Origin of the sequence: Funiculus sociatus GB2-C1, assembly GCF_039962115.1 — a bacterium.
In the GTDB taxonomy this organism is placed as follows: Bacteria; Cyanobacteriota; Cyanobacteriia; order Cyanobacteriales; family FACHB-T130; genus Funiculus; species Funiculus sociatus.
This window is the reverse complement of sequence record NZ_JAMPKJ010000007.1, coordinates 1-57,671: the sequence shown is the minus strand read 5'-3', so window position 1 is coordinate 57,671 and position 57,671 is coordinate 1. Positions and strand designations below refer to the sequence as shown.

Below are 57,671 nucleotides of genomic sequence, written 5' to 3'. Positions count from 1 at the left end.
GTTTGCGATCGCTAATATCGTGAAAAGCGGTAATGGCGTAGGCAACATTCCCCTGACTATCAAATACCGGAACTGTTCGCATCTCCAGAGCGATCGCTATTCCATCTCGACGAATTTCCATATCATCCACCATGACCGTTTCTCCCTGAAGCGATCGGACGCAGGGGAGGCGATCGCCCGGATAAAGTTGGTCAGTTCCCGCAAGATAAACTTGATAGATAGCAGAGCGATTTTCCTGTCTCGTGTCGAAAATCACATCTGTACCCAATAGCTGCTTTCCCACCTGATTTGTATAGGAAATACCATCCCGATTGATCACAGCCACCCCTACAGGTAACGCCTCCAACAGTTGATTTAGTCGCTCTTCGCTATTTTCCAGTGCCTCATTTAAGCCTTTCATCTCTGTAAAAGATACTTGCAGTTCTTTCGCCATTTGATTGAAAGACTTTGCAAGTTCCCCAACTTCATCAGAACGGTCAATTTCAACTGTTTTTTCCCACTCTCCTTTCGCAACTTCCTTGGCGGCGGTATTCAGGCGGAGAATCGGTTTAGTCACCCAAGAGGCAGTTTTCATGCTAATGAGTATTGAGCCAATTAAAGCCACAATACAAAATAGAATACTTCTTTGGTTATTGGCGTTTATTTGTCCCATGAAATCTGCTTCTGGAACAACCGCCACTATCAACCAATTCAAGCCGAAATCATCTTTCCAGGGGGTTACACGAACAAATTGGCGTTGGTTGTTTTCTTTAATTTTTAGCTGTTGACTATTCTTAATTTGGTCGAAAGTACCAAATTGCTTTGTTAAATAGCGAACGGTTTCCCGCATCAGCGGCTCTTTACTTGCCGATACTGGAATTCGTTGTACTTGCCCATTAACTACGGTGTAGTTTGGCTGATTACTTGAACTAGCTACTAATAATCCATTTGGTTCTAAAATGAATATCTTGCCGGAGCGACTAATATTTAAACGCTGCAAAAACAAACTAATATCGTTTAAGTACAAATCAACAGCAGTCACCCCGCTTAACTTACCAGATTGGTTATAAAATGGATTGACTGCCGTGATGGTCAATCCTTTGTTTGCCTCCCCAATAAAGGCATAAATTTCGCTCCAAGTTGCTTTACCTTTTTGGACAGCTGCTTTATACCAAGGGCGACGGCGCGGATCGTAGCTGGGAACGACATTTAATTTTTTGGTACGGTTTCCTTGGTTGTCTGTAGCGTAAGAAACATAACTACCATTGGTTGTACCGTCGGTTACTTCGATAATGTAGGAAAGGGTGCCATCTCGCCTAACTGGGCCAGCACCGATAAACTTGCCTTGTTTGTTACCTGTATAAATAAAACTAACGGAATTAAATGTCTCAATTCGTTTGAGAAAATAAGCGTCCAAACCTTGCAAGTTCTGGGAGTCTAGGTTAATTTTTCCTAATTCCAAGTCATCGGCAACGACTTGTGCAACTTTTTGGGGAAGTTCAGTATAAGATTCAAGGTGTTGCACAGTGCGATCGCTCACCTGGTTCATCAACTGATTGGCAAGATCATTCACCGCCTGTTGCCCATTTTTAAATGAGAAATAAGCGACCAATCCCACTGTGGCGGAGATTTGGACAACGAAGGGAACAATGAGAACTGTTTGCAGGGGGAGTTTTCCTACGACCTTGGTGACAGACCAATTTAGCCGTTTGAGTAACATAGTGCCTTTTATTTTTTCAGTTAGTAGCTCATGCCCCTGAAAATGAAGGAAGTTCTCGTTTAACTTCACATCTGGGTTCTGTAATGTTGGAGAGCAAACCTATTGCCGGCTAGATCGCCTTATCGGTCGCTGTTTTCTTCTTATAGATTTTCCCTGTGCGATCGCATCCACAGACTAGCCAGCTAGCTGTCTGGTTGAGGTAATAGACCTTACCATTGGGATGGACTATACATATCCCAACGGATTCTGAATGTCAACTACCTTTGGTAGGATAATATCTTATTCAAGTTAACATTTTTATCAAGGAGGTTTCCAGTAGGGCTACCTAAAACAAAAAACGCTGTAAAATTCTTCGCCCAAAAGGTAAAAAACAGTTGACAAATTCCAAGAATTTTGCGAACCTAAATAAAGAGCAAATTTTTGCGGGTATAGCTCAGTGGTAGAGCGTCACCTTGCCAAGGTGAATGTCGCGCGTTCGAATCGCGTTACCCGCTTTTTATAGTTAAAATAATAGCGGAAGCTGTGGCAGGTTTAGAAGTAAAGCTGCAAATCTTAGTATCTACGAGCCGTGACCTGTTTATACCAAGGTTCTCAGTGCTAAAATTCGCCTAAGTAGTATGTGACTTAAAGCGAATTTAGTAGAACCTTCCTCCAAAGGTGGTTGCTAGGTGTCTACGGAATCAACCGCTTGGATGAACCTGCTGCACAAACATACTTTAGGTAAGTGTTAAAAATTTTTGTTTAATTAGCGCTTGTGCCATCTCAGAAAGATCAGAAAATAGACTTAAATATCGATTATCCGTGTCCGTGCCGAAGGCGGGGGCGGCTCGTACCCATTACACTAACAGAAGCATTTGGCTGCGATCGCTGTCAGCAAATCTTCGTAGTAGAAGAAAATGGGTATGTAATTGAGCAACTTTCCACAAGCTATCCTTACAAGCGAAGTTGGCGGTGGAGCGGTCATCGCTGGAGTACCGCCCATCCCAGCCTGGGGGACAGCTACATACCGATGTCTTTAGGCATCATTGTGGTGGTGCTGATTGCAGGGCTTTTCTTAGCTCAGATTTCACCACAAGCGCCACAAAGTATCATAATTGTCCTATTTGCAATGGTGAGCGTGCTGGCGCTACTGCTGCCAGCGCTGATGATCTGGCTGACTCACCGTCGTTAGCGCAATGACTAACATTTTTAGATTGGCACCTGATCCGATTACTGCCGTTCGCCGCGCTTATGAAGCTTCCCTGGAATTAGCAACCACCAGGGGGGTAGACCGCAGTCGTGCTGTGGGAGCAATGGCGAAGGCGCTCTCCAAATCCCTAGACGATATTCTGGAAGCGAACACGCTGGATCTGGAAGCTAGTCGGGAAATGGCGGTACCAGAAATGATTTTAGATTGGCTGAAGCTGACACCGGAACGGCTTACTAGCACTATCCAAATTTTGCAACAATTAGGCGAGTTGTCCGACCCGATCCGGCGGGTGATGAATGCGACTTATCAGCTGGAACATTCCCAGACTTACTCTCAGCTGATGCCCTTGGGGGTGATAGCTTTAATTTACGAAGCGTTTCCGGCGCTGGGTGCGATCGCAGCCGGGATGTGTCTGAAAACTGGCAACAGCTTGATTCTTAGAGGCGGTAGCGAAGCCAGTCACTCAAACGCAGTCATTGTCGAAGTTTTACAGACTAGCTTAGAACAAGCTGGTTTGCCACCGGGATGTCTGGAGTTACTACCTTCAGATCAAGGTGCTTCCATCCGAGATTTAGTGACTCAAGACCGATATTTGAATTTAGTCATTCCCTACGGTCGCCCCAGTTTAGTGCAAAAAGTGGTGCAAATGTCAACCGCACCAGTCTTAAAATCTGCTATGGGCAACTGCTACTTATACTGGTCGCCTAGTGGCAGCTTAGACACGATCCGGAACGTAATCATAGACAGCCATCAGAGTGAACCTGACCCGGTGAATGCGATTGAGAAGGTTCTGATTCATACCCATTGCAAGCCCTCATCTCTGACAACGCTTTGGAACAGCTTGAAGGAAAAAGGGTTTCAACTCAGGGGAGATGAGGAACTGGTAGCAAAGTTTCCCGATCTGAAACTAGCTCTAGAATCAGAATGGAGTGAAGCTTATCTCAACAAGACGGTGGCGTTCAAAGTGGTGGATAGTATTGAGAGCGCCATCATTTGGATTAATCAATACAGCAGTGGTCACGCTGACTGCTTGGTTTCCGAATCTTACCAGGAAAGCCGCCAATTTGCCTTGGGGATAAATAGTGCCTCTGTTTACCTGAACTCTTCGCCAAGATTTTCCCGCAACCCAAAACGGGGAGACTCCCTGTTTCTGGGAATGTCCAACCAAAAAGGACACCGCAGAGGGCCAATTAGCTTGGAAACATTTACAACGGTTAAACACGTTGTGCAGGGACACAGTTAATGGCTAATGGCTAATTATTCAACCATTAGCCATTAGCCATTATTGTTCTTTACCGACGAGTTTTACCTTAGAGGCAAGACCTAAAGATTGCAGGAATTGAATCGTCATCCAAGTTAAGTCAATTTCCCACCATTTCATCCCGTGACGAGCAGAATATTGATAAGCGTGGTGGTTGTTGTGCCAGCCTTCGCCGTAGGTGAGTAACGCCACCCACCAACAATTAGTAGAGCGATCGCTAGAATCGTAAGTGCGATAACCAAACTTATGCGTTGCACTGTTGACAAACCAAGTGCAGTGAAACACTGCCACTAGGCGGACAAAAATGCCCCAAACCACAAACGGCCAGCCACCCAGTAAGTAGAGAACAACTCCCAAAGCAATTTGGATCGGGAAAAAATACTTTTGTAAAAACTGATAAACCGGGTCATCAGCAATATCTTTGGTAAAGCGAGGGATTTCCTTATCCGCTGGGACGTGATACAACCAGCAAGCCATGTGACTCCACCAAAAGCCCAAATTGGAATCATGGGGATCTTGTTCCTGATCCGAGTGCAGATGGTGCATCCGGTGCAAGCCCACCCAATCAATCACCCCTCCTTGGCAGGTTAGGGAACCGCAGAAAATGAGAAAATATTCCAGCCACTTAGGGACTTGAAAACTGCGGTGAGTCACAAGACGATGGAATCCGAGGGTAATTCCTAGTCCACCAGTCACCCAGTGAAGGAAGACAGCCACACCTACTGCTGCCCAGCTAAAATTACTCGGCAGTAAAGCAAAAAGCGCTGCTATGTGAATCACTGCCATAAAGATGATGACAGTCCACTTAGGGCGTAGGGGTAAGGCTTCCCTTACCTGTTCTTGGTCATTAGTTGTCGCAACAGTCATGCACTAACCTTAAAACGAATTTTACAGCCCCATCTGCTATCCAGATTTGGGATTTTGGTTTGATTTCCAGTAGAGGCAAGGCTAGAGCCTTGACCTTACGCCTGGGAAAGCAGATTTTGGTTTGGGGAAAATGCTCCAAAATCTAATATAAATAGAAAATCTCTTTTTCCAGGTGATGATGAACAGCTTTCAACAGCTACAGGAAGCAGAAAAGGCACTGCTTCCGATTTTTTCCGGAATCGACGCGACAGTCAAGCAAAATCTCAAAAAAGTGCTAGAAGCTTTTCGTCACCATCGGGTGGGAGCGCATCATTTCGCGGGTGTCAGCGGTTACGGACACGACGATCTAGGGCGAGAAACGCTTGATAAAGTGTTTGCCCTCGCCGTGGGAGCCGAAGCAGCTGCGGTACGGGTGCAGTTTGTTTCTGGTACTCATGCGATCGCCTGCGCTTTGTTTGGCGTTCTCCGTCCGGGAGATGAAATGTTATCAGTTGCGGGTGCGCCGTATGACACATTAGAAGAAGTCATTGGAATAAGAGGCAAAAATCAAGGCTCTCTACTTGATTTTGGCGTAAATTACCGAGAATTGGCTCTTACTAGCGAAGGAAAAATAGACTGGCAAGCGTTAGCTCATGGCGTAAGCGATCGCACTCGTCTGGTTTCGATCCAGCGTTCGTGCGGTTATTCTTGGCGTTCCAGCCTCTCAATTGCCGAAATTGAAAAAATTGTCTATTTAGTCAAACAACAAAATCCCCACACCGTCTGCTTTGTTGACAACTGTTACGGAGAATTTATTGAAGATCGGGAACCAACCGCCGTTGGTGCTGACCTAATGGCAGGCTCTTTAATTAAAAATCCCGGTGGTACGATTGTCACAGCTGGCGGCTACGTTGCCGGACGAGCAGAATTAGTGGAGGCTGCCGCCTGTCGCTTAACAGCCCCCGGAATTGGCTCTGCTGGCGGTGCCACCTTCGATCAAAATCGCCTGCTATTCCAGGGATTGTTCCTCGCCCCGCAAATGGTAGGAGAAGCCATGAAAGGCAATCACCTCACAGCTTACGTGTTTGATCAACTAGGCTACCCAGTGAATCCTTTGCCAATGGCACCCCGCCGCGATGTGATTCAGGCAATCAAACTCGGTTCTCCAGAGAAGCTGATTGCCTTCTGTCGGGCGATTCAACAGCATTCACCCATAGGTTCCTATCTGGAACCAGTTCCAGACGAAATGCCTGGTTATGAGAGCCAGGTAGTCATGGCTGGGGGTACGTTTATTGAGGGCAGCACCTTAGAGTTTTCCGCAGATGGCCCCCTGCGAGAACCATATGTGGTGTTTTGTCAAGGGGGAACCCATTGGAGCCATGTAGCGATCGCTCTTGAATCCGCGATTGAAGCCATCGGCCCAGCTTAGAATAATTTCGTGCCAAGACGCAAAGGCGCAAAGTTTTGCGTCTTGGTGCGAAACCTTCAAGATTCCGGCAATTTATACTGCCCGACAATTCGCTTGGCATATTCGGGTACGTGCGCCTCTAACTTCTCCGGATGATTGCGCTTCACGTACAAATAATTGCGGGTGAAGTGGGAATCAATCGAGAAACGGGCATACTCTAAACCTTTGGGGCCAATTTTTTCAATAACGACTCCCATCAGCTTTGCCGCCCACATGGGAAGAGTAACGCCTTTATCGTAGGCGGGGATACTTTGTTGTACCGCTTCTTTGCGGTTTCCGTGGGACATCACTGGCTGCGTGTCTATCTGATCTTGCACCAAATCCAGCATTTCTTTGCCAGTATCATTCCGCACCACAATCCACTGCCAGCCAAAGGGAGCGCCCATGTAGCCTACGACTAAATCTGCCAAAGAATTGACGTAATCAAAACAGCTCATGCAAGAAGGAGCAAAGACGTCCTTCAACTGGTTTGTCTTCAATCCAAAGAAAGGCACCATTTCCATAGAGCCATCTTCGTGCTTAAAGTGAACCCGGAAATCTTGCATAAACTCGTAATGCACAACTGTATCCGGGGAACGGCTAGTGGTTTCCAAGAATTTTTGCAACCCGGCGCGGTTAACATTATCGACACAGGGCGTACCCAAAACATAGAGCTTTTCTAAACCTAGTTCTTTTTCAACGGCTCGTAATGCCTGGATTTGGCAACCAACGCCAATTACCAATAGCCGCTTCATCCCAGATTGCTCGATTTGCTCCAACACCGAAAGATTAGGCGACAGCGTTGGTTTATTCACTCGCGCTGCCAGAATTTCCTCCGCCGTCCGAGCAATTATCGGCATCGGCTGAAATCTGTCTTCCTTAGTATTCTGGACGCAGACGACGCCCTCAACCATGCCGCGATTGAGCATTTCAATGGCAATGGTGCTGACAATTCCCGTCCACTGCGCCCCCTCAATTGGCTCAGTTTTCCGCGCCGCCATCATCTCTTGACTAACCCCAAAGTACCAATCATCGGGATTATCTAGATTGCGGCTTCTTCCGTGGATTTCTTCTTCTAGTTCCGCTATCTGCTGATTAAGAAATGCACACGCTTCCTTGACATAGTGAATATAGTATGTGTCGCACAGTCCACACTCGCTACAGAGTTCTTTAGCAGGGCGACGGCTAGAGGCTTTGAGGGCTTTGGCTTTATCGTGAGGGCGCACCGAAGTCATATTAAGGGCAGTTTATTAACTAGAAACATCTATCTGAGCAAGATAGCCCAAAGCTTACTTTTACACAAAAAGCCAGAAAGATGATGAAAACTTCAGTAATTATTACGAAGCATTAATAATTTACTTAGTTTAATTTTGAGTAAGTTCTACTACCCAGATGTAACTGCGATAGATAGCTGAGCGGACACCAGAGCTTGTGAATTTTCATATTCCTTAAAAGGCAAGAAACTCATGGGATTATTCGAGCGCATTAGCCTAAATGCCAGAGCAAATCTGAATGAAGCGCTTAGGAAGGCTGAAGACCCAGAAAAAATTTTGGAGCAGTCCATCATTGATATGCAGGAAGAGCTAGTGCAGTTGCGTCAGGCAGTTGCCAGAGCCATTGCGACGCAAAAACGGACTCAGAAACAATACAACCAAGCCCAAACTGAAGCAAACAACTGGCAACAACGCGCTCACCTGGCTATCCAAAAAGGCGATGAGAATCTTGCTAGAGAGGCGCTGGTACGCAAGAAGACACACGCCGAAACTGCTGCTACCCTGAAAACCACTTTGGATCAGCAGAAGGCTCAGGTAGAAAATCTCAAGCGCAACTTGATTGCCCTGGAAAATAAAATTTCTGAAGCTAAACAGCAACAGGATAGGCTCAAGGCACGGGCGCAAGCTGCTAAAGCCAACGAGCAGTTGCAAAACACTGTGGGACGCTTGGGAACCAGCAGCGCGATGGGAGCCTTCGAGCGCATGGAAGAAAAAGTTTTGGAACTGGAAGCCCGTTCTCAGGTGGTTACTCAACAAACTCCTTCTTCTGTCGAAACTCGATTGCTGAAGCTTGAAGGTGAGCTTAAAGCCATGAAAGCTCAACTACTAATTCAGCAGACAGCTATTGTGAACAGCCTTACACTGAATTCCACTGCTTTAGAAGAAGTGAGAGATATGCTTCAGGAAGTTCGTTCCCAGTCTAGGATGGAACTGGCTACTAAAGATTTTCTTTCCCAGCCCACGCAGGAATTAGTTTCCCATAATTTAGAAGAGCAATTTGCCATGCTGGATGGCAACGACGTTGATGATGAATGGGAGGCGCTGAAAGCTCAGATAACTGGTTCTTTTACAACCCAAGTACAACTACCGCCAGCTAACCCAAATACTACCTTTAAATCTAATTCAGCAGTTGATAACGAATTGGAAGACCTAAAAAAGCAACTAGATAACCTTTAACAAGCAGACTGTCTAATAGCACATAGACTCGTTTACCCTGCTTCATGATTGAGGGCAGATGGGAAAAAGCGCGATCGCTTTCCCACTTTCCACTAAAACGCGAAACCCAGCTAGTTTTGATAGCTGGGTTAACAAATTTACACTAAAACCCTATCAAACAGGGCGAACATCAAGACAGCCTTCTGCATAATTAACTTCTGGAACTTTACCAGCAATCATGCGCGATACAGTTTTGCCATTCGGAGAGACAAAAACGAGACGGAAGTCTTTGTTAGCAAAGCTGCTTGGTTGAAGGACCCAGGCTTTACCTTTTTCGCTGTTGAGAAGGCGACTTACCTGAATTTGTCCGGGATAAGCAGACTTAATCGTGCTTTCTGTATCGTCAACTTTGATACCATGAACCGTGGTAATTTTATTGGTTTCAACTTCTACCGTAGCGATACGGCCTTCCGTGACCATGAAAGTAACACCCTCAGGCCCATTTGCTGGCTTGTAATAGTCACAGACGCGATTGGGATTTTGCCGGGATGGAACTATTTGAGTCCCAGCAACGCTTGATGCCTGAGCAACAGTCATGTTAATTTTAACTGACCCAAGTCCGTCAATCGATAGTCCCGATTCAGTTGTCAGTTTTTCGGCTTTCTTGAGGCAAGTATTCTCGCCACTTTGATCGCTTAAGCAGTTGCCATTTCTATCCAGAATAATAACTGAATTGATAGTTGGAAATTGCTTAAGGGTGTTATTAATAGAGCTTTTTTGACGAGCATCATCTCCAGTGCCTCCTGAAATTACCGATTTACAAAATTTCAGTTTGGCCGTTCCATTCGTGATAGAAAGTGTAAAATCTTTACCACAGTTGGAAGTGCCTTTGAATTCAATAGGATCACTCAAACCACGAGCTTTTTCCTGACTTGTCGGCCCTGCGATTAATTGCTCAATAGCAAACTGAGCAACGCTGGCACTTGAAGTTGTCCGCAAAACTGGCTCAACATAAGTGAAATCTTGACTGGTTCGGATGTTTTTAGGAAAAAAAACTTTAACCTTTTTGACGGCTGCTGGAGCTTGGGCAGATACGGCTGGAGTTGCTTGTTTAGTTAGATTGGTTTGTTGCGAGATAGTTGCGTTAGTTAATGATTCAACGGGTGATAGTCTTTGTGACGACATTGCATTTATTGTTTGGCTACCACAGCCACTAATTCCCACAAATGCCACGAAAAGACAAAAATTAAGTAAGGTTGGTTGGCGCATAAAGATTTTCATTCCGAAACTTGGGAAGCTTTACTTCTATACCTTAAAAAGCCTTCAGCATAAAAGTAAGCTAATTATGTGTCAATATTTAAAGTGACATTTGAAGTCCACTAAATGTTTCCGGCTCCAATAGCAGAAGCACTTTGTTTAGAAACAAACATTTTTATATAGTTGCGAGACTTTGGGATAGTTGCCAATCGACTATTTTTTTAAGAGGTGTCGAGGACAATTTATGTAGTGGCATAAATTGATTAAAGGAAAAGTAGGGACACGGCAATGCCGTGTCCCTACCTGCGCCCTACAAGGAAGGCTGGTCTTGTTAGTTCGGTATTGGACTCAACTGCAAGCCCCTATCTTTGAGCTGCTTGCAGATTAGTCTTACCAAGGATTGCCAATCATAGTAAATGCTGCCCAGTAATAGGGATGAGTAAAAGTTGTATTTCTTAAATTTGATAATTCAGCCGGGAGCTCCACCCTTTGTTTAGAGCTATATAAATATCCTGACTGCAAGCGAATTTGCCCCTTAAGCATAGCGATTTGTGCCTGCCGCAAAGCCTCTGCCTTGATAGGTGACTTCTTCAACTGCTGATAAAACTCGGTCATCACTCCTAATGTCCCTTCGTCGCTGATGTACCAGAGACTTGCTAGCGCTGACTTAACGCCTGCTTGTACCGCCAATCCAGCAAACCCCAACTCAGCTTCTTCATCTCCCAATGCTGTGCGACAGGCACTTAGTACCAATAATTCTACGGGCGGGTTATTCCAGCCCAAAGTTCGCAGTTGGTCGAGGCGTAGTTGTTGATTCCACAACTGGATATAAGAATTACTGATGTCTCCGGGCTGAAATTCGGCATGAGTTGCCAGGTGGACAATACCAAAAGGCTGCTTGGAACGCTGGCTTTTAAGATTTTCTAGAGTGAAGCCATCGTTAAGAAATGACTTACCTTGCCACAATTGCGTAATCGTAGCTAACTCCACTGGTACCGCTGGTAAAGGCTTTTGATTAGAAAATTCTGAACTACCCATTGCTAGGAGTTTGGAGTTTTTGATGTTTGTGTAGCGGGTGTCAGTTAAGGTGAGACTGGGCATCAAGCTGAGGCTGTACTTTTCCACCAAAAATTGTTTGCCATCATGAAGAGCAGCTAGGGGCATGGAGCGTAAACCGGAATCTAAAATAAATACCAGATTCTGGATGTCTTCAGCTTGTAAATCAGCCTCTAGGGGCGCTATCAGCCATTGATAGAGTTGCTGGGAAGAGGTGAGGTACCCCTGCTGGCTGGCAACATTTTTGATTTTGTTACTAAATTGTTGCGCGACTTTGAGCGCTTGCGATCGCTTGACACCAGTCACCTTGCGAATGGTTTTCCCTTTGGCAGTCACCAGAACCAGTTCCAGTTCGTCTTCTGGACTTCTGAGTTCAGAGTTTGGATTTTTGATTAATTCTGAATCAACGGATACTTTGACAGCAGGAACAAAAAAGACGTAAATGATCGCTGGTTTAATGCCTGTTGCTGAATGGATTTTTCCCAGCTGGTTGCGAATATCTGACAGGGATGAGGGGCCGCGAGTGATCGCTGGTTGTTTAAGATGTTGCTGAAATTGCTGGGTGAAGTTCTGTTCTAACTCCCCAATCCGAAAGTCAATCGAATCTGAGTCCAGATCGTTATTGGGGGAAATTTGTAACGACTCAAGCTGTGAATCAATTAAAGCTGTTTGGCTTGGGAACGAGACATCCGGGGGTGGCACTACAGGTGGCATCACAACATCCGGGGGCGGCACTACAGGTGGCATAGCAATCGGAGGGGGTAGCACTACAGGTGGCATCACCATTGGAGGGGGTAGCACTACAGGCGGCATCACCATTGGAGGGGGTGGCAATTCAGGCGGCATCATCGGGGGACGCGATACCGGCGGCGGGAAATCGGTAATGATTTTAATATTGCCTAAAGTGTAGCTGCCGGGAAACGATTGGTTGGGCGCGATCGCATAATTTCCACTCGTCAGAGAACCGCTTGTCCCGTTGTTGGTGGCATCACCCACATTAAAGGGAGTGTTTCGCAAACCACCACCGTGCCGAATTGTAATGTCTCCTCCCCTTACCCCCCCGGCTGTGGAAATGCTTGCTATTTCCTGATTTTGGTCGGTAAAGGTGCCTGTAGCCAGAAAAAATCTCTCTGTGGTAATGTCTACATTGCCGCCAGTGCCATTGGTGCCGCCTTGGGCGTTAATGGAGACGACTTGGATATCGCCAGTTGGATCTAAAGTGACGTTACCGCCATCCCCTAAACTAGAGCTATCGATCGCACCAGTGGTAATTGTGTTACTAGCAATAATATTGATGTCTCCACCCTGAGTCACTCCTGAAGAATTCAGGTTTCTGGTGCTAACAGATCCTTGAAGGCTGGTAAGGTTAATTCCCCCATTGGCGGTGATGTTGTTTGTGGTGATGTTCTGGTTTGCCAGTAGAGTAATGGAGGCATCGCCTAACCCCGTAATCGTTCCAGTTGCGGTGATGGAACCTGACAAAAGTGGCGATCGTATGCTCACTGGATCGTTGAAGCTGATGTCACCCGATAATGCGATCGCGCCTGATCCGTCAGCTTGTCCGATAGTTATTGAGTTGAAGCCATCTGCAAATGATGTTCCTGTCGCTGCGATCGTTAAATTTTGACTGGGTGTTAAAGGTTGCAATCCCAAATTCCTGCCGCTACCGCTGACTGCGTTCCCCAAATTAATCTCAGCAGCTGTCAGTGTCGCGTCAGATAGCAACTCTAAAGTGTCCTGAAAATTTATCTGACTTGCGTTGACATTTCCATTAATTTGTGTATTCCCCAGAGCGTCGGTGCTGAGGATATTTAGGGGATTGTTACTGCCGACGGCACCGAGAAAGGTCGTTGTGCCTGTGCCTGAGTTTAATGTTAAGCGTTGATTTCCATCAACACTGCCGTTGAAGGTGATATTTCCACCGCCAGAATCGAGGGTGACATCAGTAACAAGCTGGATATTATTGCCCAGAGTGATGTCAGTACCGCTTGTAGCGATGCCAGCGTTTAAGGTTGTGGAGGCACTGTTGAGGGTAATTGAGGCGTTCCCTGTCCCAGTAATTATGCCATTAACAGCGATCGCGCCGTTGGGAGACTGAATCTTCACCGGATCGCTGAAGATGATGTTATTGGGGATGGTAATCGTCCCGCTACCGTCAATTCTGCCGATGGTAAGCGAAGCAAAGCCATCTTGCAATAAACCCAACTCAGTTGCAGTCAGATCCAAAGCAGTTGTAGTGTTGTCAATTCCACCGATAGCGATCGCACCGTCTGGCGTAAACGGTTGAATAGTAATATCCCCAGTCCCGCTAATCGGTCTATCTCTCGTAAAATCAATTTCATTGCTAGTTAGGGTGATATTCCTCCCCTTCAAAGTGCCAGTTTGATCGGAACCAGTCACATTGGAACCGCCTAAAATAATGCCATTAGCTGCCGTGAGACTAATATCACCAGTACTGCCAGCAGCGCAAAAAACACCCGAACTTGAAATACAAGAGGCCACGCTACCTTCGGCATTTCTCGCAGTAGTATTAATCGTGCCACCAGTGCTGGTAATGGTGATATTCCCACCATTTAAACCACCTCTGGTCTGAATGTCATCGCTTTCAATGTTGCTGCCAGCAGTGATAGAAATATTGCCACCAATACCATTTTCACCTCTAGAGAGAACATCTAGAAATGAAATACTGCCAGCAGCATTGAAAGTGATATCGCCGCCATTTCCATTACTACTTACTGACACATTACTATCATTAATAGTAATGTCTCCCCCCGCATCTAAATTAATATTGCCGCCATTACCTGAACCTGTTAAACTATTCCAACTAGCACTAATTCTGAAAATATTAATATTGCCCTTAGCCTGCACAATTACAGGGCCAGCATTTACACCATTAATGTTAGTTCCCGTGTTGATTCTGCCAACCTGAATACTGCCTGCTGGCAACAAGCCGGTAGCGGGGGATGAGAAAGGTGCAGAAATATTAACAGGATTGGCTAATTCGTCCACGCCCGCCCGCAAAATCAATGCGCCATTTGTAGTCGGATCGGTTAAAAGGGCAATATCTGGGTCTGAACCCGGAAGTATGTTAATGTCTGGCCCTGTAATCGTAATATTGCCACCCTGGATGCTACCTTTAGCCTCAATCTTGAGAGCGACACCACTATAATTTCCGAAAGAAACATTACCATTAGAGCTGATAATTGGGTCATAGAGACTAACAAAGTCTCCTGGTTGACCTGACAATTTCAGCATCGACAAACTACCGCCACTGGCAAAGTGAGTATCCCCAGAGATATTGCCATCGCTAACCAGATTCAGGTCGCCGCCGCTAACGAAAGGTGTTTGTGAAAGATGATTTAGGGCTAGGATATCAATGTTCTGATTGCCCTGGATGAAGAGATTGCCTCCAGCATGGGCGATAAAGGGATTCGCCACACTATCTCGCACCCGCACCGTATTTTGAGCCAACAACTGTAAGTTGCCAGTTGTCAACAGCTGGCTTTCCACCAGAGTCAGGTTGTTAGCTGCTGATAGTGTAGCTGTTTGAGTAGCGATCGCTCCCTTGATTGCTACATCTCCATTTTCTACCAACAATCCAGAGCCTGTCAGTCGCACTTGACCATTGTTGTCCAGTGTCAACCCCGTGGCATTCCCCACACCAGAACCCGTAAGCAGTTGGGGCAAAGATAAGGCATTAGGATTTCCAGTCTCCAGTCCCCTGTCCCCAGCCCCCACCTCCAAATTCAGCAGATTTCCCGCCAAAGAGATACGAACCAAGCTTTCACCAGGTACAGCGGCAACGACGATTTTACCGCCTGGTGCTTGCAACTCTCCTGTACTAACCACAGTGCCGCCCAGCAACGTGAGATTTTGATTGGTGCCTACAGACAGCTGACCTTCGTTGATAATGGTTCCAGGCTGGGAGGTGTTGAAGACAAAAGCATTAGGATTGCCTACCAAAGCAGCATAATCATTGCCGCCCATTGTATTAAACCAACCGGAATTAAAGCCGATACCAGTAGCGGTGGTGGCAGTAAAAGAGGCAGGCACATTAAGAATAGCGTTTGCACCAAAAACGATGCCAGCTGGGTTGAGCAAGAATAAGTTGGAGTTGCCGCCTGTAACCTGGATAATACCGTTAATAACCGAGGCTTCTCCACCTCCTACCCTGCCAAAAATGTTCTGGATGGATGGGTTTGAGAGAAAGTTGACAATCTGGTTTTGGTCGATGCCAAACTTGGTGAAGCTGTGAAACAGATTCGCTTTGTCTCCCGATAGCTGACCGCCAGTGATATTGTATATAGAAGTTCCCGAAGGACTGACAATCGTTCCTGTGCCGTCAGATGCTGGAACTATGGTTTGTGCCAGCACGTATTTGCCGCCTGTTGCTGCTGCGACTAAAAATATACCTAAAATTTGGCTAGTTCTTCTGAATCCTAATTTCACAAGCTCTTTTATGTTTTGCTGAATCTCCTAGAACTCGACTTGGTGCAAGTCCGGTTCTAGTGTGGTGAACCTGACTGCTGCCTGCCTGAGTGGATCTAAACTAACTCCAGATACTTGTAGGCAGCAGCCTGCAAACGTTGGATAAATGTCTTTTTTGCCTTCCTCCTTACACTTCTTTTCCCCTAACTCTGAGCCTGTTTAAACTCTTTTAAGTAAGACTCAGGTTTACGGTTGCACTGTTATATTAATTTACGCACTCAAGGCTATTTTGGGTTGGGTAGACTTGACCCACATAATGTTAAGTGAGTAAAAATTACTGATGGCTCAATCTACAAACCTTGCCGATCAGTAGATTATCATCATCTTTAAATTAGTGTCTCTGTCTTGGGCAGAGGATTTAGCTTCTGGCGGTAGAGTAGGTATTGCTTTACAAATGTAGTGACTGGTGGGGAAAGCCCGCTCTACTACGCCTGTTTATTTACGCTCACCTACTTAGCACAGTGCGATCGCGTACCATCCTCAGAATTTTCTAAATGGCATCTGGGGTATCTGCTGATTTCCCAAGGCAAAAAATTCCTTCCGCTCTGATCGAGAGGATGTTTAGCTTTTTCTAAGCTAACACTACAGTCATAAACAATTTATAAAGTTAACAATAAGTAAGTTACTTTAAACATATTAAAAGTTTCTTTTGTATTAAATAAAAAGATAACGCGAACGGAAGATTAATTTAGTCTGGACTTACCGTGGGGCAAAATTCTGGGGATAGGTAGGGGAAAATTTTAAAATCTATTATCTACCCATTGATATGCCAACGTATTAATCCAATAGGCACTAACTTTTACATAAATTAAGCAAGAAAGCTCAATCAGGGATATGGGAGGAGCAAAGAATCTGGCTGATGAGTGTTGTCAGCATCAAGAAAGTTCTCCCAAAGTATGGAAGTATTAGAATGCGATCGCTAAACGTCGGTAAAAACTGAATGGAGCAAAATCCTCGCCAAATAGCATTTATCGCCCTGAGAGACGTTCACCGAGGGGCTTTCGCTGATGTGGCACTTGACCGAGTGCTGCGAAAAGCCGATCTGAGCGCTCCCGATCGACGGTTGGTGACAGAATTAGTTTATGGGAGTGTGAGAAGAGTGCGATCGCTTGACTTTCTCATCGACCGATTAGGCAAAAAAAAATCTCACCAACAACCTCCAGACCTTCGCAGCATTTTACATCTAGGCTTGTACCAACTGGCTTATCTGAGCCAGATTCCCGCTTGGGCTGCTGTCAATACCACCGTAGAACTAGCTAAAGAAAACGGATTTTCTGGACTTTCCCGTTTTGTTAATGGTTTATTGCGACAGTATATCCGTCTTGTAGAGACAAATGCGATCGCGTCTTTGGAACTGCCAGAAAACCCAGTTCAACACTTAGGAATTTTACATAGCTATCCTGACTGGATTATTGAAGCTTGGTTAAAAGAGTTGGGAAAGACAGAGACTGAACAACTCTGCCAATGGCTGAACCAAACCCCAACAATTGACCTCCGGATAAATACCCTTTGCACCTCAATAGAGGAAGTAGAAGCAGCAATGCAAGCTGCTGGCGTTGGTGTCACTCGCGTTCCCCATCTACCGCAAGCTTTAAGACTTACCAACACAAAGGCGGAGGAAAGGGGGGACGCGGGGACACCGGGACTGGGGGCTGGGGGCTGGGGACTGGGTGAAGAATCTTCAAGGGTTCCCAATCCCCAATCCCCAATTCCCAATTCCCAATCCCCAATCCAAAATCCCCAATCCAAAATCCAAAATCCCCAATCCCCAACCCCCAATCCAAAATCCAAAATCGAAAAGTTGCCCGGTTTCAGTGAGGGTTGGTGGACGGTGCAAGATAGTAGCGCCCAACTGGTAAGTTATCTATTAGATCCTCAACCTGGTGAAGTGGTAATCGATGCCTGCGCTGCACCGGGAGGAAAAACTACTCACATTGCAGAATTAATGGCAGACAATGGGGCAGTGTGGGCGTGCGACAAGACTGCTTCCCGCCTCCGAAAACTCAAAGAAAACGCCCAACGGTTAGGCTTGCAGTCGATTCAAATTCAGGTTGGCGACAGCCGCAGCCTAACTCAGTTTATCAACACAGGCGATCGCGTCTTATTAGATGCTCCCTGCTCAGGACTCGGTACGCTGCACCGCCACGCCGATGCGCGTTGGCGGCAAACTCCAGACACAGTTCGGGAACTTTCGCAGCTTCAAGGGGAACTCTTAGATCAAGTAGCTAGTTGGGTAAAACCTGGCGGAATTTTAGTTTATGCAACCTGCACGCTGCATCCGTTGGAAAATGAAGGTGTGATTTACGCCTTTTTAGAACGCCACCAAGAATGGCGAATTTCGCCACCCAGCCCCAATTCCCCTTTCTCAGCTTTTAGTACCCCCGCCGGGTGGATCAAAGTCTGGCCTCACCGACATCAAATGGATGGATTCTTTATGGTTCGGCTACAACAGAAACATTAATAAGCCTATATGGTAGTTGTGGTTGCGATATTCTGTTGATGCTTGATGAATTAATCTGTTAGGGGAAAGTAGAGAAAAGCCTATGGTCGCCAATTCCAGTATTAAACAGCTTGTTAAGATTCTCATCGGTGCGGCTTGGATTGATGGCAGAATACAGCCAGAAGAACGGCAATATCTCCAACGAGTAGCCAAGGAAAAAGGCATTGCTGACGATCCAGAGCTTCAGCCGTTATTGTACGAACTCGTATCTGTAAGCCCCAGCGAGGTCTACAATTGGGTTCAGGATTATTTAGGCGATCGCCCTAACATGGAAGATTACCAGCGCCTTATCGAAGCCATCAGCGCCTTAATTTACAGCGATGGCGAGGTGGCAATTGAGGAAGCTAAACTCCTGACTCGATTACAGCTTCTAGATCCCAACAGCGAAGCGCAGAAGTCTACTCCTAGCCCTGTCCTGAAAGCGATTCAAAAACTCTACCGTCGATGGGCTGACCTTCAGGGGTAGTAAATCTCTCTTCAAGTTGAATTTCTTTATCCGAATTTTGTCAGTGAAGGCACACCTATATATAGGTGTGCCTTTCTTGTAATACTCTTCCAGTCCGCAGGGGGAGGAGCGAGAAAATGAAGGCAAGAGCCTCCCCAGGGAACAAACTATATTACTCAACCAGAAAACGAGGATTAAGAGTTTTTCTACAACAAGCAACTATTTTACCACCCATGCGTCTTTAAGTCTTAGGGAGAGTACAACTTTCCGCTGAACCTGTATCTATTTCCCTATTTTGTCAAAAACTAAAAAAAAATGATTTGACATCAAATTTTTAGGAACCTATTAGAGAATTGCAGGTCAAAGTAAACAAAGGGACGAGAAAAACGGAGAACGCTCACAATGTCTAACTTCAAGCGCATACAATCAGGAACAGCTTTATTAATGTTATTGGGAATGACATCAGGCACGGTGGCACCAATGGTGCAAACGATGATGACACCTGCACCTGCTGTTGCTCAAACTACTGTCAGTTTTAGCGATGTATCTTCAAACTATTGGGCAAGAGATTTTATTGTAGAACTGGCAAGAAGAGATGTTATCGCAGGATTTCCTGATGGTACATTCCGCCCCAACGATCCAGTAACTCGCGCTCAGTTTGCGGCTATGGTTCGTAAAGCTTTTGATAAAGCTAATATCCGCAACCCTGTCAATTTTAGCGATGTTGCATCAAACTACTGGGCTTACAACGCGATTCGGGAATCTTACGCAATGGGATTTTTATCGGGTTATCCCGGTAATGTCTTCCGCCCTGGACAGAATATTCCTCGCGAACAAGTTCTGGTTTCTTTGGCAAATGGTTTGAACTACAGCACCAGTAATGTAGCCAGCAGTTTGCAACTTTATAACGATGCTTCTTCTATCTCTAACTATGCTCGCAACAGCATTGCTGCTGCTACAGAAAAGAGCATCGTGGTGAACTATCCTACTGTTAGAGCGCTGAATCCAACTCGGAATGCTACTCGTGCTGAGGTGGCAGCTTTCATCTACCAAGCTTTGGTTAGCTCTGGGCAAGTGGCAGCGATTAATTCGCCCTATATTGTGGCGCTTAATGGCACACCAGACACACCTCCAGTAAACACAACTTTAGCTATTCCGTCTGGAACCACCATTCCCGTTAGGTACGATAAAGAAAAAATTCTGGTGACGCCTGACGAAAGGGCGCCCCTGACGTTGACGGTGGCGGCTAATATTACTACCGCCGAAGGGGCTGTGCTAATTCCTGCTGGCAGTCAGGTTGTGGGTGAATTGCAACCTGCACCTAACAGAGGAGGCACCCGGTTTGTTGCCCAGCAGCTGATTCTGCCGAATAATCAAAGGCTACCGATAAATGCCATTTCTCAGGCAATTACCAAAACCCAAGAAGTTACTAAGGGTGCCAGTCTGAGTAATATTCTGAAGGATGCTGCTTTGGGTGCGGCGGCGGCGGCGGCGGTTTCGGCGGTGACTGGTGACAAAGCGATCGCTACCGAAGAAGTTTTGGGCGGTGTTGGTATCGGTGGTTTAATCGGTTTGTTCCTCGGTCGGGACAAAGTTAGCTTGATTGCAATTGACCCGGATACTGATCTGAATCTGAGATTGCGCGAGGATTTGGTGATTAGACAGTAATGAATGGCTAATGGGCAGAAGTTAGCAATTAGTCATTCGCAATTAGCAACCAAACAATAAATGTTGTTCCCGGTCTTGAGGTATGGGGGGAACTATCAGAAGCCCAGCTTAATACAGCTGGGCTTTTTATTTCTATTTCACCCTGCATTTGTTGGACTAAATCTCGCGCGATCGCTAACCCTAATCCACTCCCAGGTATGTCGCTTTCTGCCTGAACTCCGCGATAATGTCGCTCAAACAGATGCTCTCTATCTTGGGTTGGAATGCCGGGGCCGGTATCGCTAATGGCGATCGCTTGAAAATTTCCTTGCGGCGAGGAACGCTGCTCTCCTGCCTGAATATAAACCTGTCCTCCGGCTGGAGTATACTTCAAGGCATTGTCTATTAGATTGCTCAACACTTCGCGCAACGCTTTGGCATCAGCTTGCACTGGCGGCAAGTTTGGGGAAATTTTGGAAAGTAAAGTCAGATTTCTCTCAGAGGCGATCGCTTTTGCGTTAACTAAAAGCGGTGACAAAACTTCCGCTACCGAGCAAGATTCCAACGTCAGCGCTGAATCGGGAAGTAGGGAGTGGGATGCAGGTAATGGGCAAGAAGGCGCAATTGGCACCGACGCTAACGGCAGTGTATAACTTGGTTCTAGCTCTTCTTGATTCATAGCAACTGCTCGATCGAACTGCAAGAGCAATTCTTGCAAGCGATCGCTTTCACGCACGATGCTGTTAGCAACTTCCCGGTTAGCATCTCCCGGTCGCAGTCTTCTGACGAGCAATTTGCCAAACGTCCGCAAAGCTGTTAAGGGATTGCGAAATTGGTGTACAAGATCGTCTAAAAGGTCGCGCTGTTGCTCCCCAAGACGCTGTTGCTTACTTAACTGCTGCTCGAACCATTCAGAGCGTTGATCTAGAAAACAAGCGATCGCCAGCGTCCCAGCAATGCGTTCAATTGCCGCTCGTTCTCCCTCGTTCCAAGGTCTGTCTTCCCGCGCTGTTAGTAAAAACCCCATCACCACACCCTCATGAATCAGGGGTAGTACGATTTGACGAGAGGAACCGCTTATAGCATGATCGGTATCGGGCGATCGCACTATACCCTCATCCGCGCCCTTCTGGGGCGTATGAGCCGACTCTTGGGCAATCATCAGGCGGGAAGCTTCTCGTAACCGAGGAATAGATTCCATCGACCCCTTAGAAGGTGCGACCAAAGCCCGCTCCGTTTCCCACGACCTCGCTGTCGGCGGGTAAGCCACAATTGGTCTTAGCTTAGCTGGGACACCATCTACCAGTTCTTCGGTCAAATACACGACGCTCAAGGCAGCACCCAGCCCTTGAGTTAACAGTGCCACCTGCGATTGGCACAGAGCAACGAATTCTGAACTGGTAGGCATAAACACATTCGCCTTTGTTTCGATGTTTAACGGCTTCACCGAGTAGAATTATCCCGATCTCGCTTTCTTTCTATGATGTCGCGCCTGGGTGCAACTGGTGCAAGAGTCAAAAGGCGTGCAAATTTGTCAATTTTTTTTAAACTTTGTTAATAAATTTATATTTTTTCCGGTATTATCCCAGTTTGATACATATTTTCGACTACCTAAATTTTCCCATAAACAAGGTAATTAAGCGAATTTTAGGGTTAAGCTAAAGTTTAAGAGGCGCAAGGTAGCTTATAGAGTCTCTATTCCCCAGTTGCTTTTGTTTTATTTGAATCTCTAAACTTCTGCTTGATTTGTATCAGTCTATGAAAAGCAGTTGATATTTTGAACTCAAACCGATATACTTGCGACGGTTTTTGTATCTATCATTACAACTGTCAAATATAAATAGGAGGTAATGACGTTGGCTAGAAGACGTAAGCGTAAAAGTCGCCGTCGGCAGGAAGGACGGAGAATTCTAGAACACGTGCCTCAGTTTAGTATCGAAAGCGGCGAAGATAAACCGGTCACGGCTGCGAGAAGGTTTATTCAAACCGAGGGAATACTTCCACCCGCTTTGCTACTCGTAAAGCGGAACGAACACACCACAGATCGGTACTTCTGGGCAGAAAAAGGATTGTTTGGCGCTCAATATGTGGAAGAAAACCATTTTCTGTTCCCCAGTCTCAGGATAATGGACAATAGCGCCCAAACGCCTACAGTTGCGGCTGTTCGTAGCAACTGAGACGTGGGAAGGCTGAAGGATGAAGTAAAAAAGTAAAAAGCAAAAGGCTCTCATACAAAAAAGAATTCTTCACTTTTTCCGGTCTGGTCTCTAAGATTCGGAGAAGCAAAGCTACATCCTTTATTTGGGGCGCTTTTTCCCTTTTACTCTTTTTGCTCATCCTTCCCCTTTCCAACCCTTGAGTTAATATAGATTATTCAATCACAGGCTTTAATTGCAGCGCCTCTTGCAAAGCCGCCAGTTCATCACGATGGGCAGTGACAGTAATTAGGCTTTTGGTTCCCGTGGCTTCACTTGCTAAGGCTTCCACCTTGAGAGATACCTGCTCCTTGCGACCAGCTTTTTTCCAGTAAAATACTCCAGCTGCTGGCGATAGGAGAACTAAACCAAGAAAGACTTTAGCCAGATTGGGAAAAAGCATCGCTAAAACGAGTGCTAGACACAGGAAGCCACAAAAGGCTAGCAGGCTCAGGAAAATAGCCAAAAACCAGCTAGGGCGGACAAATCCCTGAAATGTAACTTGATTTTGCGCCGCATCCACGGCAGCAACCTGATAGGCCCTATTGTCAAAATACTGCTGCAATTGAGTTAGAAGGGATTCTTCTGGTTGCTCTGTAATGAGTTGTACTTGTTGGGTTCGGTCTTTTGCGGAGGCTCGAATAAAGAAAAATAGACCAACTGCCAACAACAGTGTTAACAAAAACGTTGAGGATAAAACAGTCGTATTCACGGATTTCTAGCTTTCAGCCAATGAGAAATAGGCAATAGCCTATAGCGTATCGCCTATCGCCAATATTTGGCACTTTCTTCAGATTGCTTGTTTATCCCCCCTCATCGTATAGTCGTCCCAAAGACGGGCAAGGTCTAGAGCTTGATCCCGGCACTCTGGGCGAATTTGATACATTCGGCGCGGTCTTCCTCGCCCTTCCACTTTTTTCCAATAACCAGTGATGGCAGCTTGGTCTTCTAGGAATTTTAGGGCGCTGTAAAGGACGGTATCAGAGAGTCGATAGGTTGGATATTCACTCTCAAGTCGTCCGATCAGTTCTGTCCCGTAAGATTCCCCACCCAACAAGACCCAAAGGACATAACACACCGCTAGTTCCTTGTTGAGATAAGTGGGAGGAGGGTCTTGAAAAAACTGATATATATCCTCAAATTTCATGTGCATAACTCATTAAGCTCCCCAGCCAAACAATTTGGAATGGGATATGTTTCCCCAAACTAACGATGCTTTTATCAACCCGGAAAATTCACCCGTCAATCGGCGCGTTTCTCACCCTTGCACCCTTGTATGCACCCTTATAGACGTAAATAGTTCGTTGCTTTAGTGCTTTTCTCTCACAAAAAGACTGAACGATACCATTAATTTTAGACACTCAGTTCTGGGTTGACCTGCCAGAGTTCATGGGTGATTTTGCCATTTTTATCGAATTGGACTTTGTAGGAAATTGACAGCACTACAGGAGTTCCGTGGTTAGACTTGGCAGCGATCGCGATCTGGGCTTCGATTACGCGATTGGTTTGTTTGCCAAATGCCAGATCGTCGCCAGAAAGATGTTTTTTGACAACCTGGAAGTCTTGAATGTGGTACTTTGAAAAAAATTCCTCCCAGGCTGGGTAGATTGACTGACCCTGATAAACTTCATCCAGAGCGCCATAGGATCGGATTAGAATGGCATTGTCACTGTATTGAGTGACTGTAAGCTCTGGATCTTCGGTGGCGATCGCGCGAAAGTGCTTCTGAACCACAGAAAGCGGTTTTGGAGTAAAGGCACCTTGGTAGACCACCAAACTGCACACCAAAGCAATGGCGTAAGTGGCGGAAACTAAATGCTGCCTAAGAGTCGGTTGCAGAAACTTCATAATGCTGCTTCCAATTCGATTGGGCTGCTCTTGAAAAAGGCAGGCGTTTAATCACAAAGTGATTCGGGTGCCTGCTCTTGACAGAGTGACGGCGAGGTTGACTTAAAAGTTCTCCAGAGTTTAAACATCTTTGTATTTTGTTGACTAGAGAGATTACTCTAAAACCAGAGAGCGATCGCTACTTGTTCAACACAACACCTTTTGTTTAGAGACATCCGGAATCAAGCCGCCTTAAAATCAAGCCATGCAAGAAAAGTTTGACTCTCCTCCCGTTCCTTCAGCTATACAACGGATTGCCAGTGCTTTCCGCATAACAGGCTGGATAGGCTTTTGGGTTCAGTTAGTGCTATCTGTTGTCTCCACCCTGATTTTTTTGTTTGCCATCCCATCTGCCGGGCCCCGTGCTGGCGGGGGTGGTGCCAGTAATCCGGGGACTGGGGGCAGTATATTTTTTGCTGTTTGCGGCCTTTTAGTGCTTTATTTCAGCATTTATCAGGCTTTTCGATACACCCGTTTAGGCTTACAGTTAAAAGATTCTAATCCTAATCTGCGCCCTAAGAAGGCAGATGCGATTAAAGTTTTAAGATTTGGATTAACCGTGAGTTTGGTAGGGCTACTGCTGGCGGTTGTGGGGGCAGAAGCGATTACTGGCACTCTACTGGCAAAGTCTCTTTCTCAGGCTCAGGGTGGTGTGGCAATCTACGATCCTCAATTTATTAATCGGCTCATTCAACCATTGGATATCTTTGTGGTGCTGGCAAATACCCATACGATTACCGCCCACGTTGCGGGAGTTATTGTTTCTTTATGGTTGCTCAGTCGCGTTAATAAACAGTAACAGAGGGTTAGAAAGGAGGGGATTCACGACGGGCTGGGGAACAGAAGAATTGCTAGTATGTTCCTCAATTCATAATCCCCTTTCTAAAGCACTTTACTTGCCTGATATAGTTAAATTTATATTTAAGAATCCATTGCGCCGTAATCTAATTTGTATTAGGTTAATATAGCGCTGATAGAGCGAGTTAAAGTTTTAGGAGTGTCGGGTTTCGTTCCTCAACCCAATTTACTAGCTTAAACGGTTGATTGTTGGCGCTGATAGAGTGAGTAATACAATCCTTTCTTTTGCATCAGTTCCGAGTGGGTTCCTTGTTCCATCAAAACGCCTTTTTCCAGTACCAATATTAAATCGGCTCGCTTGAGTGGTTCAAAGCGGTGAGCAATCATAAATACTGTGCGATTTTGCGAAACCTTCTGGATGTTTTGTAGAACTTGTTGCTCAGTTTCACTATCAAGGGCGCTAGTGGCTTCGTCGAGAATTAAAATCGGGGCTTGCGAATGGAAAAGACGAGCTAAAGAAATTCTTTGCCGCTGTCCTCCAGACAAGGCTGTACCGCGCTCCCCGACAGGGTTTTCGTAACCTTGAGGTAGTTCGCTGATGAAGTCGTGGGCGGCTGCTAATCGAGCGGCTTCTACAACTTGTTCGGCGGTGATATCTGGATTGCCCAAAGTGATGTTTTCTAATATGGAACCGTTGAAGAGAAAATCTTCTTGGAGGACTACACTAATTTGTTGCCGCAGAGATGATAAATCAGCACTTTTAATATCAAATCCATCGATAAGAATGCGCCCTGATTCAACGCTGTAAAGTCGCTGCAAAAGTTTAGAAAGGGTACTTTTCCCTGAGCCACTTCTACCGACAATTCCAACAAACATCCCTGGCTGAACTTTGAAGGAAATTCCACGTAAAATTGGTTCTTGATTAGCATGGTAGCGGAAGAAAACTTGGTCAAAGGTGACTTGACCTTGTAGGGTCGGTAAAACTAAACCGGAACCTGGTTCGGCTTCGGGGGCGACGTTGAGAATATCTCCAATTCGGTCTACAGATAGCAGAACTTGTTGCAGGTTTTGCCAGAGTTGTACTAAACGTAAAAGTGGCCCGGTCATCCTACCGGAAAGCATTTGAAAGGCGACTAGCTGACCGATTGTGAGCTTCTGGCTGATGACTAGGGTGGCTCCAAACCAGAGGATTAGTAGGTTGGAAAAGTTGGTGAGAAAGTCGCCGATATTGTTGCTAATATTGGAGGTGGTGGAAGCTTTAAATCCGGTGCGGATGAAACGGGCAAATAATCCTTCCCAGCGATCGCGTGTTGTCCTCTCCGCCGCATGAGCCTTCACAGCGTGAATCCCCGTCACCGTCTCGACGAGAAAAGATTGACTGTCCGCACTGCGGTTAAAGGTTTCGTTCAGCCAGTTTCGCAAAATCGGCGTGGCAACAATTGACAAAATGGCAAATAGGGGAATCACCGCTAGGGCGACAAAGGTGAGTTTGACGTTGTAGTAAAACATCAATGTCAGGTACACCACGGCAAAGATGCTGTCTAAAATCACAGTCATCGCTGTACCAGTGAGAAACTGGCGGATATTTTCCAGTTCCTGTACCCGCGCCACCGTGTCTCCCACCCGGCGCGACTCAAAATAAGCCAAAGGTAGCCGCATCAGGTGACGGAACAACTGCGCTGATAAGCTGAGGTCTAGACGGCGTGCCGTATGGGTGAAGATGAATAAGCGCAAAACGCCTAAAACTGCTTCAAATATAGCAACAGACAATAGAGCGATCGCCATTACATCCAAAGTCGGCAAACTCTCCTGCACCATCACCTTATCAATCACTACTTGCGTAATTAATGGTGTAGCTAAACCCAATAACTGCAACGTGAAAGAGGCAAACAGCACCTCAGACAATAATCCCCGATAGCGCCAAACCGCAGGTAAAAACCAACTAAGGTTAAATTTATCCTGCTTTTGGATCGGTTCAACTTGCCAAAGTTGCCCATCCCAAGCAGTTTCCACCGCAGACAGAGGAACGCTTTCGCAAATTTGACTGGGATTGAGGGGATTAGCGATAATTAAGCGATCGCCTCTAATCTCGTACACCACAACCCAGCTTTCCTGTTGCCAGTGCAGCAACGCTGGCAAAGTTAGCTTTCGCAACTCTTTAAGCGAAACTATCACCCGTCGTAGCACCAGCCCCATTTTTTCTCCAGCTTCCACCAGATTTCGAGGGCGTTGTCCCCGCAACTGGCGCTGCACCCACTCCAGGGGGGCAGGGTTTTCCAGCTGCTGCGCCACCATTGTTAAACAAGCAGCTGCTGTATTGAGACTGGAAACAAAGGGATAATTTTGTATCGGAGCGCGTCGCTCATTTTCTACTGGGGCATCCAACACAGGCAAGATGTCTGCGCTACCTTCCTGCTGCCAGAAACTATCAATTTCTGGCGATGAAAACTCACTCCACAGCGAAGCATCCCAACGCACTACTATCACTTCTTTGCTGGCTGCTACCGCCTTGAAAAGTCCGGAAAGCTTCTGCAAGTCACCGAACCAATCCCCTGCTTCCAGAGTTGCCAAAGGCTTAGCCGCGCCTTCTTCCCGCAAACGCACCTTCCCAGACACAATAAAAAACTGGTCGCCGGGACTCTCCGTAGACCAAATTTTTTCCCCCAGAGTGTAGCGACGTGTCTCGGATTGAGTTTTAAATTGCGCTTGCTCTTCAGGAGAAAGCAAGCTTAGAGGTGGCGCATCCCAAGGCAAGTTCTGAGATTGATCGACAATTATCAACTTACTTGCAGCTTGACCGTTAGTTTTTGAATTTTCGCTGCTAGCCATTGCTCAAAAAGTTCATTTTGTAGTGCTTCCTTTAGCTGACCATCTTCTAACGAAGCTGGCAGAAACTGTTCAACTCGAAACAAAGCCCAAGTTTGTTCCAGTTCTAACGGCCCGACTAACTCGCCAGGACTGACTGTATCAACAGCTGCTCTGAGTATATCCGGTAGGGTTCCGCGACTGACTGGCCCCATCATGCCATTCACAATCCGGTCGTCGGTGAGAGAATACTCTTTGGCTAGTTGCTCAAAGCTGGTTCCTTCCTCAATTTGGCTATGTAACTCCTCCGCCAATTCTTGTTTATCCACAACAAGGCGAGAGAGTACCACCCGATCTAAAAAAATTTTACGTTCGATGAAATATTCTTGTAGTTTTGGCTCTGCAATCGTCGCTTTAAGCTTTGCTAGCTTAAAGCCGGAACTAACTTGATTGTGAAAACTTGCATAGTCTGTACCGTTTTGAGTCAGCCATTCTTGGAAACTCTTAGGGTCAGTCAAACCGCGCTGCAAGCGAAAATCAATCACTGCTTGCTCAATTGCTGCGGAACTCGGTTGCACTTGGAGTGTTTGCAATTCTTGCTCTATTACGTGCTGGCGGAGAATTTCACCGATGAAAGTATTGAGTTTTCCAGAGGATTGTAAATATTTTAGAGCTTGCCCAAGGGTTACGGGCTGCTCATCAACGATCAAAAAGGCTGCTTCCATGAAGTAACGAGGTAAGTAGATGTCCAGAACTTATACAATGTCTGGTTAAATTATTCCGTACTTGCTGGGATTCCCAAGCAAGTCTAGTGTAGTTGCCCCGATCGCGATCGCGCTTTTGTGTCATCAACGTTTACAAAAGCTGCCGATGCTATGAATCCCATAATGAAATAGGTTCTCCACATCTATTATCTTCTAATCAAAGAACCACAGTCCACAGAAACCCGGCTTCAAGCGAGAAACCGAGTTTCTAGAACCACAGAGTTATTTTTTAAGCGGTAGCGATCGCGATAGATCGTATATCAACATTAGTGCGTGCAGAAGTGGTATTGTCACCCAAGAATAGGAAGTTAGGTGTCTCATAAGGATCGTAAGGCAAGGGGCCAGCTATGGTGTTGGTATGATCGAAGGCAGTGTAGTCGCGGAGTGCGCCCGTCAATATTTGGGAACCATTGGCCAGAAGCTGGTAATTGTTACCTTGGACTCTCAGATCGTATTGGGTCATGCTGGTTGTTGACCTCAAGACTCCCTCACTGTGAGTGAAAAGTGTTCGATTAGGGCCATTAGGCACATTAGGCCCACCATCCTGCGCCCAAATTTCATTATTCCAGAAGCCTAGCTCAATGCCCTTCTGTCCGTCGCTGCTGATGGTAGTGATGCTGAAACCTGCCCGGTCTTGTTTTCCGTCGTTGTTATCATCGCTGGTGTGAGCTTCGCTGTTAATCTTCACCTCGAAACTGATGGTATAGCCACTATTTCGGTCAAGGGTGGGGAATAATGGGTTAACCAAAGTAGCAGGTGAGACTTCTCTATAGTTGCTATAGCCAGCCGGAACCAGGTTATTTGAAGTGCTATTTAAGTTAACTCCGCCGCCAGCAAGGGCTGTTTGAGTGCCAGCAGGAACGAAGGGGGGTAAGCCTTGAGTTCCAAAAGCTAGATAGCCTTGGGTATCCGGTGTACCCGTTCCATTGTAGAGGGTGTAGGTATCGGGAACGGAATTTACTGTCAGCGCCAGTGTTTTACTATCGCTCAAAGCAGCACCACCTGTATTACCCTGGTCATTAACACTGATGTTAATGCTGTCAGTACCGAAGTAGTTAGTGTTGCCTCGGTAGGTAAGATTGCTAAAAGCTGTGTTAATGGCTGCTAGCGTCCCAGTGAAGGTCATGGTAGAGCTGCCGTTTCCTCCTGCTGGGCCAAAGCTAAGTCCATTTGTGGAGCCAAAGGTAAGTTTACCTTGGCTGACTGATAAAGTGACTCGCACCGGGTTACTGCCAGCATCGCGATCGCCGATACTGATCCCTGTAATTGTTAAATCGGTGTCTTCATCTACAGTCTTGGCACCAGGTACACTTATTACAGGCGCATCGTTCACTGGGATTATAGTGATGCCTCTACTTACCGTCGCACTCGTACCACCGTCACCATCAGTCATCGTAAAGCTGACAGTACGGTTAAGGTTGAATTGATCGTCGTAGCTATTCTGATAAGTGATGTTTTGCACTAAGGCTTGGGCAGCAGTAGCAGTGGCATTACTATTAAAATTGACGGAAAAAGAAGTAAGTCCACCGCTATAAGTACCGATAACGGTTCCTCCGTAGGTGATCGTATTACCCGATACTCCAATCTGACCAACCGCTGTACCTTGGTTGCGAATCCCTAAGATATCAGAAGCGTTAGAGACTGGGCTTAAACTTACGTTTAGGGTGCCAGTGTCGAAGTTGGGGGAGGTGGTATCAGTAACAGTTGCCCCCGCCCCAATTAACGCTCCTGGTCCGTTCTCAGTATAAGATACGGTTCCAGTTGGCAGTCCAATGACGGGTGCGGTATTGATGGGAGTGGCAGGATTGGCAGACATTCTCAGGTTGTAGTAACTATCGCCACTTTGCCGATAAACTTTGACGAAGTAGGTGCCTGCATCTAGAGTGGCACCGATGTATTCTCGCCTGCTACCTCTTCGAGTTGAACTAGCGATCGCCTGATTCGGATTGCTGCTGTTGAACAGTTGAACATTGGCATCAGCACTCAGTCTACCAAGGGTAAGGAACAAGCTGCTGCGACCGCTGAGAGTGAATTTGTAGTAGTCCAAGGGATCGGCGGCACCCACAAAGTCCCTGTAGGGAGTGACATTGGTAGTGAGGTTGATATTTCTGGCTTGACTAAATGAGTTTCCGGCATAATCTGCTGGCATAACCATCCCCTCCTGAAAGTAATAACACTGGTGATTACTCTATTTATTTCTTTCTTGTGGAGGATGACAAGCTTATTAGTCAGATTTAACTAATCTTCATGCGTCGCTTTATACAGCCTTCACAAATCTCTGCAATCAGGAAACAAAGCGATCGCACCCTCAACCCATTCCAGCAGACACAGCTAAGGCTAATAATATAGCCGCGATCGCGCCGATCAATGTATTCACTACATTCACTAATTCGTTGGTAAGCCATTCTAGGCGACTTTGCAATGTGGCACCAATTACACTTTCTAAATTGGTAGCAATAAACGCCGCCAACACACACAAAAGCACACCCAACAGGTCAATTGTACCAACGCCCCAGCCAACGAGTGCGATCGCTGCCGATGCCACTATCCCAGCTAAAGTCCCCTCTAAAGATACCGCCCCTTCAGTTCCCCGCGCCACGGGTTGTAGAGTGGTGATGAGAAATGTGCGTTTACCGTAAGCTTTCCCGACTTCACTGGCGCAAGTGTCCGAGAGTTTGGTGCTGAAACTCGCCACGTAACCCAACAGTAGTAGGGGTATCCATTGGGGCTGTCCTAAATAATTAGCCACCAGCACTCCCAAGGCGCAGAGTGTCGCTGTAAAAGCCGAACCCCAGACATTTTCTGGCCCCCGTGCGCCAGAACGTTTCTCTGCAATTCCCTCGGCTTCCTTTTGCGCCATACCGATGCGCGTGACCCCAGAACCAACGAGAAAATAAAACATTACCACTAAATATCCCGGAAAGCCGAGGGCTCCCCAGATGATAACGCCCAGCGCCCAACTGTGGAGTAATCCCGCCGGAGTAAGAAGCTTTTTCGGGGCGAAATAGGCGACAATCGCCAAAATTGTATTCAATGCGATCGCTACTAGCCACGGATTGACAGAATTAATCGTAGAGAGCATTAGCATAAATCTGAAAACATTAAACTAATTCAAAATTAAGCCAACAGCTATGAACCCAACAATATTTCATCTTGCCTTTCCGATCAGCAATGTTGCTCAAGCCAAAGCCTACTACGCTGATGGACTCGGTTGCAAAGTTGGACGGGAAACGCGCGATGCTGTAATTCTAAATTTATCCGGTCATCAACTCGTGGCTCACGTCACCAAAGAACCTCTTACCCCGCAACGAGGTATTTATCCTAGACACTTTGGGCTGATTTTTACCGCCGAGTCTGACTGGGAAGCAATGCTGGAACGGGCGCAACAACGACAGCTACAATTTTATCAAGAGCCTAAGCATCGCTTTCCCGGTCAACTGACAGAGCATCGCACCTTTTTCTTAGAAGATCCGTTTTATAATCTGATGGAGTTTAAATATTATGCTCATGCTGAGGCGATTTTTGGCGTTCGGGAGTACGCTGAAGTTGGCGATTCTGCTTAGCAGACGCTTCGCGATCGCTCTTAAGTGGTTCTGAGAGTGCTTTAGCCACAGCTTTAATTGCCCTGATGTCTGTAATCATCCACGGGTGGAATAATATCGGCAGCTGCACGTCCTTACCTATAGGCATTTGCGAACTTTTCGGAGGCAAAATTATTAAATCGTAAGGTGTCCAGATAGAAGTGAAATTCAGCTGCTCCAGCATCTCGACATCCCGATTCAAATCATATAATAAACCGCTATCAGGTCGCATCTGACAGCAGCCTTCGCCATTGTGAAAGTATCCTGCCCAGGTTCCATTATTGGGTGCTGATATAGTAATAAAGCGCTGCACCCGCTTGATTCCCCCCAGTCGCTGCACGTAGTAGCGGCTGACAATGCCTCCCATGCTGAAGCCTACTAAATCTAGTGGTTGTTCTGGTGCAAAGGTTTTGGCAATGTAATCGCCAACCTGCACAGCCAGAGAGTCAAGACCCGCTTCCCCAGTGTTGGGAAGGAGACTAATATCGTATACAGTCCAGCCTCGCTGTGTCAGGTAGGGAGCCATTTTATGAAATACGGCGGCTGTGTCGTTGATGCCGTGAACCAGTAATACGGGGTTAGGCTTGTCGCTGGAGTTCATTTTGCTCATAGTTTCATTTAATTTCAGCTTAGACTGATGCGATCGCTTCTTTCGACGAGCCTGGGACACCCTACCCACTGGCTGACTCTTTTACCAAAATCTGAGATAAATGTAAAGTATTGCAACCAGGCAGCAATCTGCCATCGGTAAGCATCTGGGTAACTGTACTTGATGAAACAAACAAGGTAAACTTTTATAAAGAAGTATCGATGAATCTTGCGCTTGTCCGCCGTAAAAATTCATAATTCGATCTGGATAACAATTTTAGGGATGCCGCGTAGAGCAAATGTAAAGCAACGCCCTTTTAGTAAGGAGCAGTTCTGTGTGGTATTTGCAATAACACTCTTGAATTAAAGTTAGAATTGCTTGTTGCAATTTTTTTGAATACTGAGTCAACGTCATCTAAGCGCCAGGAGTAATCATAAATGTTCGGTTTTATCAAAAAATTGTTCGGTGGAATTGCCGCTTTCTTCGGAGGGCTTTTTAGCTCTGAAAAGTCTGAAGACAACAAGGCTATAGCTCCTAAAGCTGGCAAAAAGTCTGGATACTACATGGAGCTTGACGAGTCAAAAGACTCTAACGGACAGAAGAAGGCTGAACCAGTCAAGGCTCAACAATCTCAAGACAAGAAGCCAGAACCCGCCAAGACTCAACCGTCCCAAGAGAAGAAGCCAGAACCCGCAAAAGTAGAAGCGTCTACGCCTAAAAAGGATTCACCAAAGCCTGAGAAGAAGTCTGAAGAAAAAACTGAAGCAGCAGCGATCGCTCAAAGACCTAAAGTTGAGCTAGTTCAGACTGCTGAAGGAGTTGAGGCAGTACCTGCTACTAGTAACGGTAAGGTTCCAGCCTCGAATGACACCACTTTTGCTCCCAAATATTTGAACCCAGTTACCAGTTCTAAGAGCCGTCGCCGTCCAGGCCCCAGCATGAGCAACTTCATGGACATGGCACGTCAAGTGAAAACGCCAAACTCATAAAAAGGCTTTCATTCAATTCCCCCTAAAAAAGGGACAGCAAAAGGCAAAAGATTCTTTCTTTTGCCTTTTTTTATTCTTGTTTTTTGCCTTTTATACCAGATACGGTTCACTTAACGTTTTTTCTATTATTTTGCACTTCTGAGGAAAACCAGCCCACTGTACAACTGGAAGGCAGGGTCCCAGAGGGTTTCTTCGCGGCGAAACAAGTGAATGTGGGACTTGAGGCGTTTTAGCATTTCGGCGTAATCTAGGGCTGATTGGGCAAAAAGGTTGAAATCAGACCAAACTGGTGTATGTTGCAGCTGCTGGTTTAAGAAAGTGAGTAAATTATTCCAGTTAGTGCGGTTGGTGGGTTGATTGGACTGCTGTGAGTTGAAGGGAATACCCTTCGGAAACTGGTAGCTGCTATCCGAGAGGCGGAGTATGCTGCGTCTGGCGGGGAGATGCAAGTCGCAAAATTGCGCGTAATCTTGGGTTTTGGTTTTCCATTGCAGCTTGTGGTGGGCATCTTGGTCTACAACTTCTTCAAAAATGGGTAACTGTCCCTCTACGCGATCGCGCACTTCTGACCAGCTAAAGTTGAGAGAACCAATCTGAGAACGATCGTTTTCACAAACCACGCTAACTTGCGGAGTAACAGAGACAAAATGGCTGACTTTGAAAACGTTAATTTTCTCAATGTCTGCCAGATTTGCCCAAAAACAAGGAATGTCAGCTTGCTGCAATTGCTGGCTGTAGTATCGCATTTCTCCTACCAAGCCAGTACGGTACAGCCGCCAGCCGCGACTGGGTAATTGTAGGCGTGCGCTGTAGGGGTCTAGCTGCATAATCCGAGCTAAACTTTGGGCAGCTGATTGTTTTGCGTCCTGACTGAGGGCTTCCAGAACTAAGACACCAGCTTCTGTATCTTCTTTTGAAGCGGTGGCTTGGGCGATCGCTTGTTGTCGTTTTCTTTGGGCGATCGCTTCTAGACGTTGCAATCCTTGCCGTGCTTGCGACATAATCTTCGGATTGGTTGCATCCCTTAGCAGTTGCCGATAAACAGTTTCTGCCGCCTCCAGCTTGCCTGTTTCTTCGTGTAGTCGTCCCACATAAAGCTGCACTGTAGGATTTTGCGGCATTTGTTTTAGCAGGTTTTTCAGTAACCAAGCAACTGTTTTATAGTCTTTGCGCTCAAAGGCTTCGGCAACTTGTTCCAGCATGGAAAGAATTAAAAATTAAAAGTTAAAAATTTAAAATTTGGGGAGTTGGATAGATAATTTCCATCCTACTTTACCCAACAATTTTTTAATCTTCAAAAGCAGCAGCTACCAGAGATAAGGCGACAAGTGGGGCGGTGACGGCTCTGAGGATGCGACGACCGAGAGAAACAGGTTGGAAGCCGGAAGCGATCGCATTCTCGATTTCAGCAGCCGTCCAGCCGCCTTCTGGGCCTGTTGCGATCGCAATGGATGGGTGTTGGGGATTGGGGATTGGGGATTGGGGATTGGGGGAATCACCACTCCGGGCAAAATCTTTATTTTGCAAACAATCTCGTAAATGGGGAGAGTCGCCACGCGCAACGCAGATATAATTTTTGTCCTTTGCCGATGACAAAGCTGTGGCAAAGGGAACAGGATCTAAAATTGTTGGTACGATTTGACGTTCTGATTGCTCAGATGCTTCTATAGCAATTCGTCGCCAACGTTCAAGTTTCCCGGTGCTGGGGTTCAGGAGAGTGCGATCACTTACTAATGGCACAATTGCTACTACCCCCACTTCGGTACTATAGCGCACCACTTCATCAAAACCGTTGCCTTTTGGCAAAGCTGCCATCAGCGTAATTGGTACTGGCAACTCGGTGTTTGGCTGGAGAATTGGTTCTAGAATCTGCGCCTGATTGCCCTCTAGTTTAGCCAGCCACCAGTGTCCGAGTCCATCCATAGCAATAAAGCGATCGCCCTCCCGCAACCGCAACACCCGACTCAAGTAATGCTGTTGTTCAGCCGTCAGGATAATTTGCTGGTTCTGAAATTGGGAGGGTGCGATCGCTAGTCTTTGCATCGCCAATTTGTTTTCCGACTACTACCAAACTTTTAATTTTAGCTGGGAAAACTTTAGCTGACTTAATATGTTACCTGGCTAGTATCTACTGCTTTAGTACCATCTACTTTGGCAGCTACCTGTTCGATATGACTCAAGATGGATCGATTAGGTACAGAGCCTTTAAGAAGGATAGTTCCCCCATCTTGGGCGATATCGAGGGTTTCAATATTCTTGATGTTCGGATCTTTATCAAAAGCAGCTGCAACCCGCTTTACTAAACCGTTGGAATCGTATTCGCCCTCAAGTCCCATATTTTCTGGAGGTGGGGGAGGCGAGTGTACCCCAGCTTTCTCGCGCAACTCCAAGTCATACTCGCCAGTGAGTCCGGGACTCATTTCCTCTTCAATAGCTTCAGCATCGTGCTTGCTCTCTACTTGGCTATTATATACTTGTCCAATTTGCTTTTCTAACCAAGTCATAATTCTTCTCTCCTAACGGAGTTTCTGTATCTTCCATTACACATCTCCCTATTTCTAATTGCATCCCTCATCGGAAATTAGCCATCCGGTATAGGAATTAATCCCAAATAGGGTTGCTTTTAAAGTTAAAAATGCCAAAACAAGCGATTTGTTCGGTTAGCTAAACAATACTTCTAGCTTTTGTTCCGTAAAGCTTAGCCGCACCCACCCAACCTAGAACTACAACTGAGAGTGACACCAGAAGATTAAAGGCACGCCTAACTACACCTTTAAAACCAATTACCACCAATCATCAAAAGAATTGTCATCTGGTTGGTTTTGCTGAAGTTGTCTCTGCTGTGCGGGAGTCAGGACACCTTCTATGCGGGGATTGGGAATTGGGGATTGGGAAAAAGTCTTACCTAGTCCCCAGTCCCTAGTCCCCAGTCCCCAGCCCCGACTACTCCGGCGACGCTTGGTTAGCCTGCAAATAGGCTTCAATAGCATCACTCGCTAACTGAGTCACTGGCTTACCCTGACGAGCTGCCTCTGCTTTCAAGCGAGTATATACCTCATCGCGAACATTGATCCGACGGCGGATTTTAGCGGAGACTTGAATTTCAGATTCTTCTGGCAGTACCACCTCATTAATTAAGCCAGCATCTGACTGGGGTGATACAGCTTCAGATTCATAATCGACAGTAAACTGGCGAATAGCATCAAAACCAACGCGATCGCAAAAATCTCCGAAACTCTCCTCAGTTTGTCGCGACTGCTTGAAGAAGACAAAAATTGGCTCTAACTCACCTTCCAGCTCGTTGATGTGCAGCCGATCCATGTATGCTCTGGAAAGCCGCGTTTGGTCCGGCGAAGCCCCCAGCCAAAGCTGATAAGACTCAGGCGCACTGCCAACGAAGCCTAACTCTGCTAAGTAAGGACGCGCACAACCATTCGGACAACCTGTCATCCGCACGATAATCTTTTCGTTTGCCAATCCTACTTTTTCCAGTAGCGATCGCAACCGATCTAGAATACCAGGCATTGCCCTTTCCGACTCGGTGATTGCCAAACCGCAAGTAGGCATTGCTGGACAAGCCATCGAATACCGCACTAATGGATCGATCTTATCTGCATCTAGCTCAACTCCGCAATTTTGGAGAATCTGGCTAATTGCCTGTTTCTGCTCTGGTTCAATTTCGTAAATAATCAGGTTATGGTTGGGTGTCAGGCGCAACGGTAAGGCAAATTTCTCCTGAATTTCCCGAAGTGCTGTCAAGAGTTTAAAGTCGCCTTCGTCTTTAATCCGACCATTTTCGATGGAAATTCCCAAGAAAAGCTTCCCATCGCCTTGTTCGTTCCATCCCAGGTAATCTTCGTATTTAAATGGCGGTAATTCCTTAAAAGGTGCCAGTTTTTTCCCAAAGAAACCTTCGACAGTTTCCCGGAATTTCTCGACTCCCCAATCCTCAATCAGATATTTCATCCGTGCATGACGACGGTTGACGCGATCGCCATAATCCCTTTGAGTGGAGACAATTGCCTTAATCAGGTCGTAGATATCATCTTTTTCTACATACCCAATTGGATCTGCCATCCGGGGAAACGTTTCTTCTTTGTTGTGAGTGCGTCCCAAACCACCGCCAGCAAAGACGTTAAACCCTTCTAACTCTCCAGAAGCGCTGGTTATTACCACCAAGCTAACATCCTGGGAGTACAAGTCTACCGAATTATCTCCCGGTACTGTCACGGCACACTTAAACTTCCGTGGCATATAATGCTCGCCATAAATCGGTTCTTCTTTCCCGTGTATTATGGTGCCGTTGCCGTTGCGTTGACGCGCCGCTTTTACCTCTGGGTTTTCTTCAGCACTGATAGCTTTTTCGCCATCCAGCCAAATCTCGTAATAAGCACCAGTCTGGGGTGTCAGTAGCTCAGCTATATTATTGGCATACTCCCAGGCATACTCGTATTCTGGGCGATTCTTAAAAGGTGCTGGTGGTGCCATCACGTTGCGGTTGACGTCACCGCAGGCTCCCAACGTCGATCCCATGCTGTTGATTATGGATGCGATCGCGCTTTTGAGATTTTTCTTCAAAATCCCATGCATCTGAAAGCCTTGGCGAGTCGTAGCGCGTAGCGTCCCATTACCATATTCAGAGGCCAGGCGGTCTAAGGTCAGATACAGTTCTGGTGGTGTGAAGCCCCCCGGATTGCGGGTTCGCAGCATGAACTGGTAATCTTTCTCCTGACCCTTAACCCGGTTATCCCGGTTGTCCTGCTGGTATGAGCCGTGAAACTTGAGAATTTGAGTAGCATTTTCTGTGAAGCAGTTGGTGTCTTCCAGCAGCTCACTTGCCACTGGTTCACGCAAATAGTTACTGCGTTCTTTTAGTCCTTCTACTTTAGAAAGCTTTTGGACTGGGGAAATCGGAGATTTTACCATCGGAACTATGCGGCTGAGAGGTTTAATATCACCAGTAAATCGGTCGGAATTTCGGTGTATATCTTTATGGTACTATCACCACTCTCAGTCTCTTGCGATCGCCACCAAAAACCTTGAATTTTAATAATAGTTACAGAAAGCTGGGGAGGAGAGGATTGAATGAGAAAAATTTCTCGTTTCCAGTCTCCGGCTGGCAATCGCAAAAGCCTCCTGTAAAGCGTTCCCAGGTGGCTAGAACAGGACTTACACCCCAGTAACGCAAATGAACCGCGTTGGCGGAGCCTGCCCGTTAGCGCTTAGACACGAAAGACACTAGGACTTACGCACTAGAAGGAAATCAATTTCCTAGCCCAAAGCCCAAGTCAGTTTAAACTGACCATAAAACCTCAAACCAACCCATTTCAATGGGTTTGGGCTTTGAGCCGGAACTTTAGTTCACGGCAAGTGCGTAAGTCTTGGACACAAAGGAATAAGAGTTTGAGAGAGTTTTTGAGTAAGTCCTCTGGAACAGAAAACAGAAAAAAAGACAGGCAAGATGCCTGTCCTACTTTCAGAAGATTTTAGATTTTAGATGCTTGCCTGTTGATCTAGAAACCGTAGCCTACGCCCACATTGACGCTGACAGAAGATGCAGAGCTATCTTGGTAAGGTTTGATTCCCAGTTTGGCATCACTGAAGACGACAATATCTTTGGCAACTTCCGCTTCTACACCTGCTGTCACAACGGGAGCGCTTTTGTTACCAAAGGTGGATGGCTTGCCTTCCGCTTCATGGATGCCGTAGCCAAGACCGACGTAGAGGTTGGCGTTGTTGGTAATAGCCTGGTCGTAGGTAATTGTCGGGATAATGGTGCTGGTTTCATTTGTGAACTGCACGGAACCTCTAACAGAAACTGGCGTCTTTGGAACCGCGTAGCGACCTTGAATAACACCGCCGATAGCAGCAGCATCTCCGTCTTGTCCACCATTAAAAGGGTTAGCAGAAGCGCCTACACCTACATAGTTTGCATCTGTTCCTGTAGGCTTAGCAGAGGCGGCAAAACTAGAGCCTAAAATTGGAGCGATCGCTAGTGCTGATAATACAGAAATTCTGGCAACTGATTTGAGAGCGCGTTTCATAATTACTTCCATCAATTCGGCTGGTTTACATTTGCCTTGTTATTCTCAATGTCGTTGTAAAAAACAAAAGGTTCCAGAAATTTGACAAGAAATTTTATTACATAAAGTAAGTTATTTTTTTAAGCCGTATACTGCTTTAAGTACCTACTGGCAAGCCTTCCATCTCTTGCTTACGGTTGATACATTACATCTTTATGTCTAAAGTAAGATATATTTTCGCCAAAAAGCTAGGCAGCCATAGCATTTGCTAAAATTAGCCGCCTATGACGGTGGACTGTTAGAAAACTGTCACATACCGTCCGGAAATACAAAGTATCAAATGATGGAATATTCATTTCAACAAATGGATATTCAAGAGCGATGAATGGGATAAAATAGGTTATAATATAGACAGGATATTTTAAAAGAGGTTGCAGCCTGTTTATGTAAAAATGAAAGGCGGCAATTGAATGATTATCCTAGGTGGGAGAGCCGCCTTTGTGTTTTGATCGCTCTTAAGGCGTGGTGCTTGAGGTTACGACCAACGCAATATAAGCGTTTGTTGGGTAACGCTATCAACCTACAATTATTATGTGAAAAGCAGCATAGAAGGCAGGCAGAGAAATGCTAACGCGCATATACACTTGCGTCGCGTCCGGAAGCTTTTGCCTGATAAAGAGCCTCATCAGCTGCCTTTAGCAGCGTTTCCGGTAAGGTATCGCGATCGGGAACCGTACAAGCGACACCCAAACTGAGGGTGACATACTCGCTAACGAGGGAGCTGGCATGAACAATCTTTAATGCTTGGACGGCGGCCCGAATTGTCTGTGCAACTTTAAAAGCACCGCTTCCGGTAGTATTTGGCAAGATCGCCGCAAATTCTTCGCCACCGTAGCGAGCAACTAAATCCGCAGGTCGCTTGAGAGCAGTGGCGATCGCGTTAGCGACTGCAATTAAACAGGCATCTCCGGCTTGATGACCGTAGGTATCATTGAAAGCTTTGAAACAGTCAATATCGCACATGATCAGAGACAGAGGAAAGCGATCGCGTTTAAGCCGCCGCCACTCTTGGTCTAAGTATTCATCAAACCGGCGACGGTTTGCCACCTGAGTCAGACCGTCTAAAGTAGCAAGGCGCTGTAATTGAAGATTAGCGGCTTGCAATTGTTGATAGAGTTCCGCTTGTTGAATTGCCATTCCCACTTGCGCCGAAAGCGATTTAAGCAAATCCATTTCCCAAGGTTGCCATTGTCGGGAATCGCGACACTGATGAGCAATCAGCAACCCCCACAATTTGGAGTGTGAAGATTCAGAACAACTAGAATCTCCCAAGGTTTGAACCCTTTCTTGTAGGATGGGAACGACTAAGTTAGCTCTAACCTGAAATCGCTCCAACAAATTGATGTGACACTGGCTGAGTCCGGATGTATAGATATCTGTCACTGCTTGGACGCGACCGTGCTGATAAAGATGGACGTAGTTTTCACTAAAGCAACGATCTGCGATGCAGGTTCCCAGAATAGGAGTCCATCTGGGGTCTTGTGACTCCACAGTGATAACACCAGTCCAGTCTGGCTGAAAACGGTGGACTAAAACGCGATCGCACTCCAGAAATTGCCGCACTTCTGCTACTGTAGTGTTGAGAATCTCGCCCAGATCGAGAGACTGACGGATGCGCTCTAGCATTGATCCGATCAGTCGTTCCCGGAAACATTGCAGCCGCAGCGCCTCCTCAGTGGCTTTACGCTCGGTGATGTCGGTGATAGTGCCAATAAAGCCGACAATACTATTCCCTTGCCCTTTTTCTGGTACCGCCTGACCAAAAACCCAGGTTACTACTCCGTCAGAACGCCGAAATCGATACTCGTAGGCAAAGGTGCAGTTTCCTACCATTGCTTGGTGCCATTCAACGAGCAGACGTGAGCGATCGTCAGGGTGTATCGCTTTTATCCAGCCTTGTCCTAGTGCCTCAGCCAGCGTCAGTCCCGTGAGTTCGCGCCAGCGCTCATTGACATACAAGCAGTTCCCTTCAGCATCTGTGTGGAATATTCCCACAGGCGACATTTTAGCTAGGGTGTAATACCGATACTCACTTTCTTGGAGAGCTTCTTCTGTCCGCTTACGCTCAGTAATATCAGTAGTTGACCCCGCCATCCGATAGGCTTTGCCAGTTTCGTCTCGAAATGCCATCCCACGACAGAGAAACCACCGAACACTACCATTTTTGTGCAGCATCCGGTGTTCAATTTCAAATTGAGGTGTTAACCCTTCTATATGGATATTCGCTGAAGTCATCACCCATTCCCGGTCATCAGGAGATATCAGCCGCAGCCAAGCAGCTTGGTGATTGGGGATTTCCCGATCCGTATAACCCAGCATCGCTTTCCAGCTGGGGTTGAAATACATTTCACAAGTCTGGAGATTCCAGTTCCAGAGTCCCACCTGACCAGCTGTGACTGCTAAGGCATAGTGTTCCTCTGCTTTGTGGGCGGAAGTGATATCCTTCATCTGACACCTCTGTGAAGATTCCCATTCACCCTAAAAAGTAAGTTTTTTTGCCATGATAAGCGCAGTCTAAAGTAGATGGAGGAAATGTTACAGATAGTGTTTTCTTGGGGTGTGCCATGTTGCTCCAATTGCGCTATTTTTGACGCAACGTTTGTTTTAGCTGGTGACGTTCTAGATTTAGGGATAGTTGCTGGAAGGTAAGTGGGGGGATTTCAATTTGATAAATCTCATGCCTGAAAGATAAGCGATCGCAAGGCATTGTCTAGTGGTGTGTGATCGGGGTGTTTTAAAGTGTGTTTAAATCAATATGACATTGTGCTGTTATAGCGGTTTTTCTTTCAGTCGAACATACCTCGCATTACGGAACGTGGTAATCTATCTATTGCGGCTGTTGTGGATGAATGCAGTTGCCCATAACCGCAACCATTGCGGGCCAGAGAATTGAAAATTACCAATCAATACATCTCGGTTAACGTTGTGATGTAACCTTAACCTAAATGTATCGAGTCGCCTACAGTGATCGCTTTCGTCGCCGCTTCATCTGAAACGCACCAGCGATCGCGTCCGCGTGCTTTCGCCTGATACAATGCCTCGTCAGCTGCCTTTAGCAGAGTAGCCGATGAGACATTAGGCATAGGAATTATGCAAGCGATGCCCAAACTGAGCGTGACACACGAACTAACTGTAGACTTGGCATGAGCAATTCCTAAAGCCTTGACTTGCTCTCGGATTGTTTCTGCTATGTGTAGCGCACCAAAAATCTTAGTGTTGGGCAAGATCGCCGCAAATTCTTCGCCGCCGTATCGTGCCACTAAATCTGTTGACCTCTTTACGGCTAGACCCAAGGCAGCGGCAACATTTTGTAGACACAAGTCTCCACCCTGATGACCGTAAGTATCATTGTAAGGCTTAAAAAAGTCAATATCGCACAGGATCAGAGATAGGGGCAATTTTTCCCGTGCCATATGCCGCCACTGTTGATCGAGATATTCATCAAACCGTCGTCGGTTTGCCAATTGAGTCAGACCATCGAGGCTAGCAAGGCGCTCTAACTTCTGGTTTGCCGCCTCCAGCTGTTTGAAGAGAAAAGAAGTTTGCAACAGACGGCGCACGCGCTGGCGCAGTACAGGCCAGTGGATCGGTTTAGTGACGAAATCAGTGGCTCCCACCTCAAAGGCTCGGTCAACGGACTGTTTGTCCTCAAGACCTGTAATCATCAATACAGGAGTGCGATTGCCTCCGGGGAGCGCTTGCAATTGTGTGCAGCAAGTGAAACCATCCATCACTGGCATAATGGCATCCAGCAAGACAATATGCGGTGCGAGGCTTTGGAAAGCAGCTAAGCACTCCTCGCCATTCTCAGCCTCAACGACTTTGTATCCTTCTTTCTCCATTGCTCGTCGCAGCAGACAGCGGATGATTCTGTCATCGTCCACCACAAGGACAACCGATTTGACAACAGAAAGCTCGTTCATTCTTGATGCCGCGCTCGTTCTTCTTGCAACCCCGTTTTAACACGTTCATACTCAGCTTCTATCTGGGATATAAGCGCTAGTGCGGCTGGATTGAATTGACCGTTTTTAGCGATCGCTTCTACTTCCTTACAAAGTTCAGATAGAGCGATCGCACCCAGGGTTGCACTGGTTGACTTCAGGGTGTGAGCCGCGTGTCCCAGCGCCAGCGTATCCAGGGCATCAGCGGAATTTCGCATTGATTGCAACAGTTTCGGGGCATCTTCCAGATAACTATCAATCACCTCCACCATAACGGATGCAGCATCGTCGCCAAACATATCAGACAACGCTTGTAGTTTTGAATGGTCAATTGCTGGCTTGTCAATAAAAACCTCGGTTGCGTCGGCGGCTTGCCTGGGAAGCGGTCTACAAAGCTCTAGTGCCTCAACCAGCGCCGATCTATGAATCGGCTTGCTAATATAATTGTCCATCCCCGCATTTAAGCATTCATCGCGATCGCTCTGCATAGCATTCGCAGTCATCGCAATAATCCAGGGACGTTCTTCATAAGACAATTCCTGACAGATGTGACGAGTTGCCATCAAGCCGTCCATCTCTGGCATCTGGACATCCATCAGAATCACATCATAAGGCTGGCGTTGCACAGCTTGCAGCACTTCCAGACCGTTGCTAGCAATATCAGCTCGATACCCCAGATGTTGCAACATATGCAGTGCCACCTTCTGGTTCACAACATTGTCTTCCGCTAACAGAATTCGTAACGGCAACCGTTCGTGCATGGGATCAATTGGCACTTGTGAAGAGTGGGAATATGGTGAAGGGGGCAAGTCGCCTAGGATATCGCTCAAAACATTGTAGAGCTGAGACTGTTTAATTGGTTTATTCAGGAAAGCCGCAAAATTCACTTCGCACTTCTCAATAGGCACATCTCCTTTGCTAATAGAAGTCAACATCACCAGGGGCAAATGCTTGCCTCTAGCCAGAGTACGAATTTCTGTTGCTAAACTCAGACCATCCATATGCGGCATTTGCATATCCAGAATGGCGATGTCGAACACTTCCCCACTAGCAAGCCAACGCAGTGCTTCTTCCCCAGAAGTAGCAGCACGAGGAATCATTCCCCACGAAGTCGCCTGCAATGTCAAAATTTGCCTGTTTGTAGCGTTGTCATCCACAATCAGCAGCTTTTTCTCAGCCATCATCTTGTGCGGATTTAGGTAGTCAACAGGCGAGGGATTGGGAACAGATGGTGCTAGCAGGGTGAAATAAAAGGTAGAACCTAGCGAATTGGGGATTGGGAATTGGGAATTGGGAATTGGGGATTGGGAATTGGGAATTGGGACTTCCTTCCCTTGTTCCCCAGTCCCCAGTCTCCAGCCCCCAGTCCCCAGCCCCCAGCCCTCAGGCGAATTTCCGGCAATACTGATTTCTCCAGAAGCAGCTTTACTAACAACCCACATTTTACCGCCCATCAATTCGCTCAACCGATGACTGATGGCAAGACCAAGACCAGTTCCTCCATATTGGCGACTGGTAGAAGAATCAACCTGGCTGAAGGCTTTAAACAGCCGATCCATCCGTTCTTTAGGAATGCCAATGCCAGTATCTCTGACGGCAAATTGGATTTCATAAATAGGGGATGGGGAAGAATTATCCTCAGTCCCCAATGCAGTAACTTCAACAACGACTTCCCCCGCTTGGGTGAATTTGACAGCGTTGCTGAGCAAATTTACTAAGATTTGGCGTAACCGAGTGACATCGCCTGCGATCGCGATTGGCACAGAAGGGTCTATCAGGTACGCTAATTCCAGGTTTTTTTCTGCCGCTTTGTGTGCTAGCAAGTCTAGGGATTCTTCTATACAGCAGCGCAAATTAAAAGGCTGTTCTTCCAGATCCAACTTGCCAGACTCGATTTTAGAAAAGTCGAGAATATCGTTAATGATGCAAAGTAAAGCATCCCCACTGCTGCGAATGGTTTCAGAAAAGTCTCGCTGAGTAGGGGAAAGTTCCGTGTCAAGCAACAAGCCAGTCATCCCAATCACCGCATTCATGGGGGTGCGGATTTCGTGGCTCATTGTCGCTAAGAATTCACCTTTGGCGCGGCTGGCGGCTTCCGCCTCTCGTTTTGCTTTTTCTAAGGCAAAATTTTGTGTGGTTAATTGTTCGCGTTGGCGCGTTTCTTGCTCTAAAAGTCGGGCTTGCGCCAAGGCGATGCCTACTTGATCTGCTACGGCTTCTAATAATTCGATTTCATCATCTGTCCACTGGCGGAAGTCGTCACACTGATGTAAGCCTATGACACCGTTTGGTTCTCCTTGATAGGAGGTGCGAATCGCCAACATGGATTTGAGGTTGATTTGTTGGCATATGGAAGATGCTGCGTCTAGCAAAGGATCGATGTAGACGTTTGAAGAGACAACGGCCTTATCTTGAGCCATCATCTTTTCAGCATGAGGATTGCCGATAATTGGCACTTCTATACCCAAAATCGATTCATACCCAGGCTCTAAATACTCAGCCATAAATGGAATTTTCCGTTCCGTGGGCGTGAGAACATATGAGTGAATGACGCAACGATTGACCGCAAAGGTTTGGCCAATTTGGGTAGCTGTGGTTTGGAAAATTTCCAGGGTATCCAGCTTGGCGCGAATCTCTTGGGTAATGCTTTTGAGCAGCAAGGCTCTGGAAACTTGCCGATTCAGGGCGTTGTGGGCTTTTTGATGCTCAATTTGGCTACCCACCCACTGCGCCATTAGTTTCAAAAGCTCTTTGTCTACAGCTTTAAATTTTTGACTTCGCGCCTTGGAACTGGCGAAGCTGAGAGTGCCGTAGATCTCGCCGTCCACCATCACTCGGACTCCCATATAAGCTTCTATTTTCACTGTCTTGTAGACAGAATGATTGCACCATTGGGAATCGCTCTTGGACTCAAAGCTAATTGGTTCGGTTGCTTGCAGCGCCGTGTGGCAATAGGTCTGCTCTACTTCAAAAATATCTCCTTTTTGCAGGCAATTGTCCTGTGTTTCGATTCCTCGAACTATCAAGCGTTTCTCGCCACCACCAAAAGCCACGCTTTCAAGTTCCGTTAAAATCCCAATTTCTAAACCAAATCGCCAGCATCCCATATTCAGCAGCTGTTGGATGCGTTGGTCAAAGTTGAGGTTTTGGGCAGCAGTTACTTCATAAAGTAGCCGAATTGCTGCCTCGCTCTGTCGCAGTTCTTCCTTTGCAGCTTTTCGCTCGTTGATTATCTCGGTGAACATGATGATGCCACCAATCTCACCCCCAGTCTTACGCCAAGGATGTATCTCCCACCTCATCCAGTCTATTCTGCCGTCAGCACCCAGGAATACGTCTTCCTCGCACTTCTGGACTGAACCAGCAAGAGTGCGCTGATGAATTTTTTTCCAGCGGTCAGGAATTTCGGGGAATACCTCGTAGTGAGAGCGACCGATGATGTTTTGGTCGCCTAGATTGTAATCTATCAGCCATTGGCGACTGGTGATTATGTAACGCATATCGCAATCAAGCATGGCAACGGCTGCTGGTGTGTTGTTCACGAACAGGCGCACGAGTTCTTCCCGCTGACGCAGTGCTTCTTGTGCCAGCTTTGCGCTAGTGATATCGCTGCCAATTCCCAGAAACCCGGTTACAGCACCTTGTTCGTCGCGCAAAGCTGTCACTGATAGCAGCACTGGGAAGCGGCTGTTGTCTTTACGAATGTAAGTCCATTCGCGCTCATATAGCTCTCCCTGACGAGCGCGGGTTACAAATACTTCAAAACCCGGTTCAATGGTGACTCCCAGTTCTTGCGATAGTTCTGCGGCACGCTGCACTACTTCGTCTATGTCATGAAATATGGCAGGCGTGGTTTTCCCAATTACTTCTGAAGCTGCGTATCCTAAGCATCTCTCGGCGGCGGCATTAAAGGTGCAGATTGTGCCGTCTGGTGTGGTGGAAATGATTGTGTAGTTGGCACTATCCAAAATTGCCCGTTGCAACCTGGTTGTCTCTTGTAGCTTCCGCTGTGCAAGTTTAGCGAGAGTGATGTCTATCGCTACACCCAATACTGCTGGAGTTTCTGAGCCAGCAGGGTTGAAGGGAATTTTAATAGATTGCATAATCCGCACATTGCCCTGGTGATCGGTGAGCGTTTCTTCGGGAATGATTTGGAGTTTTCCACTATTTATGACTTCCAAATCAGCTTCTAGGTACCGACGGGCATCTTCCGGTAATGGCACAAAGTCAATTTCGTTTTTGTACAACATTTCCTCAACTGTTGTACCCAATACCTCTGCGATCGCTTTATTGGCCATAATGTAATTGCCATTCTGGTCTTTGGCGAAAATGCAATGAGGCACCAAGTCAATTACCTGACGCAACACGCGATCGCTTTCTTTTGCCTGCTCTAGGGCGTCGAAGCGATCGTTTATATCTCTGAGGGTGCCAGAGGTGCCGATAATTGTTCCATTAGCGATGGTCAAGCGGGCGTGAATTTCTATCCAACGGTAGCCACCGTCTTTAGTTAAATATCTAATTTCATGGCGACAATAATCTTTTTTGCCTTCAATTAATAGTTGAAATTTATCTATAGTGTCTTCACAATCGTCGGGATGAATATATTTGTAAAACTCAGTGCCGATACTTTCGGCAATAGAAAATCCAGTGATTTCTGTCCAGGCGGGATTGAGAAATGTCAATAATCCGGCTGCATCTGTCTGAAAAATTACTTCTTTAATATTGTCAATGACGGAGCGATAGTTTTTATTGCTTTTGTGCAGCATCTGCACAGCCCGCTTCCGCCTGCTATCTGAGCGTTCTAACTTAGCAATATTAACTCTAAGCTCCATCTGCGCGATCGCTTGCCGCCCCAAGGCTTGCAACGCCTGAATCTGCTCGTTTGTTAAATTTCGTGGAATCGTGTCTAGCGCGCATAAGGTGCCAACGGGAAAGCCATCCGGTGTCACTAAGGGAACTCCCGCATAAAACTGGATACTGGGAGCTGACACTACCAGCGGATTCCCGGCAAAACGTTCATCTTCTAGGGCATTGGGTACGATCAGCGGTTCATCGGGCGAGAGAATGGCATGGGCGCAGAATGCCACTTCCCTGGGTGTTTCGGTTGCTTCTATGCCGACTTTTGACTTGAACCATTGCCGATTTGCATCCACAAGGCTGATTAAAGCAATGGGAGTGCCGCAGATATAAGAAGCCAGTGCCGTCAGGTCGTCGTAGGCAGCTTCGGCAGCAGTATCGAGAATTTGATAGCGATGTAGTGCCTGGAGCCTAGCCGCCTCATTGCTAGGACGGCTAGGTGCTGCCCAATTCTTAGGCGACGGTTGTGGCCCTTGAGGGGAAGAATCCTGCCTCTTGTCCCTAGACTTGACTTTTTTTGAGCTTTTATTTGAGCTTTTAAATGATGACAACTGATGCAGAAACCGCAAACAGTTGTTAGTCAAGTGTTTTAGGAGAGGATGGAGGACTTTCATAATACAAAGATCAACTAGAGCTGAAAGATCGCTGGGAAATTTTCCTTTGAGGTTCTTGCCGAAAGGCTACCCCAACACGGCGTCTGTATAACCTTACGGAAATGCGTCAGGAGAACGGATTTGATAATTTGATTGATTTTTGTGCAAAACCCAGTAGATACACCAGTCAAAATCGCCCCTACTCAATGTAAGACCTCTTCCCTAGGAAGAGGTCTTACAATCTATGATTCCCAAACAGGGGGGTTAAATTTCATTCACGTCGATCAGCTCTTTATTTCTCCTGTCAAACTTCCTCAGACAGGATTGAGTTCTGCTTAGGCTCAATTGTGAGATTGGGTAAGCCTTCGAGTTTTTCTTTTTGTTGGGCTTCTTCAACTTGAGGCACCAGGAGGGTTAAGCCGCCGGGAACGCACTCAATGTCAACGGGAGTTGTGCCAATGATTTCCCCATCCAGAACGACTTTCTGGGGGGGATCGGTTCGTACTTGAATTCGTCTAGCGCGTAGATAACCGATGTCTTCTCTCTCGGCGGCATTACCACTTAAGGCGGTTTGGAGTAAGTGATAGGAAGCTGCGATCGCTCCCGCCCTGTTTACTGGTGCTACTACTGTTAAATCTAGCAACCCATCATCCACAATTAGACCAGCTGGCCCTTGCGCCAAAACTGATGTGGGTGGTGCGGCGTTGGCAACTGTCACCGCCGCCGCCGCAAGTTTAATGATTTTGTCTTCTGTCTCAATCTCAACTTCAAACCTGTCGAAATCCCGCAGCTGTTGGAATCCGGCCAAGATATAAGCTAATATACCGAGGCGATTTTTAGTTTCCCTATCCGCCCGTTCCACCATTTCCGCCTCGAAACCAATCCCAGCTAGTAAAACCATTGGTTTGCCGTTACAGTAGGCGGCATCTACTACCCTGGTTGTCCCTCCCAAAATCGTTTCGCAGGCGGCATCTATGGTGTCGGGAATTCCCATTGCAGAGGCAAAGGCGTTGGCAGTACCCCGCGAAATGATACCCAGCGGAATATTGGTTCCCACTAAGGCTCCGGCGGTGGCTGAGAGGGTGCCGTCACCCCCGGAAGCAATGATGCTACTAGCACCTCTTTCAATGGCTTCTTTTGCCAGTCGAGTCGCATCAATGTCTGGTGTCGTCAGATATATATCCAGGTCAATTTCTGGATCTAAAAGCGCTCGGATTTGTGCCAAATCTCGGTCAGGGTCGCTTTGACCTGCAACTGGATTAAAGATGAGACAGGCAGAACGGTTCATAATCTTAGTTTTTAGTTCTTAGTTATTAGCCATTAGTCATTAGTTATTAGTTGTTAGTCATCAGCCCTTAGTCATTATTTATTAAGGGGATGGGCAGTTCTTGATTTACCATAGGGCTGCTGCCCCGCCTGCTATGATCAAGCAGGCGGGACGCAGATATTCAATTTGTTAGTCATCAGTCATTGACAACTGACAACTGACTAATCACATCCCTGTCCCAGGCGACGCATATTGAGAACATCGCTGATTTGGCGAATTTGGGTAAAGCAGCGCTCAAGTTGGTCGCAGTCGCGAACATCGATGCACAGGTCGATTACTGCTGGTCGTCCTTCAGATGTTTTCACTGTTGCACCGCGTACATTAATGTGGTCATCGCTCAAACGCGACAGGATATCGTTAAATATTCCCACGCGGTCAAGCACTTCTATTTGAATGTTGACAGAGTATGTTTCGGGACGACCTGCTGCTGTGTTTATGGGGTTCCAGCTGACCGGGACTACGCGATCGCCCGCTACGTTAACCACATTGTTGCACCCTTGTCGATGAATGGAAATGCCGCGATCGCGTGTAACTACACCGATAATCGCTTCACCAGGCAGGGGCCCGCAGCACCCAGCGCGGTGATAAAGTAATCCTTCTACGCCAGCGATCGGGGATTTATTGGTATTAGTAGGAACAGAGCGTGTCGGTGTCGGCATTTGTACAGATGCGAGATCCCGCATTTCTACCGGGGCAGCCAATTGCGGCTGAGTTGCTTTGACGGCTTCGCGGATGCGATTTACCACCAAACTCAGGGTGACTTCGCCGTAACCCAAAGCAGCAAGTAAATCATCGACGCTGTGGTAGTTACATCGCTCAGCTACTGCTTGCATTGGTGTAGATTTCAGCAATGCTTCAAAGCCACTTTTACCCATTTCTTTTTCTAGCAGTTCCCGACCGCGGGCGATGTTTTCGTCGCGATGCGATCGCTTATACCATTGCCGAATCCGGTTTTTTGCCCCGGTTGTCATCACAAACTTCAGCCAATCCAAACTAGGACGGCTGTTTTTCTGGGTGATAATCTCCACAATATCCCCATTCTTCAGCGGCGTGTCTAGCGTCACCATCCGCCCATTTACCCGCGCACCAGTGCAGCGATTTCCAACTTCTGTGTGAATTCGGTAAGCAAAATCAACCGGAGTGCTGCCACCAGTCAAAGGGACTACATCGCCTTGGGGTGTAAACACATAAACATCGTCATCAAATAAATTATCTTTAACGTTTTCCAGGTATTCCTGGGCATCTTTCAGGTCGCTTTGCCATTCCAGCAGCTGCCGCAACCAGGTGAACTTCTCATCTACCGCCGTCATCTTAGTCCGGCTAGAACTCCCCGTTTCCTTATATTTCCAGTGGGCTGCAATTCCATACTCTGCCACATGGTGCATTTCCAAAGTACGGATTTGCACCTCTAGGGGACGACCTGTTATTCCCACAACAACCGTATGCAGTGACTGGTAGCGGTTCGGCTTGGGTAAACCAATGTAGTCTTTAAACCGACCGGGAATCGGTCGAAAGGCATCGTGAATTACTGCCAAAGCCCGATAGCATTCTTCATTCGTCTCGACAATTAACCGAATTGCTGCTAAGTCGTAAATTTCATGAAATTCTTTCTGCTGCCGCCGCATCTTCTGATAAATTCCATAGAGATGCTTGGGTCGTCCGCTGATATCAAAGTAGTTGATTCCAGAGGAGGCGAGTCCCTGACGCAGAATTTCTACAACGTTTGCCAATCTGATTTCTCTGTCTACCCGTTTCTCCGCCACTAAATCTTGCATTTGGCGGTAAGCTTCGGGTTCGAGATACTTGAAAGTTAAATCTTCCAGTTCCCACTTAAAGCGCCCGATACCGAGGCGATTTGCCAGGGGTGCAAAGATTTCTCGCGTTTCTAAGGCAATTCGCCGCCGTTTATGATCCGGTAGGTGTTCTAGCGTCCGCATATTGTGCAGTCGGTCTGCTAGTTTGACTACAATTACTCGAATGTCCTGCGCCATTGCCAGAAACATTCGGCGGAAGTTCTCGGCTTGGCGTTCTGTCTTGCTGGAGAAGGTTTCGGAAAATTTAGAAAGCTTGGTAACACCTTCTACCAGATGACTCACTTCTGCGCCAAAGCGCTGTTCTATTTCTTCGATTGTAATTTCTGTATCTTCGACTACATCGTGCAGGAAGCCGGCAGCAATCATAGCACTGCCACCGCCAAGGTCGCGCAAAAGTCCGGCAACGGCCACGGGGTGGCAAATGTAGGGTTCTCCAGATTTGCGAGTCTGTCCTTCGTGCAGGGAATAAGCAAATTCAAATGCGCGACAAATCAAATCTGCATCGGCTAATGTAGGAGAGGGTTTGCTACCCGCACCTTCCGAGGTTGCCAATGAGGTGTTTTTTTGACTATCGTTCTGCCCGGATAGCAAACATTCCTGTAGCCAGTCAGGAATAACACAGTTAATGGTAGTAGGAGTCTGAGTTTTGGTGTTCATACTGTCAAGCATCATAAAGAGTAAAAATAGCCAGTCAGTAGCGGATGGGTGGCAAAAATGCTAGGGGCTGCGTTGAAAAGTCCCTAGTATATTGGAATTTTGGATTTTTATTCAGCAAGGCTCGATGGTAAGAATATTGTCAGAACAAGAGAGATGCTATGGGAAAGCCGGAGGAAGCGATCGCATTTTGTAACCACTTCTACGCTTTTTGCTTATTACTCTTGCGCCGATATCAAACTTGCTTGAAGGTCACAAGCCTACACCAGTTACCTGATGTTCACCACTCGCCTTTCAGGAATAGACAAAATTCTTTACATTGATTCTAGCGGAACTAAGTGACAATGTTGCCCCAATCTTACCGCCAAGGCTATGAGAAATTTGCAATAGCTTTAGAGCTGCTGCTGCAAGCAGTGAGGGCTGATAATCAAGAGCCAAAACTGGTAAATGAGAGATTTCAAGCCTTAAAACAAGTTTATGCCCAAAATGTCGCTATTTTCAGCGGTGATGATTTAACGTCAGAAACGTTTCCTCGGTGGCAGTCTTTCCAGACAGAAATAGTGCGATCGCAACGACTTCTAGAGATGGATGCGATGTTTTTGCAGGCTTCTGGCAACTCAGCAACTGTCCTTAAGAGGAAAAATGCGATGAGCGATCGCATCTCTACTCTGATAAGCTACTGCGAAGCACTACTGCAAGCAAAAAGCGAATAGCAGTTTTTTTTCGATGGGACAAGAAAAATAGCTGCCTTGTGGAAGTGCCAGATGTCACCACAAACCAGTAAATTAATAAAAAAATTGAACTGGGAGGGGAAAAGAACTGGTGAACTGTCCCAAATGTAAGAATGTACAACTACTCGACGGTACGCTGGAGGGAAATTTACCTGTAAAGCAGTGCCACGAATGCAAGGGAACCTGGATTCCCTCTGTAGAATATGAGGCATGGCAGAGTAAGCAATCGCAAGTGACACCCGTAGATCCTGAATTGCTCTGGCAAACGCTGGATGTGAATTTTGTGCAGTCTCCCTACGATATGAAAGCGGCGCTGTGTCCGGAGTGCAGTCGCTATCTTTCCCGCGCTAAGGTGAATCTGAAGACAGCGTTTTATCTGGAACGCTGTTTAAATTGTTCCGGGATTTGGTGCGACAAGGGTGAGTGGGATGTGCTATCTAAACTAGGGCTGCATACTACAATTGAGCAGCTATTTTCCAGCGAATGGCAAACGCGGGTGCGGGAACGGCAGCAGGTTGATAAAGAACGTGAAGCCACAATCGAAAAACTAGGCCCGGACTTGGCATCGCAAATCTTTGAACTAGCTGAAGCTCTAGCAAAACATCCTAACGGAGATTTTGGTGTAGCCTATCTAATGCGGCAAGTAGGAGTTAGTAAATAATGGGAATTGGGAATTGGGGATTGGGGAATTGGGATTGGGAACCATTGAAGATTTTTCTCCCAGTCCCCAGCCCCCAGTCCCCAGCCCCCAGTCCCCAGTCCCCAGCCCCCATCCCCCCTTCCAATGAGTGAATCCCTGTTTTGTGTAGAAAATTTGCGAGTCGCCTATCCCAGCCGCCGATCTGATTCAATGCCTAGTTGGGCTGTGGATGATGTTTCTTTCACCCTGGAACCAGGAGAAAGACTCGGTTTGGTGGGAGAATCGGGTTGCGGTAAATCAACGCTGGGACGAGCTGCAATGCGCTTGTTACCAGCCTCGACTCGGATTGAGGGACGGGTGACGTTTGCTGGACAGTCGGTTTTTGATCTAACTCCACCTCAGTTGCGGCGGTTTCGAGGGGAAGCGGTGGCGCTGATATTTCAAGATCCGATGACGCGCCTTGATCCCCTGATGACGATTGGGAAACACTGTGTAGAAACTCTCAAAGCGCATCAACCGCAACTGTCGCAGCGACAGGCGAAGGAAAAGGCGCTGTCTACTTTAGAGGCGGTGAAGATACCAGCCAGCCGATGGTCGCAGTATCCCCATGAGTTTAGCGGCGGAATGCGGCAACGGGTAGCGATCGCGCTGGCTTTGCTCCTCAATCCTAAGTTAATTGTGGCAGACGAACCCACGACCAGCTTAGATGTCACTGTAGCAGCGCAAATTTTACAGGAACTGACGCGCCTGTGCAACGAACGGGAAATGGCGTTATTGCTGATTTCTCACGATTTGGCAATGGTGGGCGAATATTGCGATCGCATTGCCGTAATGTATGGTGGCAAAATGGTGGAAACTGGTGCCGCCAAGTCTATTTTTAGCAGACCACAACATGAATATACGCGATCGCTCCTAGCCGCAGCTCTGCACCTCAGGGCAAAAGAGGGAGAGAGTGGGACTGTAGGAGACTTGGGAGAAAAAGCCTTTTCCCCCCAATCCCCAGTTCCCAATCCCCAGTCCCAAGTCCCCATTTTGCAACTGACAGATTTGCAGCAGCACTACACTTTAGAAAGCAATTTTTTTACCCAAATGTTTTCTAAGGAAGTCCCGGTTATTAAAGCGGTGGATGGGATCAACTTAGCGCTTTATCCTGGGGAAATTCTCGGCTTGGTGGGGGAATCTGGATGCGGTAAAAGTACCTTGTCCCGGACTATTTTGCAGCTAATTCGCCCTACTGGGGGAAAAGTTGAGTTTTTGGGGAAAAATTTAACCCAGATGTCTCAAGAAAGTGTAAGGGCAACGCGGCGGGAAATGCAAATGGTATTTCAAGACCCCCATGCTTGCTTGAATCCGTTGATGACGGTGGGGCAAAGTATTGCCGATCCCCTGTTTATCCACAAGCTGGCTACCCGTGATGAGGCAAAAGCGCAGGTGATGCAGATGCTTGAGAGGGTGGGGTTGACTCCTACAACTGAGTATTATCAGCGTTATCCATCTGATTTGTCTGGCGGACAGCAGCAACGGGTAGCGATCGCTCGTGCTTTGATTACCCGCCCGAAACTGCTAATTTGTGATGAGCCTGTGAGTATGCTGGATGCCAGCGTTCAGTCGCAGGTGCTTGCCCTAATGTTGGAGTTAAAGCGCGACTTCGATCTCACGTATTTATTTATCACTCACGACCTCTCAGTAGCAAGATTTTTGTGCGATCGCATCGCCGTTATGAATAGCGGTTGCATTGTCGAACTTGGTTCCACCGAAGACATTTTTACTAACCCCCAGCACCCCTATACTCAGACATTACTGCAAGCCGCTCCTTTATTGGTATCCCAGCAAATATAAAAAGTTATGAACTTTGCTAAAAACTCAGAGTTATGCCCGTGTCTATGAACGAAATTTTGTGCTAAAATTTTCCAGAAGACTTAAATTCGGCTGTATGTTTGTTATTTCTATTGACAGGCGTTTCTCCGGATTAACTTTCTACACATCTGATTCTGGAGATATCCAATGTCTATCTATGTAGGCAACTTATCCTACCAAGTTACGCAAGAAGACCTCAGCAACGTATTTGCTGAGTACGGCACTGTTAAACGGGTTCAGCTACCAACCGACCGTGAAACTGGTCGGATGCGTGGTTTTGGTTTTGTAGAAATGTCAACCGAAGCTGAAGAGAACGCTGCTATTGAGGCTCTTGATGGAGCTGAGTGGATGGGACGGGATCTGAAAGTAAACAAAGCCAAGCCCCGCGAGGATAATAAAGGTGGTGGCGGTGGTGGTGGTCGTTCTGGCGGCGGTGGCTGGGGCGGCAACAGCAGAGGCGGCGGCGGCGGCGGCGGCGGCTACCGACGCTAATAAAGCTATTCCGCTAAGGCAATCAATTTACTCATAATTGCTGGATATTAAAAGCTTATTGCTCCTTACTATCCAGCAATTAAGCCAATTTTAGGAGAAGACAGGATGACCCAAGTAGTTGTAGGCGAAAATGAAAACATTGAGTCAGCCCTGCGCCGATTTAAGCGTCAAGTCTCTAAAGCTGGAATTTTTCCAGATATAAAACGCCAGCGTCACTTTGAGACTCCCCTGGAAAAACGCAAGCGCAAAGCGATCGCCAGAAGACGTAAAAAGCATTTTCGTTATTAAGTCTTAAAAAAGACTCTCATACAAAAGGCAAAGAATTCTTTGCCTTTTGTTTTTTTAATGGGGATTTTCCTGCACAAATCCATATAGCTATAACAATCCTATTTGAGCTATGAAAGTTATCTTTTAAACCTCCCACCTAGGCGCGACCGGAGGAGGAAAGGGGGGAGTTTATATAACAACAATTCAAGGGTTAGGTGCGATACATCTGTAGGGACATGGCAATGCCATGTCCCTACCAAGGTGGACTGGATGGGGTGCGTGTCACCTTCTTGAGAGAAAAATTAGGCTAGGAAAGAAGTCTACCTCCCAAGGATCTGATGACTCCAGAAGAGCAAGCACAACTGCAACAGAGCATTGATACCATTGCTCAGATTCTCTATCGCAATACCCCTGCCGAGCAGTTGCAAACATTGGAAGGGATTGAGCAAACCATTCGCCAGCAGACTCAGGAACTGGTGTTGCCTCAATTGGGTGTTTTTTTATTGCAACAATGACTGCAACAACGGAAGGATACCCGCGAAC

The 57,671-nt window shown here is 46.8% G+C and carries 42 protein-coding genes, 1 tRNA gene and 1 pseudogene (1 of these 44 running past the window's edge); 18 read left to right on the top strand and 26 right to left on the bottom strand.

Annotated features, from left to right (window positions below; genetic code table 11):
* Nucleotides 1-1,699 carry the beginning of a PAS domain S-box protein gene (locus tag NDI42_RS05360; protein ID WP_190451829.1) on the bottom strand. The gene continues 3,683 nt to the left of window position 1, outside the view, so only the first 1,699 of its 5,382 coding nucleotides appear in the window; its start codon is at nucleotides 1,697-1,699; its stop codon lies off the left edge, out of view.
* Nucleotides 1,700-2,121: 422 nt separating this feature from the next.
* Here NDI42_RS05360 and NDI42_RS05355 point away from each other — a divergent pair.
* The 3 genes from NDI42_RS05355 (at nucleotide 2,122) to NDI42_RS05345 (ending at nucleotide 4,131) form a co-directional block, all read left to right on the top strand.
* Nucleotides 2,122-2,193 (top strand) — tRNA-Gly (locus NDI42_RS05355).
* Nucleotides 2,194-2,453: 260 nt separating this feature from the next.
* Nucleotides 2,454-2,870: a hypothetical protein gene (locus NDI42_RS05350; RefSeq protein WP_190422557.1), complete on the top strand. Its 417-nt coding sequence runs from the start codon at nucleotides 2,454-2,456 to the stop codon at nucleotides 2,868-2,870.
* Nucleotides 2,871-2,874: 4 nt separating this feature from the next.
* A complete protein-coding gene (locus NDI42_RS05345) occupies nucleotides 2,875-4,131 on the top strand; it encodes a glutamate-5-semialdehyde dehydrogenase (protein ID WP_190451827.1) in 1,257 nt (418 codons plus the stop codon).
* 39 nt (nucleotides 4,132-4,170) lie between these two features.
* Here NDI42_RS05345 and NDI42_RS05340 read toward each other — a convergent pair whose 3' ends face one another.
* Nucleotides 4,171-5,016, bottom strand: a complete 846-nt coding sequence (locus tag NDI42_RS05340) for an acyl-CoA desaturase (RefSeq protein ID WP_190422561.1) — start codon at nucleotides 5,014-5,016, stop codon at nucleotides 4,171-4,173.
* Between the two features lie 178 nt (nucleotides 5,017-5,194).
* Here NDI42_RS05340 and NDI42_RS05335 point away from each other — a divergent pair, with 178 nt between their 5' ends.
* Nucleotides 5,195-6,424: a methionine gamma-lyase family protein gene (locus tag NDI42_RS05335; protein WP_190451938.1), complete on the top strand. Its 1,230-nt coding sequence runs from the start codon at nucleotides 5,195-5,197 to the stop codon at nucleotides 6,422-6,424.
* Nucleotides 6,425-6,480: 56 nt separating this feature from the next.
* On the opposite strand, the gene NDI42_RS05330 is transcribed toward NDI42_RS05335, so the two are convergent.
* Complete coding sequence (locus NDI42_RS05330; protein ID WP_190451825.1) at nucleotides 6,481-7,677, bottom strand: Coenzyme F420 hydrogenase/dehydrogenase, beta subunit C-terminal domain; 1,197 nt, start codon at nucleotides 7,675-7,677, stop codon at nucleotides 6,481-6,483.
* 231 nt (nucleotides 7,678-7,908) lie between these two features.
* On the opposite strand from NDI42_RS05330, the pseudogene NDI42_RS05325 reads away from it, so the two are divergent.
* Nucleotides 7,909-8,544, top strand: a pseudogene (locus tag NDI42_RS05325) (PspA/IM30 family protein); the annotation flags it as partial.
* A gap of 501 nt (nucleotides 8,545-9,045) precedes the next feature.
* Here the strand turns inward: NDI42_RS05325 and NDI42_RS05320 are convergent.
* Both NDI42_RS05320 and NDI42_RS05315 read right to left on the bottom strand, forming a co-directional pair.
* Complete coding sequence (locus NDI42_RS05320; RefSeq protein ID WP_348231373.1) at nucleotides 9,046-10,152, bottom strand: GerMN domain-containing protein; 1,107 nt, start codon at nucleotides 10,150-10,152, stop codon at nucleotides 9,046-9,048.
* A gap of 366 nt (nucleotides 10,153-10,518) precedes the next feature.
* Nucleotides 10,519-15,633, bottom strand: a complete 5,115-nt coding sequence (locus NDI42_RS05315) for a CHAT domain-containing protein (RefSeq protein ID WP_199310992.1) — start codon at nucleotides 15,631-15,633, stop codon at nucleotides 10,519-10,521.
* Between the two features lie 979 nt (nucleotides 15,634-16,612).
* Between NDI42_RS05315 and NDI42_RS05310 the strand changes: the two genes are divergently transcribed.
* The 3 genes from NDI42_RS05310 to NDI42_RS05300 all read left to right on the top strand — a co-directional run bounded on the left by NDI42_RS05310 (nucleotide 16,613) and on the right by NDI42_RS05300 (nucleotide 20,285).
* Complete coding sequence (locus NDI42_RS05310; protein ID WP_242017501.1) at nucleotides 16,613-18,133, top strand: 16S rRNA (cytosine(967)-C(5))-methyltransferase; 1,521 nt, start codon at nucleotides 16,613-16,615, stop codon at nucleotides 18,131-18,133.
* An 82-nt stretch (nucleotides 18,134-18,215) separates the two neighbouring features.
* Nucleotides 18,216-18,638, top strand: a complete 423-nt coding sequence (locus NDI42_RS05305) for a tellurite resistance TerB family protein (protein WP_190422569.1) — start codon at nucleotides 18,216-18,218, stop codon at nucleotides 18,636-18,638.
* A 381-nt stretch (nucleotides 18,639-19,019) separates the two neighbouring features.
* Nucleotides 19,020-20,285, top strand: a complete 1,266-nt coding sequence (locus NDI42_RS05300) for an S-layer homology domain-containing protein (protein WP_190451819.1) — start codon at nucleotides 19,020-19,022, stop codon at nucleotides 20,283-20,285.
* Between the two features lie 28 nt (nucleotides 20,286-20,313).
* Here the strand turns inward: NDI42_RS05300 and NDI42_RS05295 are convergent, their stop codons facing one another.
* Complete coding sequence (locus NDI42_RS05295) at nucleotides 20,314-21,672, bottom strand: sensor histidine kinase (RefSeq protein WP_190451818.1); 1,359 nt, start codon at nucleotides 21,670-21,672, stop codon at nucleotides 20,314-20,316.
* A gap of 448 nt (nucleotides 21,673-22,120) precedes the next feature.
* Here NDI42_RS05295 and NDI42_RS05290 point away from each other — a divergent pair, with 448 nt between their 5' ends.
* Nucleotides 22,121-22,441, top strand: a complete 321-nt coding sequence (locus NDI42_RS05290) for a DUF3155 domain-containing protein (RefSeq protein WP_190422575.1) — start codon at nucleotides 22,121-22,123, stop codon at nucleotides 22,439-22,441.
* A 193-nt stretch (nucleotides 22,442-22,634) separates the two neighbouring features.
* Here NDI42_RS05290 and NDI42_RS05285 read toward each other — a convergent pair whose 3' ends face one another.
* The 3 genes from NDI42_RS05285 to NDI42_RS05275 form a co-directional block, all read right to left on the bottom strand.
* The gene (locus NDI42_RS05285; protein WP_190451816.1) at nucleotides 22,635-23,171 is read right to left on the bottom strand and encodes a cofactor assembly of complex C subunit B; all 537 of its coding nucleotides are present in this window, start codon (nucleotides 23,169-23,171) and stop codon (nucleotides 22,635-22,637) included.
* A gap of 78 nt (nucleotides 23,172-23,249) precedes the next feature.
* Nucleotides 23,250-23,606, bottom strand: a complete 357-nt coding sequence (locus NDI42_RS05280; protein ID WP_190422728.1) for a PadR family transcriptional regulator — start codon at nucleotides 23,604-23,606, stop codon at nucleotides 23,250-23,252.
* 206 nt (nucleotides 23,607-23,812) lie between these two features.
* Entirely contained in the window at nucleotides 23,813-24,307 is a 495-nt protein-coding gene (locus NDI42_RS05275) for a nuclear transport factor 2-like protein (RefSeq protein WP_190451814.1), read from the bottom strand.
* 244 nt (nucleotides 24,308-24,551) lie between these two features.
* Here NDI42_RS05275 and NDI42_RS05270 point away from each other — a divergent pair, with 244 nt between their 5' ends.
* On the top strand, nucleotides 24,552-25,145 hold the full coding sequence (locus NDI42_RS05270; protein ID WP_190441756.1) for a DUF3611 family protein: 594 nt from the start codon (nucleotides 24,552-24,554) through the stop codon (nucleotides 25,143-25,145).
* Nucleotides 25,146-25,378: 233 nt separating this feature from the next.
* Here the strand turns inward: NDI42_RS05270 and NDI42_RS05265 are convergent, their stop codons facing one another.
* The 4 genes from NDI42_RS05265 to NDI42_RS05250 form a co-directional block, all read right to left on the bottom strand.
* A complete protein-coding gene (locus NDI42_RS05265; RefSeq protein ID WP_190451812.1) occupies nucleotides 25,379-27,973 on the bottom strand; it encodes a peptidase domain-containing ABC transporter in 2,595 nt (864 codons plus the stop codon).
* A complete protein-coding gene (locus tag NDI42_RS05260) occupies nucleotides 27,922-28,674 on the bottom strand; it encodes a peptidylprolyl isomerase (RefSeq protein WP_190451809.1) in 753 nt (250 codons plus the stop codon). The genes NDI42_RS05265 and NDI42_RS05260 overlap by 52 nt, the downstream gene beginning before the upstream one ends.
* A gap of 268 nt (nucleotides 28,675-28,942) precedes the next feature.
* Complete coding sequence (locus tag NDI42_RS05255; protein WP_190451807.1) at nucleotides 28,943-30,862, bottom strand: choice-of-anchor Y domain-containing protein; 1,920 nt, start codon at nucleotides 30,860-30,862, stop codon at nucleotides 28,943-28,945.
* Nucleotides 30,863-31,021: 159 nt separating this feature from the next.
* Complete coding sequence (locus tag NDI42_RS05250) at nucleotides 31,022-31,795, bottom strand: TIGR00297 family protein (RefSeq protein WP_190451806.1); 774 nt, start codon at nucleotides 31,793-31,795, stop codon at nucleotides 31,022-31,024.
* Between the two features lie 49 nt (nucleotides 31,796-31,844).
* Between NDI42_RS05250 and NDI42_RS05245 the strand changes: the two genes are divergently transcribed.
* Nucleotides 31,845-32,276: a VOC family protein gene (locus NDI42_RS05245; RefSeq protein ID WP_190451805.1), complete on the top strand. Its 432-nt coding sequence runs from the start codon at nucleotides 31,845-31,847 to the stop codon at nucleotides 32,274-32,276.
* On the opposite strand, the gene NDI42_RS05240 is transcribed toward NDI42_RS05245, so the two are convergent.
* The gene (locus NDI42_RS05240; RefSeq protein WP_190451932.1) at nucleotides 32,206-32,895 is read right to left on the bottom strand and encodes an esterase/lipase family protein; all 690 of its coding nucleotides are present in this window, start codon (nucleotides 32,893-32,895) and stop codon (nucleotides 32,206-32,208) included. The two genes, NDI42_RS05245 and NDI42_RS05240, sit on opposite strands and share 71 nt — an antisense overlap.
* A gap of 425 nt (nucleotides 32,896-33,320) precedes the next feature.
* On the opposite strand from NDI42_RS05240, the gene NDI42_RS05235 reads away from it, so the two are divergent.
* On the top strand, nucleotides 33,321-33,872 hold the full coding sequence (locus tag NDI42_RS05235; protein WP_190451802.1) for a hypothetical protein: 552 nt from the start codon (nucleotides 33,321-33,323) through the stop codon (nucleotides 33,870-33,872).
* A 125-nt stretch (nucleotides 33,873-33,997) separates the two neighbouring features.
* Here the strand turns inward: NDI42_RS05235 and NDI42_RS05230 are convergent, their stop codons facing one another.
* The 12 genes from NDI42_RS05230 to NDI42_RS05175 all read right to left on the bottom strand — a co-directional run bounded on the left by NDI42_RS05230 (nucleotide 33,998) and on the right by NDI42_RS05175 (nucleotide 53,144).
* A complete protein-coding gene (locus tag NDI42_RS05230) occupies nucleotides 33,998-35,074 on the bottom strand; it encodes a tetratricopeptide repeat protein (protein ID WP_190451800.1) in 1,077 nt (358 codons plus the stop codon).
* Nucleotides 35,075-35,159: 85 nt separating this feature from the next.
* Entirely contained in the window at nucleotides 35,160-35,915 is a 756-nt protein-coding gene (locus NDI42_RS05225) for a 16S rRNA (uracil(1498)-N(3))-methyltransferase (protein WP_190451930.1), read from the bottom strand.
* A gap of 62 nt (nucleotides 35,916-35,977) precedes the next feature.
* Nucleotides 35,978-36,376 carry a BON domain-containing protein gene (locus NDI42_RS05220; protein WP_190422595.1) on the bottom strand — a complete coding sequence of 133 codons (399 nt, stop codon included), beginning with the start codon at nucleotides 36,374-36,376 and terminating at the stop codon, nucleotides 35,978-35,980.
* Between the two features lie 279 nt (nucleotides 36,377-36,655).
* The gene (locus tag NDI42_RS05215) at nucleotides 36,656-36,856 is read right to left on the bottom strand and encodes a hypothetical protein (RefSeq protein WP_190451798.1); all 201 of its coding nucleotides are present in this window, start codon (nucleotides 36,854-36,856) and stop codon (nucleotides 36,656-36,658) included.
* Complete coding sequence (sir, locus tag NDI42_RS05210; protein ID WP_190451796.1) at nucleotides 36,816-38,798, bottom strand: sulfite reductase, ferredoxin dependent; 1,983 nt, start codon at nucleotides 38,796-38,798, stop codon at nucleotides 36,816-36,818. Before sir ends, NDI42_RS05215 begins: the two co-directional genes overlap by 41 nt.
* Nucleotides 38,799-38,803: 5 nt before the next feature.
* On the bottom strand, nucleotides 38,804-39,001 hold the full coding sequence (locus NDI42_RS05205; protein WP_190451793.1) for a hypothetical protein: 198 nt from the start codon (nucleotides 38,999-39,001) through the stop codon (nucleotides 38,804-38,806).
* A 384-nt stretch (nucleotides 39,002-39,385) separates the two neighbouring features.
* Nucleotides 39,386-39,928 carry a hypothetical protein gene (locus tag NDI42_RS05200; RefSeq protein ID WP_348231372.1) on the bottom strand — a complete coding sequence of 181 codons (543 nt, stop codon included), beginning with the start codon at nucleotides 39,926-39,928 and terminating at the stop codon, nucleotides 39,386-39,388.
* 594 nt (nucleotides 39,929-40,522) lie between these two features.
* On the bottom strand, nucleotides 40,523-42,403 hold the full coding sequence (locus NDI42_RS05195; RefSeq protein ID WP_190451791.1) for a diguanylate cyclase domain-containing protein: 1,881 nt from the start codon (nucleotides 42,401-42,403) through the stop codon (nucleotides 40,523-40,525).
* Between the two features lie 488 nt (nucleotides 42,404-42,891).
* Entirely contained in the window at nucleotides 42,892-43,878 is a 987-nt protein-coding gene (locus tag NDI42_RS05190; RefSeq protein WP_190451788.1) for a response regulator, read from the bottom strand.
* Nucleotides 43,875-49,367, bottom strand: a complete 5,493-nt coding sequence (locus NDI42_RS05185; protein WP_348231371.1) for a PAS domain S-box protein — start codon at nucleotides 49,365-49,367, stop codon at nucleotides 43,875-43,877. The genes NDI42_RS05190 and NDI42_RS05185 overlap by 4 nt, the downstream gene beginning before the upstream one ends.
* Before the next feature lie 283 nt (nucleotides 49,368-49,650).
* Nucleotides 49,651-50,634, bottom strand: a complete 984-nt coding sequence (locus NDI42_RS05180) for a YegS/Rv2252/BmrU family lipid kinase (RefSeq protein WP_190422622.1) — start codon at nucleotides 50,632-50,634, stop codon at nucleotides 49,651-49,653.
* A gap of 200 nt (nucleotides 50,635-50,834) precedes the next feature.
* Complete coding sequence (locus NDI42_RS05175) at nucleotides 50,835-53,144, bottom strand: RelA/SpoT family protein (RefSeq protein ID WP_190422734.1); 2,310 nt, start codon at nucleotides 53,142-53,144, stop codon at nucleotides 50,835-50,837.
* 341 nt (nucleotides 53,145-53,485) lie between these two features.
* On the opposite strand from NDI42_RS05175, the gene patD reads away from it, so the two are divergent.
* The 6 genes from patD (at nucleotide 53,486) to NDI42_RS05145 (ending at nucleotide 57,643) form a co-directional block, all read left to right on the top strand.
* Complete coding sequence (gene patD, locus NDI42_RS05170) at nucleotides 53,486-53,854, top strand: heterocyst frequency control protein PatD (RefSeq protein WP_190451784.1); 369 nt, start codon at nucleotides 53,486-53,488, stop codon at nucleotides 53,852-53,854.
* Nucleotides 53,855-53,963: 109 nt separating this feature from the next.
* A complete protein-coding gene (locus NDI42_RS05165; protein ID WP_190422629.1) occupies nucleotides 53,964-54,533 on the top strand; it encodes a zf-TFIIB domain-containing protein in 570 nt (189 codons plus the stop codon).
* Nucleotides 54,534-54,656: 123 nt separating this feature from the next.
* Nucleotides 54,657-56,351 (top strand): dipeptide ABC transporter ATP-binding protein, encoded by a 1,695-nt coding sequence (locus NDI42_RS05160; protein ID WP_190451782.1) that lies wholly within the window; start codon nucleotides 54,657-54,659, stop codon nucleotides 56,349-56,351.
* Between the two features lie 165 nt (nucleotides 56,352-56,516).
* Complete coding sequence (gene rbp, locus NDI42_RS05155) at nucleotides 56,517-56,861, top strand: RNA-binding regulator (protein WP_190441695.1); 345 nt, start codon at nucleotides 56,517-56,519, stop codon at nucleotides 56,859-56,861.
* Between the two features lie 105 nt (nucleotides 56,862-56,966).
* Nucleotides 56,967-57,149: a 30S ribosomal protein S21 gene (gene rpsU, locus NDI42_RS05150; protein WP_190422635.1), complete on the top strand. Its 183-nt coding sequence runs from the start codon at nucleotides 56,967-56,969 to the stop codon at nucleotides 57,147-57,149.
* Nucleotides 57,150-57,466: 317 nt separating this feature from the next.
* A complete protein-coding gene (locus NDI42_RS05145) occupies nucleotides 57,467-57,643 on the top strand; it encodes a hypothetical protein (protein ID WP_190451779.1) in 177 nt (58 codons plus the stop codon).
* Nucleotides 57,644-57,671: the final 28 nt, after the last annotated feature.

Bases quoted from the DNA above. Each gene is read 5' to 3' on its own strand.
- NDI42_RS05295 (WP_190451818.1), bottom strand. From the start codon at position 21,672: ATGCCTACCAGTTCAGAATTCGTTGCTCTGTGCCAATCGCAGGTGGCA.
- rbp (WP_190441695.1), top strand. From the start codon at position 56,517: ATGTCTATCTATGTAGGCAACTTATCCTACCAAGTTACGCAAGAAGAC.
- NDI42_RS05320 (WP_348231373.1), bottom strand. From the start codon at position 10,152: ATGAAAATCTTTATGCGCCAACCAACCTTACTTAATTTTTGTCTTTTC.
- NDI42_RS05310 (WP_242017501.1), top strand. From the start codon at position 16,613: ATGGAGCAAAATCCTCGCCAAATAGCATTTATCGCCCTGAGAGACGTT.
- NDI42_RS05200 (WP_348231372.1), bottom strand. From the start codon at position 39,928: ATGGAAGTAATTATGAAACGCGCTCTCAAATCAGTTGCCAGAATTTCT.
- NDI42_RS05230 (WP_190451800.1), bottom strand. From the start codon at position 35,074: ATGCTGGAACAAGTTGCCGAAGCCTTTGAGCGCAAAGACTATAAAACA.
- NDI42_RS05340 (WP_190422561.1), bottom strand. From the start codon at position 5,016: ATGACTGTTGCGACAACTAATGACCAAGAACAGGTAAGGGAAGCCTTA.
- NDI42_RS05185 (WP_348231371.1), bottom strand. From the start codon at position 49,367: ATGAAAGTCCTCCATCCTCTCCTAAAACACTTGACTAACAACTGTTTG.
- NDI42_RS05270 (WP_190441756.1), top strand. From the start codon at position 24,552: ATGCAAGAAAAGTTTGACTCTCCTCCCGTTCCTTCAGCTATACAACGG.
- NDI42_RS05265 (WP_190451812.1), bottom strand. From the start codon at position 27,973: ATGGCTAGCAGCGAAAATTCAAAAACTAACGGTCAAGCTGCAAGTAAG.
- NDI42_RS05280 (WP_190422728.1), bottom strand. From the start codon at position 23,606: ATGAAATTTGAGGATATATATCAGTTTTTTCAAGACCCTCCTCCCACT.
- NDI42_RS05235 (WP_190451802.1), top strand. From the start codon at position 33,321: ATGTTCGGTTTTATCAAAAAATTGTTCGGTGGAATTGCCGCTTTCTTC.
- NDI42_RS05240 (WP_190451932.1), bottom strand. From the start codon at position 32,895: ATGAACTCCAGCGACAAGCCTAACCCCGTATTACTGGTTCACGGCATC.
- NDI42_RS05225 (WP_190451930.1), bottom strand. From the start codon at position 35,915: ATGCAAAGACTAGCGATCGCACCCTCCCAATTTCAGAACCAGCAAATT.
- NDI42_RS05145 (WP_190451779.1), top strand. From the start codon at position 57,467: ATGACTCCAGAAGAGCAAGCACAACTGCAACAGAGCATTGATACCATT.
- NDI42_RS05190 (WP_190451788.1), bottom strand. From the start codon at position 43,878: ATGAACGAGCTTTCTGTTGTCAAATCGGTTGTCCTTGTGGTGGACGAT.
- sir (WP_190451796.1), bottom strand. From the start codon at position 38,798: ATGGTAAAATCTCCGATTTCCCCAGTCCAAAAGCTTTCTAAAGTAGAA.
- NDI42_RS05335 (WP_190451938.1), top strand. From the start codon at position 5,195: ATGAACAGCTTTCAACAGCTACAGGAAGCAGAAAAGGCACTGCTTCCG.
- rpsU (WP_190422635.1), top strand. From the start codon at position 56,967: ATGACCCAAGTAGTTGTAGGCGAAAATGAAAACATTGAGTCAGCCCTG.
- NDI42_RS05255 (WP_190451807.1), bottom strand. From the start codon at position 30,862: ATGCCAGCAGATTATGCCGGAAACTCATTTAGTCAAGCCAGAAATATC.
- NDI42_RS05180 (WP_190422622.1), bottom strand. From the start codon at position 50,634: ATGAACCGTTCTGCCTGTCTCATCTTTAATCCAGTTGCAGGTCAAAGC.
- NDI42_RS05220 (WP_190422595.1), bottom strand. From the start codon at position 36,376: ATGACTTGGTTAGAAAAGCAAATTGGACAAGTATATAATAGCCAAGTA.
- NDI42_RS05245 (WP_190451805.1), top strand. From the start codon at position 31,845: ATGAACCCAACAATATTTCATCTTGCCTTTCCGATCAGCAATGTTGCT.
- NDI42_RS05330 (WP_190451825.1), bottom strand. From the start codon at position 7,677: ATGACTTCGGTGCGCCCTCACGATAAAGCCAAAGCCCTCAAAGCCTCT.
- NDI42_RS05160 (WP_190451782.1), top strand. From the start codon at position 54,657: ATGAGTGAATCCCTGTTTTGTGTAGAAAATTTGCGAGTCGCCTATCCC.
- NDI42_RS05175 (WP_190422734.1), bottom strand. From the start codon at position 53,144: ATGAACACCAAAACTCAGACTCCTACTACCATTAACTGTGTTATTCCT.
- NDI42_RS05250 (WP_190451806.1), bottom strand. From the start codon at position 31,795: ATGCTCTCTACGATTAATTCTGTCAATCCGTGGCTAGTAGCGATCGCA.
- NDI42_RS05260 (WP_190451809.1), bottom strand. From the start codon at position 28,674: ATGGAAGCAGCCTTTTTGATCGTTGATGAGCAGCCCGTAACCCTTGGG.
- NDI42_RS05195 (WP_190451791.1), bottom strand. From the start codon at position 42,403: ATGAAGGATATCACTTCCGCCCACAAAGCAGAGGAACACTATGCCTTA.
- NDI42_RS05305 (WP_190422569.1), top strand. From the start codon at position 18,216: ATGGTCGCCAATTCCAGTATTAAACAGCTTGTTAAGATTCTCATCGGT.
- NDI42_RS05300 (WP_190451819.1), top strand. From the start codon at position 19,020: ATGTCTAACTTCAAGCGCATACAATCAGGAACAGCTTTATTAATGTTA.
- NDI42_RS05275 (WP_190451814.1), bottom strand. From the start codon at position 24,307: ATGAAGTTTCTGCAACCGACTCTTAGGCAGCATTTAGTTTCCGCCACT.
- patD (WP_190451784.1), top strand. From the start codon at position 53,486: ATGTTGCCCCAATCTTACCGCCAAGGCTATGAGAAATTTGCAATAGCT.
- NDI42_RS05345 (WP_190451827.1), top strand. From the start codon at position 2,875: ATGACTAACATTTTTAGATTGGCACCTGATCCGATTACTGCCGTTCGC.